The 54,530-nt window shown below is 63.2% G+C and carries 55 protein-coding genes and 3 pseudogenes (1 of these 58 only partly in view); 31 read left to right on the top strand and 27 right to left on the bottom strand.

Annotated elements, in window-relative coordinates; genetic code table 11:
• Window positions 1-36 precede the first annotated feature (36 nt).
• Entirely contained in the window at window positions 37-834 is a 798-nt protein-coding gene (locus tag AC1DSF_RS19265; RefSeq protein WP_478124218.1) for an IclR family transcriptional regulator, read from the bottom strand.
• 143 nt (window positions 835-977) lie between these two features.
• Between AC1DSF_RS19265 and AC1DSF_RS19260 the strand changes: the two genes are divergently transcribed.
• The 6 genes from AC1DSF_RS19260 to AC1DSF_RS19235 are packed head-to-tail and all read left to right on the top strand — an operon-like array spanning window position 978 to window position 6,912.
• Window positions 978-1,973, top strand: a complete 996-nt coding sequence (locus AC1DSF_RS19260) for a Bug family tripartite tricarboxylate transporter substrate binding protein (RefSeq protein WP_478183250.1) — start codon at window positions 978-980, stop codon at window positions 1,971-1,973.
• Between the two features lie 3 nt (window positions 1,974-1,976).
• Entirely contained in the window at window positions 1,977-2,771 is a 795-nt protein-coding gene (locus AC1DSF_RS19255) for an SDR family NAD(P)-dependent oxidoreductase (protein ID WP_478143588.1), read from the top strand.
• On the top strand, window positions 2,768-3,925 hold the full coding sequence (locus AC1DSF_RS19250) for an acyl-CoA dehydrogenase family protein (protein ID WP_478183249.1): 1,158 nt from the start codon (window positions 2,768-2,770) through the stop codon (window positions 3,923-3,925). The genes AC1DSF_RS19255 and AC1DSF_RS19250 overlap by 4 nt, the downstream gene beginning before the upstream one ends.
• Window positions 3,922-4,848, top strand: coding sequence for an acyl-CoA dehydrogenase family protein (locus AC1DSF_RS19245; protein WP_478183248.1), 927 nt, complete (start codon window positions 3,922-3,924; stop codon window positions 4,846-4,848). Before AC1DSF_RS19250 ends, AC1DSF_RS19245 begins: the two co-directional genes overlap by 4 nt.
• Complete coding sequence (locus tag AC1DSF_RS19240) at window positions 4,845-6,092, top strand: CaiB/BaiF CoA transferase family protein (RefSeq protein ID WP_478124212.1); 1,248 nt, start codon at window positions 4,845-4,847, stop codon at window positions 6,090-6,092. The genes AC1DSF_RS19245 and AC1DSF_RS19240 overlap by 4 nt, the downstream gene beginning before the upstream one ends.
• 10 nt (window positions 6,093-6,102) lie before the next feature.
• Complete coding sequence (locus AC1DSF_RS19235) at window positions 6,103-6,912, top strand: enoyl-CoA hydratase/isomerase family protein (protein WP_478124211.1); 810 nt, start codon at window positions 6,103-6,105, stop codon at window positions 6,910-6,912.
• A 133-nt stretch (window positions 6,913-7,045) separates the two neighbouring features.
• On the opposite strand, the gene AC1DSF_RS19230 is transcribed toward AC1DSF_RS19235, so the two are convergent.
• Window positions 7,046-7,585, bottom strand: a complete 540-nt coding sequence (locus tag AC1DSF_RS19230) for a cupin domain-containing protein (RefSeq protein WP_478124696.1) — start codon at window positions 7,583-7,585, stop codon at window positions 7,046-7,048.
• A gap of 172 nt (window positions 7,586-7,757) precedes the next feature.
• On the opposite strand from AC1DSF_RS19230, the gene pdxR reads away from it, so the two are divergent.
• Window positions 7,758-9,185, top strand: coding sequence for a MocR-like pyridoxine biosynthesis transcription factor PdxR (gene pdxR / locus AC1DSF_RS19225; RefSeq protein ID WP_478124210.1), 1,428 nt, complete (start codon window positions 7,758-7,760; stop codon window positions 9,183-9,185).
• 9 nt (window positions 9,186-9,194) lie between these two features.
• Here the strand turns inward: pdxR and AC1DSF_RS19220 are convergent, their stop codons facing one another.
• Entirely contained in the window at window positions 9,195-9,413 is a 219-nt protein-coding gene (locus AC1DSF_RS19220) for an oxidoreductase C-terminal domain-containing protein (RefSeq protein ID WP_478124209.1), read from the bottom strand.
• Between AC1DSF_RS19220 and AC1DSF_RS19215 the strand changes: the two genes are divergently transcribed.
• A complete protein-coding gene (locus tag AC1DSF_RS19215; RefSeq protein ID WP_478124208.1) occupies window positions 9,327-9,797 on the top strand; it encodes an ABC transporter permease subunit in 471 nt (156 codons plus the stop codon). The genes AC1DSF_RS19220 and AC1DSF_RS19215 overlap by 87 nt on opposite strands.
• A 66-nt stretch (window positions 9,798-9,863) precedes the next feature.
• Window positions 9,864-10,124: pseudogene (locus AC1DSF_RS19210) on the top strand (SDR family NAD(P)-dependent oxidoreductase); the annotation flags it as partial.
• Window positions 10,125-10,145: 21 nt separating this feature from the next.
• On the opposite strand, the gene AC1DSF_RS19205 reads toward AC1DSF_RS19210, so the two are convergent.
• From AC1DSF_RS19205 to AC1DSF_RS19190, 4 genes and pseudogenes are all read right to left on the bottom strand, one after another.
• Complete coding sequence (locus AC1DSF_RS19205; protein ID WP_478183247.1) at window positions 10,146-11,102, bottom strand: AraC family transcriptional regulator; 957 nt, start codon at window positions 11,100-11,102, stop codon at window positions 10,146-10,148.
• 27 nt (window positions 11,103-11,129) lie between these two features.
• Window positions 11,130-12,047: an NADP-dependent oxidoreductase gene (locus AC1DSF_RS19200; RefSeq protein ID WP_478183246.1), complete on the bottom strand. Its 918-nt coding sequence runs from the start codon at window positions 12,045-12,047 to the stop codon at window positions 11,130-11,132.
• 90 nt (window positions 12,048-12,137) lie between these two features.
• Window positions 12,138-12,674: pseudogene (locus tag AC1DSF_RS19195) on the bottom strand (carboxymuconolactone decarboxylase family protein); the annotation flags it as partial.
• 57 nt (window positions 12,675-12,731) lie between these two features.
• Window positions 12,732-13,427 (bottom strand): nitroreductase family protein, encoded by a 696-nt coding sequence (locus AC1DSF_RS19190; protein ID WP_478124205.1) that lies wholly within the window; start codon window positions 13,425-13,427, stop codon window positions 12,732-12,734.
• A gap of 366 nt (window positions 13,428-13,793) precedes the next feature.
• Here AC1DSF_RS19190 and AC1DSF_RS19185 point away from each other — a divergent pair, with 366 nt between their 5' ends.
• The 5 genes from AC1DSF_RS19185 (at window position 13,794) to AC1DSF_RS19165 (ending at window position 18,259) form a co-directional block, all read left to right on the top strand.
• Window positions 13,794-14,402 carry a TetR/AcrR family transcriptional regulator gene (locus AC1DSF_RS19185; protein WP_478124695.1) on the top strand — a complete coding sequence of 203 codons (609 nt, stop codon included), beginning with the start codon at window positions 13,794-13,796 and terminating at the stop codon, window positions 14,400-14,402.
• Window positions 14,403-14,484: 82 nt separating this feature from the next.
• Entirely contained in the window at window positions 14,485-15,297 is an 813-nt protein-coding gene (locus AC1DSF_RS19180) for an oxidoreductase (protein ID WP_478183245.1), read from the top strand.
• Between the two features lie 55 nt (window positions 15,298-15,352).
• A complete protein-coding gene (acuI, locus tag AC1DSF_RS19175; RefSeq protein WP_478124694.1) occupies window positions 15,353-16,339 on the top strand; it encodes an acrylyl-CoA reductase (NADPH) in 987 nt (328 codons plus the stop codon).
• Window positions 16,340-16,361: 22 nt separating this feature from the next.
• Window positions 16,362-17,363, top strand: coding sequence for an NADP-dependent oxidoreductase (locus AC1DSF_RS19170; RefSeq protein ID WP_478183244.1), 1,002 nt, complete (start codon window positions 16,362-16,364; stop codon window positions 17,361-17,363).
• A gap of 71 nt (window positions 17,364-17,434) precedes the next feature.
• Complete coding sequence (locus tag AC1DSF_RS19165; RefSeq protein ID WP_478124202.1) at window positions 17,435-18,259, top strand: SDR family NAD(P)-dependent oxidoreductase; 825 nt, start codon at window positions 17,435-17,437, stop codon at window positions 18,257-18,259.
• 82 nt (window positions 18,260-18,341) lie between these two features.
• Here AC1DSF_RS19165 and AC1DSF_RS19160 read toward each other — a convergent pair whose 3' ends face one another.
• The gene (locus AC1DSF_RS19160) at window positions 18,342-19,298 is read right to left on the bottom strand and encodes a LysR family transcriptional regulator (protein ID WP_478124201.1); all 957 of its coding nucleotides are present in this window, start codon (window positions 19,296-19,298) and stop codon (window positions 18,342-18,344) included.
• A gap of 130 nt (window positions 19,299-19,428) precedes the next feature.
• Here AC1DSF_RS19160 and AC1DSF_RS19155 point away from each other — a divergent pair, with 130 nt between their 5' ends.
• The 3 genes from AC1DSF_RS19155 to AC1DSF_RS19145 are packed head-to-tail and all read left to right on the top strand — an operon-like array spanning window position 19,429 to window position 22,118.
• Window positions 19,429-20,361 carry a dihydrodipicolinate synthase family protein gene (locus AC1DSF_RS19155; protein WP_478124200.1) on the top strand — a complete coding sequence of 311 codons (933 nt, stop codon included), beginning with the start codon at window positions 19,429-19,431 and terminating at the stop codon, window positions 20,359-20,361.
• 21 nt (window positions 20,362-20,382) lie between these two features.
• Complete coding sequence (locus AC1DSF_RS19150) at window positions 20,383-21,375, top strand: Bug family tripartite tricarboxylate transporter substrate binding protein (RefSeq protein ID WP_478183243.1); 993 nt, start codon at window positions 20,383-20,385, stop codon at window positions 21,373-21,375.
• A gap of 41 nt (window positions 21,376-21,416) precedes the next feature.
• Complete coding sequence (locus tag AC1DSF_RS19145) at window positions 21,417-22,118, top strand: SDR family NAD(P)-dependent oxidoreductase (RefSeq protein ID WP_478124198.1); 702 nt, start codon at window positions 21,417-21,419, stop codon at window positions 22,116-22,118.
• 672 nt (window positions 22,119-22,790) lie between these two features.
• On the opposite strand, the gene panC is transcribed toward AC1DSF_RS19145, so the two are convergent.
• From panC to nadB, 4 genes are read right to left on the bottom strand one after another with little or no spacing between them, the layout of a single operon-like run.
• Complete coding sequence (panC, locus tag AC1DSF_RS19140) at window positions 22,791-23,627, bottom strand: pantoate--beta-alanine ligase (RefSeq protein WP_478183242.1); 837 nt, start codon at window positions 23,625-23,627, stop codon at window positions 22,791-22,793.
• Window positions 23,628-23,638: 11 nt separating this feature from the next.
• Window positions 23,639-24,532, bottom strand: coding sequence for a 3-methyl-2-oxobutanoate hydroxymethyltransferase (gene panB, locus AC1DSF_RS19135; RefSeq protein ID WP_478124196.1), 894 nt, complete (start codon window positions 24,530-24,532; stop codon window positions 23,639-23,641).
• A 37-nt stretch (window positions 24,533-24,569) separates the two neighbouring features.
• Window positions 24,570-24,971 (bottom strand): aspartate 1-decarboxylase, encoded by a 402-nt coding sequence (panD, locus tag AC1DSF_RS19130; RefSeq protein WP_478124195.1) that lies wholly within the window; start codon window positions 24,969-24,971, stop codon window positions 24,570-24,572.
• Window positions 24,972-25,014: 43 nt separating this feature from the next.
• Window positions 25,015-26,634, bottom strand: a complete 1,620-nt coding sequence (nadB, locus tag AC1DSF_RS19125; RefSeq protein WP_478183241.1) for an L-aspartate oxidase — start codon at window positions 26,632-26,634, stop codon at window positions 25,015-25,017.
• 115 nt (window positions 26,635-26,749) lie between these two features.
• Here nadB and nadC point away from each other — a divergent pair, with 115 nt between their 5' ends.
• Window positions 26,750-27,625, top strand: coding sequence for a carboxylating nicotinate-nucleotide diphosphorylase (gene nadC, locus AC1DSF_RS19120; protein WP_478124193.1), 876 nt, complete (start codon window positions 26,750-26,752; stop codon window positions 27,623-27,625).
• A gap of 2 nt (window positions 27,626-27,627) precedes the next feature.
• The gene (gene nadA, locus AC1DSF_RS19115) at window positions 27,628-28,776 is read left to right on the top strand and encodes a quinolinate synthase NadA (protein ID WP_478124192.1); all 1,149 of its coding nucleotides are present in this window, start codon (window positions 27,628-27,630) and stop codon (window positions 28,774-28,776) included.
• Window positions 28,777-29,035: 259 nt separating this feature from the next.
• On the opposite strand, the pseudogene AC1DSF_RS19110 reads toward nadA, so the two are convergent.
• From AC1DSF_RS19110 to AC1DSF_RS19095, 4 genes and pseudogenes are all read right to left on the bottom strand, one after another.
• Window positions 29,036-29,421: pseudogene (locus AC1DSF_RS19110) on the bottom strand (CoA transferase); the annotation flags it as partial.
• A gap of 35 nt (window positions 29,422-29,456) precedes the next feature.
• Entirely contained in the window at window positions 29,457-31,007 is a 1,551-nt protein-coding gene (locus AC1DSF_RS19105; protein ID WP_478183240.1) for an AMP-binding protein, read from the bottom strand.
• A 23-nt stretch (window positions 31,008-31,030) separates the two neighbouring features.
• A complete protein-coding gene (locus AC1DSF_RS19100) occupies window positions 31,031-32,005 on the bottom strand; it encodes a Bug family tripartite tricarboxylate transporter substrate binding protein (protein WP_478124190.1) in 975 nt (324 codons plus the stop codon).
• A 127-nt stretch (window positions 32,006-32,132) separates the two neighbouring features.
• The gene (locus AC1DSF_RS19095) at window positions 32,133-33,044 is read right to left on the bottom strand and encodes a LysR substrate-binding domain-containing protein (protein ID WP_478124189.1); all 912 of its coding nucleotides are present in this window, start codon (window positions 33,042-33,044) and stop codon (window positions 32,133-32,135) included.
• A gap of 183 nt (window positions 33,045-33,227) precedes the next feature.
• Between AC1DSF_RS19095 and AC1DSF_RS19090 the strand changes: the two genes are divergently transcribed.
• A complete protein-coding gene (locus AC1DSF_RS19090; protein WP_478124188.1) occupies window positions 33,228-34,244 on the top strand; it encodes a polysaccharide deacetylase family protein in 1,017 nt (338 codons plus the stop codon).
• A gap of 15 nt (window positions 34,245-34,259) precedes the next feature.
• Entirely contained in the window at window positions 34,260-35,195 is a 936-nt protein-coding gene (locus AC1DSF_RS19085; RefSeq protein WP_478124187.1) for an enoyl-CoA hydratase, read from the top strand.
• Between the two features lie 276 nt (window positions 35,196-35,471).
• Here AC1DSF_RS19085 and AC1DSF_RS19080 read toward each other — a convergent pair whose 3' ends face one another.
• The 6 genes from AC1DSF_RS19080 to AC1DSF_RS19055 form a co-directional block, all read right to left on the bottom strand.
• On the bottom strand, window positions 35,472-36,359 hold the full coding sequence (locus tag AC1DSF_RS19080; protein WP_478124186.1) for a LysR family transcriptional regulator: 888 nt from the start codon (window positions 36,357-36,359) through the stop codon (window positions 35,472-35,474).
• Between the two features lie 101 nt (window positions 36,360-36,460).
• Window positions 36,461-37,921, bottom strand: coding sequence for an efflux transporter outer membrane subunit (locus AC1DSF_RS19075; RefSeq protein ID WP_478124185.1), 1,461 nt, complete (start codon window positions 37,919-37,921; stop codon window positions 36,461-36,463).
• Window positions 37,918-38,901 carry an HlyD family secretion protein gene (locus AC1DSF_RS19070; RefSeq protein WP_478124184.1) on the bottom strand — a complete coding sequence of 328 codons (984 nt, stop codon included), beginning with the start codon at window positions 38,899-38,901 and terminating at the stop codon, window positions 37,918-37,920. The genes AC1DSF_RS19075 and AC1DSF_RS19070 overlap by 4 nt, the downstream gene beginning before the upstream one ends.
• 18 nt (window positions 38,902-38,919) lie before the next feature.
• The gene (locus AC1DSF_RS19065) at window positions 38,920-39,132 is read right to left on the bottom strand and encodes a DUF1656 domain-containing protein (RefSeq protein ID WP_478124183.1); all 213 of its coding nucleotides are present in this window, start codon (window positions 39,130-39,132) and stop codon (window positions 38,920-38,922) included.
• The gene (locus tag AC1DSF_RS19060; protein ID WP_478183239.1) at window positions 39,129-41,150 is read right to left on the bottom strand and encodes an FUSC family protein; all 2,022 of its coding nucleotides are present in this window, start codon (window positions 41,148-41,150) and stop codon (window positions 39,129-39,131) included. Before AC1DSF_RS19060 ends, AC1DSF_RS19065 begins: the two co-directional genes overlap by 4 nt.
• Window positions 41,147-41,458, bottom strand: a complete 312-nt coding sequence (locus AC1DSF_RS19055; RefSeq protein ID WP_478124181.1) for a hypothetical protein — start codon at window positions 41,456-41,458, stop codon at window positions 41,147-41,149. The genes AC1DSF_RS19060 and AC1DSF_RS19055 overlap by 4 nt, the downstream gene beginning before the upstream one ends.
• A 161-nt stretch (window positions 41,459-41,619) precedes the next feature.
• Between AC1DSF_RS19055 and AC1DSF_RS19050 the strand changes: the two genes are divergently transcribed.
• Window positions 41,620-42,414 carry an AraC family transcriptional regulator gene (locus AC1DSF_RS19050; RefSeq protein ID WP_478124180.1) on the top strand — a complete coding sequence of 265 codons (795 nt, stop codon included), beginning with the start codon at window positions 41,620-41,622 and terminating at the stop codon, window positions 42,412-42,414.
• Between the two features lie 56 nt (window positions 42,415-42,470).
• On the opposite strand, the gene AC1DSF_RS19045 is transcribed toward AC1DSF_RS19050, so the two are convergent.
• Both AC1DSF_RS19045 and AC1DSF_RS19040 read right to left on the bottom strand, forming a co-directional pair.
• Entirely contained in the window at window positions 42,471-43,247 is a 777-nt protein-coding gene (locus AC1DSF_RS19045; RefSeq protein ID WP_478124179.1) for an SDR family oxidoreductase, read from the bottom strand.
• Window positions 43,248-43,249: 2 nt separating this feature from the next.
• A complete protein-coding gene (locus AC1DSF_RS19040; protein ID WP_478124178.1) occupies window positions 43,250-44,395 on the bottom strand; it encodes a PrpF domain-containing protein in 1,146 nt (381 codons plus the stop codon).
• Window positions 44,396-44,582: 187 nt separating this feature from the next.
• On the opposite strand from AC1DSF_RS19040, the gene AC1DSF_RS19035 reads away from it, so the two are divergent.
• The 7 genes from AC1DSF_RS19035 (at window position 44,583) to AC1DSF_RS19005 (ending at window position 50,936) form a co-directional block, all read left to right on the top strand.
• Window positions 44,583-44,939, top strand: coding sequence for a Zn-ribbon domain-containing OB-fold protein (locus tag AC1DSF_RS19035; protein WP_478124177.1), 357 nt, complete (start codon window positions 44,583-44,585; stop codon window positions 44,937-44,939).
• Between the two features lie 4 nt (window positions 44,940-44,943).
• Complete coding sequence (locus AC1DSF_RS19030) at window positions 44,944-46,080, top strand: thiolase family protein (RefSeq protein ID WP_478124176.1); 1,137 nt, start codon at window positions 44,944-44,946, stop codon at window positions 46,078-46,080.
• Between the two features lie 11 nt (window positions 46,081-46,091).
• Window positions 46,092-46,871 (top strand): SDR family NAD(P)-dependent oxidoreductase, encoded by a 780-nt coding sequence (locus AC1DSF_RS19025; protein WP_478124175.1) that lies wholly within the window; start codon window positions 46,092-46,094, stop codon window positions 46,869-46,871.
• 26 nt (window positions 46,872-46,897) lie between these two features.
• Window positions 46,898-47,851, top strand: coding sequence for a Bug family tripartite tricarboxylate transporter substrate binding protein (locus AC1DSF_RS19020; protein ID WP_478124174.1), 954 nt, complete (start codon window positions 46,898-46,900; stop codon window positions 47,849-47,851).
• Window positions 47,809-49,047 (top strand): CaiB/BaiF CoA transferase family protein, encoded by a 1,239-nt coding sequence (locus AC1DSF_RS19015; RefSeq protein ID WP_478124173.1) that lies wholly within the window; start codon window positions 47,809-47,811, stop codon window positions 49,045-49,047. The genes AC1DSF_RS19020 and AC1DSF_RS19015 overlap by 43 nt, the downstream gene beginning before the upstream one ends.
• 9 nt (window positions 49,048-49,056) lie before the next feature.
• The gene (locus AC1DSF_RS19010; protein WP_478183238.1) at window positions 49,057-49,833 is read left to right on the top strand and encodes an enoyl-CoA hydratase/isomerase family protein; all 777 of its coding nucleotides are present in this window, start codon (window positions 49,057-49,059) and stop codon (window positions 49,831-49,833) included.
• Window positions 49,834-49,952: 119 nt separating this feature from the next.
• Window positions 49,953-50,936, top strand: a complete 984-nt coding sequence (locus tag AC1DSF_RS19005; protein ID WP_478124171.1) for a Bug family tripartite tricarboxylate transporter substrate binding protein — start codon at window positions 49,953-49,955, stop codon at window positions 50,934-50,936.
• A 33-nt stretch (window positions 50,937-50,969) separates the two neighbouring features.
• Here AC1DSF_RS19005 and AC1DSF_RS19000 read toward each other — a convergent pair whose 3' ends face one another.
• Window positions 50,970-51,692, bottom strand: coding sequence for a sulfite exporter TauE/SafE family protein (locus AC1DSF_RS19000; RefSeq protein WP_478124170.1), 723 nt, complete (start codon window positions 51,690-51,692; stop codon window positions 50,970-50,972).
• An 11-nt stretch (window positions 51,693-51,703) separates the two neighbouring features.
• Entirely contained in the window at window positions 51,704-52,600 is an 897-nt protein-coding gene (locus tag AC1DSF_RS18995; protein ID WP_478124169.1) for an oxidoreductase, read from the bottom strand.
• Window positions 52,601-52,688: 88 nt separating this feature from the next.
• Here AC1DSF_RS18995 and AC1DSF_RS18990 point away from each other — a divergent pair, with 88 nt between their 5' ends.
• Together AC1DSF_RS18990 and AC1DSF_RS18985 are read left to right on the top strand one after the other, a co-directional pair.
• Window positions 52,689-53,567, top strand: a complete 879-nt coding sequence (locus tag AC1DSF_RS18990; RefSeq protein ID WP_478124168.1) for a MurR/RpiR family transcriptional regulator — start codon at window positions 52,689-52,691, stop codon at window positions 53,565-53,567.
• Window positions 53,567-54,427 carry an EamA family transporter gene (locus AC1DSF_RS18985; protein ID WP_478124167.1) on the top strand — a complete coding sequence of 287 codons (861 nt, stop codon included), beginning with the start codon at window positions 53,567-53,569 and terminating at the stop codon, window positions 54,425-54,427. The genes AC1DSF_RS18990 and AC1DSF_RS18985 overlap by 1 nt, the downstream gene beginning before the upstream one ends.
• A 34-nt stretch (window positions 54,428-54,461) precedes the next feature.
• Here AC1DSF_RS18985 and AC1DSF_RS18980 read toward each other — a convergent pair whose 3' ends face one another.
• Window positions 54,462-54,530, bottom strand: partial view of a LysR substrate-binding domain-containing protein gene (locus AC1DSF_RS18980; protein WP_478143557.1) — the final stretch only. 768 nt of this gene lie beyond the right edge of the window; only the last 69 of its 837 coding nucleotides appear in the window; its start codon lies off the right edge, out of view; it ends in the stop codon at window positions 54,462-54,464.

Below are 54,530 nucleotides of genomic sequence, written 5' to 3'. Positions count from 1 at the left end.
ACGCCGACCTCAACGCTGGCGTGGCATCGACGCGATTTAGCGCGTCTCCTTACCCGTGCCGCTCGATTTGAGCCCGTTGCTCATCTCTTGGGCCAACACGCGCTTCCACTCCTCGATGATCGATTCCGTGACAACGGATGCGTGGGCAGCAATGCTCAGCGCCAAGTGCGGCGCAGCGCTTGCGCTGGGCACGGCGGTGCCCATGCCGAAGCCGTCGGTCACCACCGTTCCCTGGCTCAAAGCGAAGCCCGTCTGGCGCGCCATGCGCACTGCACTGCGCACGCTGTTGGGGTTCAAGCGCGGGTAGGGCCTCAGGCCGGGTGCGATGAGTTCGATGATCTGCTCGCAGTGCTCCTTGTCCAGAGCCGCCAGCAACGCGGTGGCGCCAGCGCCCACGCCGAGCAGGCGGCGCTGGCCCACTTCCACCGGCACGAAGCGCATCAGTGCCTGACTGTCCGCCCTGGCGAGACACACTGCTTCAACACCACTGCGACGCATCAGGTAGGCCGTGGCGCCCGTTCGGCGGGAAATCGCGCCTAGCACGGGTCGCCAGTGCGCCACCTCGAGCACGCTGGCCGTTGGTGCCAGGCTCAGCTCATAGACCAGCTCGCCCAACCGATAGCGCTTGTCCTGCTCCGGCGCGCAGGCCAGCCGTTCCTCGATGAGGCAGCGCAGGATGCGGTGCGCGGTGGAGCGGGCCAGCGTGCAGTCGCGCGCCACCTCCGTCAGCGTGGCTCCCTCTGCGCCGGCTTTGCCAAGCGCGCGCAGCACTGCCGCGGCCCGGCGTATGGCTTGAGTCCCGCTGGTCGCGGCTGATTCGGAGGAGGTGTCCATCATATGGAACGTGTGATGCCGTGATTTCCCTTGGCAACGGATGAATGTGCTGGATGTACTCCCGCACATGAGCCAAATTCGATGCTTGAGTATCCCACGATGTGGATAAATCACCTTCCCCAATCAGCAAAAGGAGCACGATCATGGGCCGATCTTTTTCCAGTTCGCCTTCCCGTCGCCGACGCAGTCTTGTGCTGGGCGCCACGGGCGCCGCACTGACCGGCATCACTTCATGGCCAGCCGCGGCGCAGGGGACCTATCCGGACAAGCCCGTGCGCATCGTCGTGCCGTTCGGTGCCGGCGGCTCCGACTCGCTTGCCCGCGCGCTCGGCGAAAGGCTCGGCGTCCAACTCAAGCAGGCCGTGATCGTCGAGAACAAGCCAGGCGCGGCGGCGCTCGTCGGCACTGAGTACGCGGCCGAACAGCCCGCCGACGGCTACACGATCCTGTTCCTCGGTGGCGGCAGCCTGACGCCAGTATTGGTCAAGGACTTGAAGTTCAACCTGCTGCGATCCATGCGGCCCATCGTTTGCGTAGCGCGCGGCGGCATGACGCTGATGGTTCCGGGCACGCTGCCGGTGAACAACTTCCGAGAGTTCGTCGACTACGCCAAGAAGAACCCTGACAAGACCAACTTCAGCTACACCGCGGGCAGCATCCTGTTGGCAGGCGAGATGCTGAAGTCGCGCGCGGGCTTTCAAGCTACGCCGATCCCGTACAAGGGGTCCACGCAGGTTGCTACCGCGCTGATTTCCGGTGAAATACAGATGGGTATCGACGTGCCGCTGTTCTACGTGGGCATGATCAAAGAAGGTCGCATCAAGGCACTGGCGCACGGAGCTTCCGAACGCTCTCCCTCTCTGCCGGACGTTCCTACATTGGCAGAAGTCGGAGTGCCCGACCTCACCTTCGCTTTCTCGTTTGGATTCTGGGCGCCGGCCACCACGCCCGAGCTCATCGTCAAGCGGCTCAATGCCGCGTTCAACGAAGTGCTGAAGGATCCAGACATTCGCGCCCGCCTCGCGCAAGCCGGCGTGATACCCGTCGGCGGCGCGCCGGAGGCCCATTCCGCCCAAGTGGCAGCCGAGCAGCAGATGTGGGCGCAAGCGGCTTCCGCGATCGGCTACAAGCCGGAATAACGCATGTTTTCCTTGTCAGGCAAGACGGTCGTTGTCACAGGGGGCGGGCGCGGCATTGGTCGAGGCATCTCACTCGCAGTGGCGCGCTGCGGCGCCAACGTCGTGGTGAGCGGCCGGTCAAAGAAAGCGTTGGCTGCCACGCAAGCCGAGTTGCAGAACCTGGGCGTGCAGGCGCACGCCGTGGCAGCCGACGTCACGCGAGCCGAAGACATTGCGCGCATCGTCGCCGAAGCGCAGCACCGGTTCGGTGCCATCGACGGCTGGGTCAACAATGCCGGGAGCGCAGCCCCGGACGACATCGGCCCGCTGCTGGACGTGCGCGAAGACCAATGGGACCGCGTCGTCGACTTGAACCTGAAGTGGACTTTCTTCGCGGCGCAGGCCGCCGCTCGTGCCATGCAGCACGGCGGCTCCATCGTGAACATCACATCCCGCAGCGCATCACATCCCAATCCCAACACCGGTCACTACGGAGCGGCCAAAGCTGCCGTCGAAAACCTCACGCTCACCATGGCCGCCGAGTGGGGCCACTTGGGCATCCGCGTCAATGCCGTGGCGCCGGGGGTCGTGATGACCGAAGAACTGGCGAAAGTGTTCAACACCGAAGCTCGCATCCGCCGCCAGGTGGAAACGGTGCCGTTGCAGCGCTTGGGAACGCCCGATGACATCGGCCCGCTCTGTGCCTACCTGCTGTCGGACGAGGCGTCATGGACGACCGGTGCCTTGATCGCGGTCAATGGCGGCAGTCCCGTCCCCATGGGCTATCTGAGCTACCTGCACAAGGTAAACAACGCATGAATTTCGAATGGACCACTGAACAGCGGGCCCTGCGCGATCGTGTGCGCACGCTGCTGGCGCGCGAACTGCCGCCCGACTGGGAACACATCAGCCGCCATGGCCCCGGGTCCCCGGCGCAAACGGCTTTCTCGCTGGACTTTTGCCCGAAACTTGCAGCCGAGGGACTGCTGGTGCCGCACTGGCCGGTGGAGCATGGCGGGCGCGGTGCGCCGGCCTGGGAGCACTTCATCCTCGGCGAGGAACTGTTCGCCGCGGGAGAGCCGCGGGGACCGCAATACATGAACGTCAACTTCATCGGCGCCACGCTGATGAAGTACGGAACGCCGCAGCAGCAGGCCCGATACCTGCCGGACATGGCTGCGGGTCGCGCGGTGTGGTGCCAGGGATTTTCAGAACCCTCGGCGGGATCCGATCTGGCCTCGCTCGCCACGCGCGCCGTTCAGCGCGGAGACGAGTACCTGATCAATGGCAGCAAGGTGTGGACGTCCTATGCCGGCATGGCGCAGACGTGCTTCCTGCTGGCGCGAACCGGGGCGGGCAAGGGTGGCATCGCGATCTTCCTCGTGCCGATGGACACGCCTGGCATCACTGTGCGCGCGATCCCGTCGCTGATCGGTCACGGCGACATCCACGAAGTCTTCTTCGACGACGTGGTGGTGCCTGCCACGGCGCGCCTCGGCGAGGAAGGCCAAGCCTGGGCCATCATCGGCTATGCACTGTCTCTCGAGCGTGTGGGACTGGCGCGCTATGCGTTCTCCCGCCGCGTACTGGACCGCATAGTCTGCGATCTCCAGGCGCGAGGCCAGTTCGCCGACACCAGCGTACGTGCGCAGGCGGCGCAGGCGCTCGCCGCATGTGAGGCGGCGCGCCTTCTCGTTTACCGGGTGGTGGACGAGCGCGCCCGCGGACTGCCGCCCAGCGCCGTATCCAATCTGGCCCGCGTGGCTGTGGTGAAGGCCGACCATGCGGTGTCGGACTTCGCGCTCGCATATTTCGGCGACGCGCTGTGCGGCGACAGCTGGCCGCTCGTGCTGGCCCACCATGAACGCGCTATTGCCGCTGGCATCGCCTCAGGCGCCGCGGAAATCCAGCTCAACCTCGTCGCGCAGGCGTGGCTGCAGTTGCCGCGCGAACCCCTTCTGGAACGCACATGAACCTGGAATTCAACCCCGACCAACTCGCGCTGCTCGATGCCGTCGAGCGTATCGCGACGGCCTACGAGGCACGTTCGGTGCTTGGTGCCAAGCACTTCGAGTACTCCACATCGCTGCAGGACGACCTGGACGCCGCTGGCATCTTCGAGGCCGCAGCCGTTGAGGAGCTCGGCGCTGTCGCTGCCGTGGCCATGATCCACCGCTTGGCAAGGCTGCCTCAGTGCGTGGAGCTTGTTGCGGCGGCGCTGGTGTTGCCGCTGCTCGCCCCGGAGCTGCCCCGCCCTTGCGCCGTGTTCTGGGGCCGCCGTGACGGACCCGTGCGCTGGCTGCCTGGCGCACGCACGGTGCTGTGCGTGCGCGGCGACATCGTCGAAACCGCAATGCTGACGGATGCCGACGTTGCGAATTTGGACAGCCCTTTTGGCTATCCCGTGGGACGCGTGATCGAACCAAACGCGCTCACGTGGCGCCAGCTCGACCTGGATGCGGCCGAACTGCGACGGCTGTGGCGATTGGGCGTAGCGATCGAACTGACTGGCTGCCTCGAGGCTGCCCTGAACGCGGTGGTAACTCATGTGCGCGACCGTCGCCAGTTCGGACGCCCGCTGGGTGCGTTCCAGGCCGTCCAGCACCGGCTGGCCGCTGCGGCGGTGCAGGTGGAGGCTGGTCGGTGGCTTGCGCTGCAGGCGGCACACAGCGGGTGCGACGCCGACGCCGCCTGCGCGCTGGCGCACGCACAGGATTGCACGCCTGCCATCACCTACGACCTGCACCAGTTCATGGGGGCCATGGGCCTGACGCTCGAGCATCGGCTGCACAGATGGACCACGCGGGCGAAGATGCTGCGGGCTGACATGGGCGGCGCACAGGCGCAGCAGCTTGCGCTGGCGGCCGCTGTCTGGGACCTGGAGGCAACAGCATGAACGACACCAACACCAGGCTGCCGCTCGCAGGCGTCAAGGTCCTCGATTTGAGCCGCATCCTGGCTGCACCGTTGGCCGCGCAGACCCTGGCGGACCTCGGGGCCGAAGTCATCAAGGTCGAGCGGCCTGGGACCGGGGACGAGGCACGTCGATGGGGGCCTCCGTTCTTGAAGGACCAAGACGGCAACGACACGCGCGAGTCGCCCATGTACCTGTCGGCCAACCGCAACAAGCAGTCGATCACGATCGACATCGCATGCGCAGAAGGGCAGGACCTGGTGCGCCGTCTGGCAGCGCGATCCGATGTGTTGCTCGAGAACTTCAAAGTCGGCGATCTGGCCCGGTACAAGCTGGACCACGTCTCACTGCGCGCACTGAACCCGCGGCTCATTTACTGCTCGGTCACCGGCTTCGGCCAGACTGGCCCCAAGAGTCACCTCCCGGGCTACGACACTGTGTTCCAGGCGATGAGCGGCATGATGAGCGTGACTGGCCTGCCTGACGGCGTTCCCGGAGGCGGTCCCATGAAGACCGGCCCCAGCCTGGCCGACTTCATCGCCGGGCAGTACGCTGCCTCGGGCGTGCTGGCGGCGTTGTACGAGCGTGACGGCCCCAATGGCACGGGCACGGGCCGGCACATCGACATCGCACTGCTGGACTGCACCATCGCCGCTCAGACGCATTCGGTCATGACCTATCTTGCGGCCGGCGTGGTGCCGCCGCGCCGCGGCACCGAAGGCAATGGCGGCCTGCCTTCGCAAGCGTTCGAATGCGCTGATGGCGGCATCATCGTCATCTGCGGCAGCGAGGCGCAGTACAGGGCGTTCTGCGACGTGCTGCGCCAGCCGCAATTGGCCGACGACGCTCGCTTCGTCACCAACTCGCAGCGGCTGGGGCACCGCCGCGAACTGGCCGAAGTGTTCAATGCGCTCACCCGGCAATGGCCGGCGCGCGAGCTGTTGATGGCGCTGGAGGCCGCGGGCATCCCCAGCGGCCCGATCAATCGCTACCCGGAAGTGTTCGCCGACCCGCAGGTCGTGCATCGCGGCGTGACCCAGCGCGTACCGCATCCAACCGCGGGAGAAGTGACGCTGTGTGTCAACCCGATCCGCTTCACCGGAATGCAACCGCCACCATCCAAGGCGCCGCCCACTATCGGCGAGCACACCGACGGCATCCTGCGCGACGTGCTGGGGCTGGAACCCGTCGCGATCGCATCGCTGCATGAGCGGCGCATCGTCTGAGGAAAGCCCGATGATGGACGACTACGAGACCATTCTTTGCGACGCGACTGACGACGGCGTCGCGACGCTCACGCTGAACCGCCCCGCGTCATTGAACGCCATCAGTCGGCTGATGGCCGACGAAATGACAGATGCATTGGCGCGCCTTGCGGCCGAGGCGAGCTTGCGCGTGCTGATCCTTCGCGGCGCAGGCGACGCCTTCTGCGCGGGCGGTGACGTCCGCGACATGGCGAGCCAGGGCACCCGCAGTTCGACTGAAGCACTGGACGACATGTCGCGGTACCGCCGAATGACGCTCGCGTTGCATGGCTTTCAACGGCCAGTTATCGCCGCCGTGGACGGTGTGGCCTTTGGCGCCGGGATGAGCCTCGCCTTGCTGGCCGATCTGGTTCTGTTGAGTGATCGCGCAAGGCTCTGCCTGGTTTTCCAGCGGGTGGGCCTGATCCCCGACTGCGCCGCTCTGTATACCTTGCCTCGTCTGGTGGGCCTGCAGCAAGCCAAGGCCCTTGCGCTCTCAGCACGTGAAATCGGCGCGATCGAAGCGCAAGCCATGGGTCTGGCACTGGAAGTGTTGCCTTGGCAGGACCTTCTTGCGCGAGCGAACCAGCTCGCCACCGCGCTCGCCAAGGGCTCTCCGACCGCACTTTCGCTCACAAAGCAGGCACTGGACGCGTCGCTCCAAAGTGACTTGCCAACAATGCTGGCGATGGAAGCAGCCGCGCAAGCAGTCGCTTTGACAAGCGAAGACCATCGGACGGCGGTGCGCGCATTTGTACGAAAAGAAGGAAAGCGGTACGTCTGGCCAGCGCGATCCAATTGACGCTGAACCGATGTCAGTTGCAACTCGTCGCCCGACTGCAAATCTCTTCGCCCAGCGGGCCCCAAAACCCCCAGGGATCAGTGCGTGTGCCGATCCTGGGCATGCGCAGGCCGGTCTGATCAAGCCGGTCTGATCAGGGCGGCAGAACCAGCGGGCCGCAGTTTTCGTCAGTGACGAAGGTCGCGAGAAGCTTCGCCGGGTGCACCGGATCGGGGTTCTCGGCGAACAGATGCAGCGCACCAGGCGGCTCGAAGAACGTCTCGCCAAATCGATAGTCGCCCGCTGGCGTGCCGGCCAATTGCGAGCGGATCGTTCCTTCGAGAATGACCGCAGTCACCGACCCGGGATGACGGTGCGCCGGCGAGTAGGCCAGCGGCGGAAAGTCGACGAGCAGCGTGGTGATGGACTTGCCGGGCACATTCGGCAGCGGCTCGCATGAGAGCACCTTGGGCGAGGTCGCAGGGCGGGCTGCGGCGGCGGAGCCTGCAGGGGCGGGGGCCGAGGCGAACATCGGCCGGCTCACGGTGCTGCACAGGTCGGCAAACCAATCCGCTGCTTCCTTCTTGCCACCGTGCGGCAGCAGTGCCCAAACAGTGGCAAGCACCAGCGTGCCGGCCATCGCGGAGACGATTTTCTGGCGGCTGGCAGGCAGCATGCCTCGAATTGCGTTCATGGTTGCGTCTCCGCGCAGTCCCTTCATTGCACCACCCGGCACGAATATGCTGACGTCCATCACGTTGATCTCCTTTTCGCCGAAGGCTGCGGAATACAGCGCCCGATAACTTCGAGACTAGGTCCGAAATGCCTCATGTCATTGGGCCAAGAAAGGAGAAAATGACTGGGCCATGCCCGCACTGCCCGCACTCGACCGCGATACCTCGATGCCATTGCATCGGCAGATTTATCGCCGATTTCGCACTGCGATCGACGAGGGTGTACTGAAGCCTGGAGACCGCGTCGCGTCCGCCCGGGCCCTGGCGAGCGAGCTGGATGTTGCGCGTGGCACGGTCGAGATGGCCTACAGCCAGCTCTCGGGCGAGGGCTACTTCACCGCCCGCGGACCCGCGGGAACCGTGGTCTCGCCCGCATTGCCGCTGCGCCGCTCGCCGCGCCCGACGTCCGCGTCCGGCACTGCAAGAGTCTCGGCGTCGCCTTTGGCGAGCATCACCGGGGCGACGGAGCCGCTTCCGCTCCAGATGGGGGTGCCGGCCTTCGACGTGTTCCCGCGCAAGCTCTGGGCCAGGCTGGCCGCAAGGCGTATCCGGGCCACCAGCGTGGCAGAAATGAACTATGGAGATCCCGCGGGACACCTGCCTCTGCGCGAAGCGATCGCAGCCTATGTGGGCGTCTCTCGGGGCGTCTCCTGCAGCGCTGAGCAAGTGTTCGTGACGCCGGGCTACCGCAGTTCCCTTGCGATTGCCGCACGGGTTCTCCTGAAGCGCGGCGCCCGGGTGTGGGTCGAAGACCCGGGCTACCTCCCGACGATCCAGGTGTTGCGCGAAGCGGGAATGCGCCCCGCGTGGGTGGCGGTCGATGTTGAAGGGCTTCGGGTGGACCTGGGCCGTCGCAAGGCTCCTGATGCGCGCATGGCAGTCATCACGCCGTCGCATCAGGCGCCGCTGGGCGTCTCGATGTCGCTGCCGCGCCGACTGGAACTGCTCGATTGGGCCTCGCAGGCGCACGGCTGGATCGTGGAGGATGACTATGACGGTGAGTACCGCTACGCGGGCCCGCCGCTGCCCGCGCTGAAGAGCCTCGATGGCAATGACCGCGTTGTCTATGCCGGCAGCTTCTCCAAAGTTCTGTATCCGGGCTTGGCATTGGGCTACCTCGTGGTGCCGGAGCGCCAATGCGAGGCCTTTGCGGCGGCGGCGCGGGCCACTTCGAACGGGTGTCCTCAGCTGATGCAAGCGATCGCCGCGGACTTCATGCGCGAAGGTCACTTCGCGCGGCACCTCAAGAAGATGCGGCTGCTCTATGCACGCCGCCGCGAGCTGCTCGCGGTCGCGTTGCAGCAGATCTTCGGCGAGGAAGTCGACGTGGCGTTGCAGGGGGGCGGCATGCATCTCATTGCGCGTTTCGCCGATGCAAGTCCGGGCGATGTCGAACTCGCCCGACGTGCACAAGCGGCGGGGCTCTACGCGCAGGCGCTCTCCGAGCGGGGCAGCGCGGCATTGCGCGACCAGGGGCTGCTCCTGGGCTTCACGAACGTCGCCTCGCAAGCGCAGGCACGCCGCATCGCGAAGCGGCTGCAATCAGCCCTCGCTCCCTGATTCGCGACTTCAGAAATGAAAACCTTCCGCGGCGAGCTCGGCTCTGTGCAGCGACGCTTGTTCGGTCAGCAGCTTGCGCAATCGACGGATCTCCCGGGGCCGGTTGATGCCGACTGCGCCCACCACCTCATCGCTGCGCAGGTGGACGAAGAGCCGGTCGTTTGCGCCCGGCAGGGTCGCAAGCACGGCATCGCTGCGGGTCGGAGCGCCCAGCACCTGCAGGTTCACGCCGTACTGGTCCGCGCGGCTCTCAACCCTCTGTCAAGCTCGCTTTCCGGTGTCGATGTGAATCGCGTCCTGATGATCGGCTGGGGCGTCGCTGGCGCGATCGGCGCCGTCGCGGGCCTATTGGCGGCGCCTGTCGTCTTCCTCAGCCCCAACATGATGAGCGGGATCATGATCTACGGCTTTGCCGCGGCCGTCGTGGGCGGTGTGGACAGTCCTCCAGGGGCCATCCTCGGCGGACTGCTGCTGGGAATCGGAGAGAACTTGCTCGGCGCCTACGTGACCGGCAACGAACTCAAGCTGACGATCGCGCTTGCCGTCATGTTCGCGATCCTCGTCGTGCGTCCGCAGGGCCTGCTGAGCGGAAAGGCCATCCAACGTGTTTGAAACGATAAAGCATTGCGCGCGCCGGTCGGCGCGTCATTGATGGCCCCGCAGCATGCCTGCCATGGTGTGGGCCTGCGCTCGCACTACATCGCAAGCCGCTGCGCCGCGCCTAAGATGGTGGCGCGCCGGCAGGGACTCATCGTCAACACTTCATCAGGGGGCGCCGTGAGATACACGTTCAACGTGCCCTTCGGCGTGCAGAAAGCGGGCGTCGACAAGATGGCCAAGGACATGGCGCACGACCTGAAGCCTTTCGGCGTCGCCTCCCTCGAGTATGGATTCACCGACATCGACGGGCGGATGCCGGCGAAACCTTCGCGCACCTGATTGACTGAGAAGTGAGCGCCACTATTGCCCCACACGCGCCGAACGGCGCCATTGCCCGGGCGTCATTCCCATCCATTCGGCAAACGCACGCCGGAATGCTGCCTCGGATTGATACCCTACGGACTCGCCGACTGCCGCGGTTGCGATCCCCGGCTTTGTCAACGCGTTGGCGGCCAGACTCATGCGGATATCGGTCAGCAGTTCGATGGCCGAGCGCCCTAGCTTGTCCTGAAAGTGCCGCATAAAGGTGGCGCGAGACATGCTGCACAAGTCAGCCAACTCAGGCAGCTTCCAGGGGCGTGCTGGATCTGCAAATAAGGCTGAAATGGCCGGCGCCAGGCGTGGGTGACCGGCCAATGCCAATAAGCCCGCCGGGGCGTGCTCGGATTCGCTCGCTGCGCGCAGCACAAGCGTGAACAGCGCCGAGGAGAGCGCGTTCAGCACTGCATTCGCGCCCAGTTTGCTGCTGGTGGTCTCCAGCCGCATCAGGCCCATCAGACCGGTCAGGTGCTGTGAAGCGGAGGTGAAGCATTCGTCGGTATTGCTGTCCGACGCCCGTATGACGACATTCGTGGGCAGGTAATTGCGAATCAAGCGATCATGCGGTTGCCCGATGAAGAACCTCCCGCACAACAGATCCAGACGCTCGCCCGCGCCATCGTTCTCGCTGAGCATCCAACCTCCCGAATCTCGGCGATTTTGTGTGGGCGCCGGGGCTGCTCCACTGCCATCGTCCAGCACGTGCTCCGAGCCGTGAGGCAGCAGCACAACGTCTCCGCCCACCAGTTCCGTGAACGTCTCCATCTTCGAATCTTTGAGAATGGCCCGGCCCTTCAGCACGACGTGGTAGGGAATCTCGTCTGCCGCGGCCTGCGGCCAGGAGACGCGCCAAGGGGCGCCGTAAGCGCAGCGGACCTCCAGCCGGCCTGTGACGGTGATCATTTGCAGGAGCTGGCTCAACCAGTCGACTTGGGACATTGGAATTCGGGAGGTGAAAGTGCCTTGTCACGGACGAATCCGGATGACCGTCTTCCCATTGATCCTCTCGGTGCTGTTGAAGGCGGCGACAGCATTTTCGAGAGGCACGACTCTGGCGATGTGCGTGCGCAGTCGTCCATCCCGCACCCGCCGGACGATCTCAGTGAGTTGTGCGCAGTCGGACTCAACAACGAAGTCGACTGCCAGGCCGTCAGTGGGCCGCGCTTCTGAGGGCCCTACGGCGGAGACCAACGTTCCTCCTGCTCGCACCAGGCGCGCGGACCGTTTCCCGATCTCGCCACCAATGAGATCGAACACCAGATCCACTCCGCCGACGTCTTCGAGGACATCGTTGTCGAGGTCGACGAACTCGTTCGCGCCGAAATCGAGAGCAGCCTGACGGTCAGCGGCGCGTCCGGTACCGACGACGTAGGCGCCGAACTCACGCGCGAGTTGTGTCACGATTGACCCAACAGCGCCCGCAGCGCCGTGGGCGAGTACCGTTTGGCCAGCACGAAGACGGCCATGATCGAACAGTCCCTGCCACGCAGTGAGACCCGAGATTGGCAGGCTGGCGCCCACGGCAAAGTCGACGTCACCTGAAAAGGGCGCCAGATTGCGGGCCTCGACCGCCGCATACTCCGCCAGGGTACCGTCGCGATACCAGTCGGTGATGCCCAATACCCGCTGGCCTACCGAGAGTCTCGTCGTGCCGTAGCCGAGAGCGGTGACCACTCCGGCAAACTCGTGTCCCGGGATGGCCGGTGTTCGGCTGCGGCTGACGCGATCCGTCCAAGTTGAAGGCCACGCTAACTCAGTGCCGACGAATCCCGACGCATAAACCTGAACGACGACATCGTTGATCGCGGGCACTGGGTCGGGGCGCTCCACCAGCTTCATCCCGGCTTTTCCGGCAGCCTGGTCCGTAACAACAATCGCTTTCATGAGAGCTCTCCTTTTTTAAGTTGCCTGGTCAGCGTCGAGGGCGGTGACTGCGAAGGCGACCAGGCCTTTCGACACGGGTTCAGAGCGCGCCGCCGGGGCAACGGCGGGAAAGTCCTTCTCAGGATCGAACACGTTGTTGAAGAAGTTCGTCAGTGAATACATGGCCACGAGCGCGACGATTTCGATGACGTGCGCATCCGTGTAGCCAGCATCGTGAACGGCTTGCAGATCGACATCACTGACTTTGCCGCGGTTCTCGATGACTTTGCGTGCGAATCGGACAGCGGCGTGCCGCTTCGGATCGGTGGCATACCCCAGCCGAGCGAGCTTAATTTCGTCGGCGGACATCTTAGCCATCCGCTCGGCCGTAAAGCTGTGAACCGCGAGGCAGTAGTCGCACCCGTTCACTTCCGAGACCGCAAGGCCGATGCTGTCGCGCGTCTTCACGTCCAGCACCTTGCTCAGCGAGCCGAGCAGTGTGGCCCATGAGTTGAACGCGATCGGGCTCAGCGCGAAGGTCGCCATCATGTTTGGGGTGAAGCCCATGTTCTTGGTGAACATGTCGAGGGTCGGCCTCGACTCTGCCGGCACTTGTTGCGGAGTGGGCGTGGGTAGCGTTCTGGACATCGTAGGCTCCTTAGGGTTTCAATGGTTCGAAAATTGGGGGCAAGGGTCTGTGCGTGTCTATACGAGATCCAGCACGTCGGCGACCGGGCGGCGCGGCTTTTGCGGCCAATTTCCCGCGCGCTCCGCTCCGACGGTCACCAACATGACCGGCACTTCGTTCTCGGCCAGCGCGAACTCGCGGACCAGCTCTTCGGCGTCGAAGCCGATCATGGGCGTCGAGCCAAGGCCCCAAGACCGGGCCACGTACATGAGTGCCGTCGCGGCGATGGCGCCAGTGCGCACCGCCTCGTCTCGCTGCTGCTGCGGGTCCTCGGCATACAGGCTATGAGCGGGGCTCTCCCATTCCGGCACCATCGTCGCCGGCATGATGCCCGCCTGCACCAACGGTGCCAGGCGCTGCGGAATCACGCTGGCATCGGCCAACTGACCGCAGATGATGAAGGTGACTGCAGCGTCTGTGATCGGCGGTTGATTCCAAGCAATCGGGCGCAACCGAGCTTTGGCTTCGGGCGTGCGCACGGCGATGAAGCGCCAGTTCTGCAAGTGGAAGGACGTCGGCGCGGTGGTGGTGATACGCACCAGCTCACCGATTTGTTCGTCGCTCAACGTGGCGTCCGGGTCGTAGTACTTGGCGGCGCTACGGCTGAGAATGTTTTCGACGACGGGATTGATCGCAGGGATCCCGTCCTGTACCAGTGCGCGGACGTTCGGGGTGGCACCGCTGGCAGATTTGATCGCAGGAATATCACTCATGATTCGGCCTCTTCAAAATAGGAGCCGCAACTTTAAAACCGGAGAATGCAAACTACGATACTCGTTTGGGTCATTGTTATGCTCCAAAGGATCACTGGCCAACGAGACTCGAAGCTCTCCTGATTGAAGAAAATCGCGGTCCTGTCGGCGACAAAATCGCCCAGGACACGGAGCAGGGCACGTGCTCGCAACGTCGAAGTGATGTGGCTCACAGGGCGGCTTGCACCGGACTTCAAGACCATTGCGGATTCAGACGCAGCAATGGCGCAGGCATCCGCAACGTGTGTCGACGCTTCATCGCTAGAAGAGCGCAAGCAAGGACGGTGTCGCCCAAAACATCACCAGCACGGATTTCCTGAATTGCGTATGATGTGCGTCATGCGACATCCGAAACGCACCAAACACACCGTCAGAACGGCCGCCAAGGACGCCTCACACGAGCGGATCGTGTCCGCCGCCGCCCGGGCGATCCGCCGCAGTGGCTACGACGGAACCGGAGTCGCCGACATCATGAAAGAGGCTGGCCTGACCCATGGCGCCTTCTATGCCCACTTCGCCTCGCGGGAGGCCATGCTGGCGGAAGCAGCGGAGCGGGCCTGTACGGAGTCGGCCGCCGTGGCGGCAGAGGCGGCTGCCAGCGTGCCCCCGGAACAGGCCTTGACCTACATGCTCCACGCCTATCTCTCGCGAGAGAACCTGGAGCAGGTGGAGCGGGGATGCCCGCTGGCTGCGTTGGGCTCGGAGACCGCGCGCCAAGCGCCCGAAGTCCGGCGCGTGACCACTCGATACATCAAGGAAATGGTCGACCTTGTTGCCCGTCAATCGCCGGATTGGGGGCAGGCCCACGCCCACGAACGCGCCCTTGTGACCGTCGCCACCATGGTCGGCACTTTGCTATTGGCTCGCGTCGTTGACGAGCCTGCGTTATCTGACAACCTGCGCGAGGCTGCCTTGAAGCACCTGCCCATCGCCTGACGCCACCGAAACCCGTCGCTTCTTCGCTCGCTTGAAAATATGATGACGATCATATGAATATCAAATCCTGAAGGGAAACAGCATGAACACGAAAAGCAAGGTGGCCCTCGTGACTGGGGCCTCGTCTGGCATCGGCGCAGCCATCGCGCATCGGCTGTCAAAGGCTGGCTACAAGGTATACGGCACCAGCCGGCGCGGTGGACAGGCGGGCCAGCGAGCCTTCGAGATGCTGCCACTCGATGTGACCCAGGACACGTCGGTCGATGCTGTGGTCCAGCAGTTGCTCCAGTCAGAGGGCCGCATCGATCTGCTGGTCAACAACGCCGGCTTTGGAGTCGCGCCAGGCGGCGCGGAGGAGAGTTCGATTGCGCAGGCCCAAGCCATCTTCGACACCAACTTTTTCGGCATGGTGCGGATGATCCGGTCCGTCGTACCTCATATGCGTCGCCAGGCGAGCGGTCGCATCATCAACATCGGCTCCGTGGTGGGGTTCCTGCCCGCACCTTATATGGCGCTGTACTCCGCCACCAAACACGCGGTCGCCGGCTATTCGGAATCGCTGGACCATGAAATGCGCACGCAGGGCATTCGCGTCTCGGTCGTGGAGCCTCCCTATATCAACACGCCGTTCGAAGCGAATTCGATCCAGCCCGACAAACCTCTGGACATGTACCGCGAAATTCGCGCCGGCGTGGAGCAGCGGGTCAAGGAGGGAATCGCCGGCGCAGACGGGCCTGAGGTGGTGGCCGACGTCGTGTTGAAGGCGGCCACGGCCACACAACCCAAGACCCACTACGCCCCCGGCGTTGCCAGCCGTCTGCGCCTGCTGCGCAGGTTTGCGCCCGCCAGAGTGCTCGACGCCGGGGTGCGCAAAGAACTTCGGCTTGACGCATAGGCGGCCCGCTGCTTCGCAGGCAACTCCCAGCAACACTCCATTGAAAGAGAAGACGATGACCTTCCAAGCACTGCTCGCCAGCAAGACAGGCGACAAGATCACCACCAGCGTGGTCTCCCTGAGTGAACCGGACCTCATGCCAGGGGACGTGGTGGTCGACGTCGACTACTCCACCGTGAACTACAAGGACGCGATGGCCATTACCGGTCGCGCGCCGGTCATTCGCCAGTTTCCTTTGATTCCCGGCATCGACTTCGCCGGCACAGTCAAGACTTCTTCCTACCCCGGCATCGCTGCCGGCGACCGCGTGGTCGCCAATGGCTGGGGCTTGAGCCAAACTCATCACGGTGGCTATGCACAGCAGGCGCGCGTGAAGGGTGAGTGGCTGGTCAAGCTCCCAGCGGCCTTGTCGACCAGAGATGCGATGGCCATCGGAACGGCGGGGTATACGGCGATGCTGTCTGTGCTTGCGCTTGAACACGGCGGGCTCACGCCCCAGCATGGCGACGTTCTCGTGACGGGCGCCAATGGCGGGGTCGGTTCCATCGCCATCGCCTTGCTGTCGGGTCTCGGTTACCGGGTCATTGCCTCCACGGGGCGACTGGAGGAAAGCGACTATCTGCGCAACCTGGGGGCAGCCGACATCATCGATCGCCGAACGCTTTCGGAGCCGGCGGCACCGATAGCCAGCGAAAGGTGGGCTGGCGCCGTCGACTCGGTCGGCAGCCACACGCTGGCCAACGTGCTGGCACAGACAAAGTATCGAGGCGTGGTCACCGCTTGCGGCCTGGCCCAGGGCACCGATCTTCCGGCCTCGGTGCTGCCTTTCATCTTGCGCAATGTGACGCTGGCCGGCATCGATTCGGTCAACGCCCCCCAACACGTGCGCATCGAGGCTTGGTCACGGCTGGCGCGAGACATGGACTTGGAAAAACTCGCGCGAACGACACAGGTCGTTGGCCTTGCCGAGGTGCCCGCCGTCGTCGAGCGATTGTTCGCAGGAAAAGTCCAGGGCCGTACGGTTGTCGACGTCAACGCATGAGTACGCAGGAACACGGAAAGATATGAAGGCACTTACCTTCAAACGCTATGGCAAATCTCCCGAGATCGGGATTGCCGAAGTTCCCCGCCCGACGCTGAAGCCCGACCAACTGCTGGTCCAGGTCCACGCCGCGGGCGTGAACCCGATCGATAACGTCATCCCGACTGGAGTCTTCAAAGCCGTCCTGCGGTTCGAGCTTCCGGCGACGCTGGGCAGCGATTTGGCCGGTGTGGTGACGGAGGTCGGCAGTCGCGTGACCCGATTCAAGCCTGGCGACGCCGTCTTCGCCAGCATTTTCGACCTGGGTACGGGCTCGATCGCCGAGTTCGCGGTGGTGCCGGAGAGCGTTGCCGCGATGAAGCCGGCCAATCTGGACTTCGTGCAGGCGGCCTCGATCCCGATGGTAGGGCTCACCTCATGGCAAGCGCTGAAGGAACGCGCCAATCTTCGGGCCGGGCAAAAGGTGTTCATCCCGGCGGGCTCTGGTGGTATTGGCACCTTTGCGATTCAGCTGGCAAAGCACCTCGGCGCCGAGGTGGGAACGACCACCAGCACGGGCAACGTCGAACTGGTGCGCGGCCTTGGCGCAGACGAGGTGGTCGACTACAAGAAGCAGGAGTTCGAGAACGTGCTGCGCGGCTACGACGCAGTGCTTGGCACGGTCAGGGGCGACGTGTTGGAAAAAGCCGTCGACATCCTCAAGCCGCGCGGCGCGATGGTCTCTCTGGTCGGGCCGCTGGACGCGGCATTCGCTCGCGCTCGAAGGCTGAATTTCGTCCTGACGTTCGTCTTCGCGATGATGAGCCGAAAGATCAAGCGGCTGGCGAAAAGGCGCGACGTCACCTACTCATTCCTCTTTGTGCGCCCGAACGGCAATCAACTCGCCGATATCGGTGAACTCCTCAAGGCCGAGCGCATCCGGCCGGTGATCGACAAGGTGTTTCCGTTCGAGCAAGCCAAGGAAGCACTTGAATACCTCGCGCAGGGACGTTCCAGGGGCAAGGTCGTCGTCAAGATGAGATAGAGGCGGTCGGCAACCGCAAAGTCCCGGAGAACCGAGCCAGGATCATTTTTTTGCAGGATAAGGAGAGCGATTTGAATACAACCTCAGCCGTCCACGCCGGCAAGCGGGCGTTGGTGACCGGCGCATCAAGCGGCATCGGCGCTGCCATTGCGCGTGAGCTCGCGGCGCTCGGCGTTGACCTGGTGCTGACCGCGCGCCGCCGCGATGCGCTCGAGGTGGTTGCCGCGAGTTGCAAGGGCGTTAAGGTCGAGACCGTCACCGCGGACCTCGGCAAGCCCGACGCCGCGCGCGCACTGTGGGCTGCAGCCACTGCCAGCGGCCCCATCGACATCCTGATCAACAACGCCGGATTCGGCTACTTCCGCCGATTTGACGAGGTCGATTGGGCGCGCGACGCTGAACTCGTCCAGCTCAACATGACCTCGCTCGTCGCGCTCGCGCGATGCTTCGTCGATGCGCGCAAGGCAAGCACCGGGCCTGCGCACATGGTGAACATCGCATCGACTGGCGCGTACCAGTCTGTGCCGAACATGGCGCTTTATGCAGCGTCGAAGGCGTTCGTGCGCAACTTCAGCGAGAGTCTCCATGACGAGCATCGCGGCACGCCGCTGTCGGTGACCTGCATCTGCCCTGGCGGCACCGAAACGGCGTTCCACGCCGCGTCCGGCGGGGGTGACTACTCGTGGATCGCGAACGCGTCGACGAAAAGCGCGGAGTTCGTCGCGCACGCCGCAATCCGCGCGATGCTGCGTGGAAAGCGCACGGTTGTGCCCGGCTTGTTCAACAAGCTGTCGTGCTTCGGCGTGCGCTTCCTGACGCGGCGGTTCGCGTCGCGCGTGGCGACGCAAGTGCTCGGCAAGCCACGGTTGGCGCTGCCGGCACGAAGAGTGACTTGAGAGAGGTGGTCAACGTCTGCGTCATGGCATCCCCCGCCGCTCATGCGGCGGCGAACTGATCGACCAAGGGAGCCACGAGGTCTCAGGGCCCCTTGATCTGTTGCCACAAGGCATCTGCCATCGGAGTCTGTGCCGCCGTGGCGTGGAACAAGTGAATTTCCACGGGCATCCGCCATTCATCGTGGTCACCGTCGTTGTCCCGCTCTACGACCTGGTCAGCCGCAACCAGGCGGCCGTCGGTGAGTTCAGCATTGACCAGGCTCTGCGGCAACCACGCCAAGCCGCGGCCGGCCAGTGCCAGATTCTTGAGCAGCCCGGTATGGTGCGAAGTGACGACAGGCTTGAAGCGCATCGGGTCGTACACCTTGCACATCCGCACCCGCATGATCTGGCCCAGCCAGGACTCTTCGCTGTATGCAAGCATCGGCACGGGCGTGTCGTCGGCGCTGCGGACGGGATGCTGCGCCGCGCCTGTGGGGGCAGGGGCAGACACAGGGATCAGCCGATCCATACCGACGCAGGCAAACTCAAAATCCGGGGCCAGCAGCCGCGTTGGTACTGCGGGATGTCCGTAACAGAGCAGAAACTGCACGCGACGGTGCAGCAAAAGTTCTTCGCAGGCCCTGAAGCTGTCGGAAACCATGTGGATCGGCCCGAGCTGCGTTGAAAGCTGCTGCTCGATCCGCTGCAGCCAGCCGGGGAAGAAGGCCAAGGACAAGACATGCGTTGCCGCAAAACGCAGGCTCTGTTCAGCTTGGTCGTGAGCCTCGTTGGCCTGGGTGCGTGCCTGTGACAGCCGCAGCACCACGTCACGGGCCGTCGACAGGATGACCTCGCCTGCCGGCGTCACGGATGCGGGGTGTTGAGTGCGGTCGATGAGTGCCACGCCCGTCCACTCCTCGAGTGAGCGGATGTGCCGACTGAATGCGGGCTGGGCGATGTTGCGCGCTTGCGCCGCACGTGAGAAGTTGCCGATTTCGGAGAGCGTCAGGAAGTCCTCGAGCCATTCGAGGTCGAGCGGCCGATTAACAGGGCCCATTGTTCAATGTTCCACCATGCTCGGATGTCTCAAGGAAGTTCCGAATAGTTCTATGCGATTCGGGTATTGGACCCCTGTCAGCCCAGCCCGGATGATCCGGCACATTCCAAACCACTCACGAGATACGAACATGCCGGCCATCGCAAATTATCGCGGGATTATTCCCGCCATTGCCTGCCCCTTTACCGCCGACGGTGCCATTGACGAGCCTTCGCTGCGCCATCTGGCGTCCTGGCTCGGCGGCCACAAGGGTGTGGTCGCAATCATGACCAACGGGCACACGGGAGAAGTCTTCTCTCTCACGCCTGTGGAGCGCGCCGAGGTCACCCGCATCGTCGCTGACGAACTCAAGGGCAGGCTGCCAGTCATCTCCTCGATCGTCTGCGAAGGGCTGTCCGACGCTGCCGATCATGCCCGGATGGCCAAGGAGGCAGGTGCCGCTGCCCTCGACGTCATGCCGCCGCACCACTGGCTGCGCTTCGGCTTCCATGCCGACCATGCGTTGGCCTATTTCGAGAACATCTGGCAGGCCTCGAAGCTTGACTTGGTGTGCCACGTCTACCCGGCTTACAGCAAGGCTTCGTACTCCTCGGCGCTTCTCGCCGATCTGGCGCGGCTGCCCTATATACAGGCCTTCAAGGTGGGCCAGCGCGAGATGAGCAAATACGCACGCGACTTGAAGGCCATCCGTGATGCGGATGCCAGCAAAGCCATCCTGACCTGTCACGACGAGTACCTTCTCGCCTCGATGGTGCAAGGAGTCGACGGTGCGCTGGTGGGCTTTGCCAGCTTCATCCCGCAACTGATCATCGACCTCTTTGCCTCGGTGAATAAGGGTGACCTGAACGAGGCAAGGCGCATCCAGGCCATCATCACGCCTCTCAAGGAGGCTGTATACGGTGCGGGCGAGCCCACCGGCGAAGCTCATGCTCGCATGAAGACGGCCATGAAGTGCGCAGGCGTCATTCCCAACGACTTCGTGCGCGCGCCCACGCATCGGCCTTCCGCGCAAGAAGAGGCCGAAATCCAACGCGCCGTGAGTTCGGCCGGTCTGGTCCGCTAAGCGCGGGCGCGAGGAGACAACATGCAAAACAAACCCACCCGCCGCCTGTTCATCCGGGTCGGCCTCTCGCTGGCTGCATTGGTCGGCACGCTATTGGCGCCGATGTCCACGGCTTGGGCCGACGCTTACCCGGCAAGGCCCGTGAAGATCATCATTCCGTTCCCGCCCGGCGGCACGCTCGATACCGTCGGCCGGCAGTTGGCGCAGAAGCTGAGTGAGCAGACCGGACAGAACTTCATCGTCGAGAATCGGCCGGGAGGTAACGGCGTCATTGGCGGGGATATGGTGTCGCGCGCATCAGCTGACGGCTATACGCTGCTGTTCAACGCGTCGACCTTTGTCACGGCGGCGATGACGATGAAATCGGTACCTTATAGCGTCGCCAGGGACTTCACACCCATCGCCTTGGTTGCCAAGGCACCCCTGTCCGTGGCGGTCAACAAGAACCTGCCGATCACCGACATCAAGTCGTTGATCAGTTATGCCAAGGCTCACCCGGGGAAAATGACCTTCGCCGTTGGTTCCATCGGCTCGGCGGGGCACCTGTCGACCGAACTGCTCAAGCGCGCTGGCAACCTCGACTATCTGATCGTGCCTTACAAGGGGACGGCACCGGCGTTTTCGGATTTGATTGGCGGACAGATCGACGGCTTCATCGACCCCATCTTGGGCTCACTGCAGTATCACAAGGGTGGGATGTTGCGAGTGATCGCGGTCACCTCGGCCAGCCGTGCACCTAGCCTACCGGAGGTTCCAACCGTGGGCGAAACCATCCCCGGCTATGAGTTCTACAGCTGGTACGGCCTCTGGGGTCCGGCCAAGCTACCGGCGGAGATTGCCGCCAAGTTAAATGCGGAGGTCAACAAGGCGCTCGCTACCGATATGAAAGGCAAGCTCCTGGAACAGGGGCTGCTTCTTACGCCGGGAAGCTCGGCGGACTTTGCAAGATTCCAGCAGGAAGACATGGTGCGCTCGCAAAAGATCATTTCCGAGGGAAACATACGTGTGGAATAGCCGAACAGCCCCCAAACCCTGGTTTCCAAGGAGTGCTCTCCATGAGTGATCTTGCTTCCCAGCATGTCGTGGTGAGCGGCAGCAGCAGTGGGATCGGCCAGGCCGTCGCCGCTTGGCTGCTCGCCGCCGGTTCACGTGTGACCGGATTGGACGTGGCCGCGCCGTCACTGGACCACCCGAGCTTTCATCATGTGCAGGTCGACCTGGGTGACGGCTTGGACATCGACCGCGTGGTGCCGCAGTTGCTGGACGCCCAAGCGTTCGTGCATGCAGCCGGTGTGTTGCGTGTCGGCCCGCTTGGTGCGCTCGACCATGCGGCCGGTGAACTGATGTGGAGCCTCCACGTCGATGCCGCCACTCGGCTCGCCGATGTGATGGTGCCGGCGATGGCGGCGCGTGGCCGTGGCCGAGTGGTGTTCATTGGCAGCCGAGTCGCCCAGGGGATGGCGGGGCGCAGTCAATACGCAGCCACGAAGGCCGCGCTGCTTGCCCTGGCCCGCAGTTGGGCAGCTGAGTTTGCGGCGCAGGGCGTCACTGTGAACGTCGTTTCGCCCGCCGCCACTCAGACCGCCATGCTGCAGGACCCGGCGCGGGCGGGCAGCGCGCCGCGCCTGCCACCGATTGGCCGCCTGATTCAGCCGGACGAAATCGCGGCACTGGTGGCCTACCTGCTTTCGAAACAGGCTGCTGCCATCACCGGGCAAGACATAGCCGTTTGCGGCGGTGCTTCGCTGCCGAAATAGGTCGCTCGCATCCCGAACCTCAAAGCGAAGGCAGAACCTCCTTTTGAAAGCGCCAGAGTGGCTGCCTTGCCGCGCTGGAAAGGACCTCGAGTTACGAGAACACACGGATCGCGCCGACGTGAAATCGTCACCTGAGTTGAGGCGATGAAATCTTCAATAGGCCGGCATTCGAACGGCCCCATCGATTCGAATCCGCAAGCGAGCACTGCAATGCAGATCACTGAAGAGACGTCACGAAATCTATGACACCGAGCCGGTACCTAATGTTCTGCCGTCAACAATTCAGGAACGTCAGTGCAAGGGAATGCCCGAACGATTTCTGAAGGCCGTCCGTCATGGATCATCAAAAGTTGAACGACGCGCTCCAGGCGTTTCTCGACGGATCGTTCGTTCTGGACCCGTTGCCTGACGCCTGACCAGATCGATTGCGTCCGCCACGACGTCACGGCACGAGAGTTTCGCAGTGGTTCGGCCGTCTGCGCTTGTGGTGCTCCGTCCAATCAGTGGCTGGGATAGCGCGCGATCTGGCCCGCAACGGCATTCGCAACATAACCATTTGAGGTGGCACAAGCTCGTAAATCAATTGCGTCGGATGGCGCGCTCGGTTAGCGCGATGTGGCGGTGCACCGAGACGTTCAATGAGGAATCATGGGCAGGCATGCGGCGAATACTTCAGTTTGTCGTCCTGATTTCGAGGTTGTCAATCAGGCGCGTGCTTCCCAGGCGTGCAGCGGCCAGCACGACCAGGGGATCGCCAAAGGTAGGTGCCTGCAGATCCCTTTGCCGGCGCAGCGCGAGGTAGTCGGGCTGCCAGCCGCGCGCGCGGAGCGCCTGCGTCGCGCGTCCCTCGATCGCAACCCAGTCGCGCTCGCCCATGCGAACGGCCTCCGCCATGGACCGCAACACATGCGCCAGGTGCACGGCCTCGGCGCGCTCTGCCTTGCTCAGATAACCATTGCGTGACGACAGCGCCAGGCCGTCGTCCGCGCGCTGCGTCTCGCCGCCGACGATCTCGATCGGCAACGCGAATTGCTGGACCATGTGTCGGATGACCATCAGCTGTTGATAGTCCTTCTTGCCGAACACGGCGACGGCTGGCTGCACGCACGCGAAGAGCTTCATGACCACTGTGCAGACGCCGACGAAGAAGCCCGGCCGAAACTGCCCTTCGAGGATATCTGCCAAGGCACCGTCGGGATGCACCTTGCACGTCTGCGGCCCGGGGTAGAGCGCGCGTTCGTCTGGCGCAAAGAGCACATCGCAGCCCGCCGAGCGGAGCTTCTCGCAGTCGCTGTCCCAGGTGCGCGGATAGGTGTCGAAATCTTCGTGCGGCAGGAACTGCAGTCGATTGACGAAGATGCTTGCCACCGTCACGTCGCCAAGCGGCTTCGCTTGCCGCACCAGCGCGAGGTGGCCTTCGTGCAGGTTGCCCATGGTGGGCACGAAAGCCGGTCGTCTGAAGCGACTCAGATGGTCTCGCAGTTCAGGAATTGTTCGGGCGATGTACATGCTTGATGCGCCTACCAGGCGTGGAGTTGATCGTCGGGAAAGCTGCCATCCTTGACCGCGCGCACGTACGCCTGCATGGCTTGCAAGATGCCCGGTGCGTCGGCCATGAAGTTGCACACGAACTTCGGCAGCTTGCCGAGTCCGACGCCTAGCATGTCGTGCAGTACCAGTACCTGGCCCGCGGTGCCGCGGCCAGCACCAATGCCGATGGTGGCGCAATGGCGCAGCTCTTTCGTGAGCTCGGTGGCCAGCGCGGCCGGCACCATCTCGAGCACCAGCATCGAGGCGCCCGCATCCTGCAGTGCGTGTGCCTGCTGCTTGAGCAGTTTGGCGGCTTCGATGCCCTTGCCCTGAACACGGTAGCCGCCCAGCGCGTGCACGGTTTGCGGCGTCAGCCCGAGGTGGGCGCACACCGGAACGCCGCGCTCGACGAGAAAGCGTACCGTGTCCGTGGTCCAGCCGCCGCCTTCGAGCTTGACCATGTGCGCACCGGCCTGCATCAGCTCGCAGGCACTGCGCAGCGCCTGTTCGCGCGATGCGTGGTAGCTGCCAAAGGGGAGATCGGCGATAAGCCAGGCAGTGCCCTGCGCACGGCGCAGTCCACGCGCGACGCTTTCGGTGTGATAGCGCATCGTGTCGAGCGAGACGCCCACTGTGCTGGGCAAGCCCTGGCAGACCATGCCCAGCGAATCGCCGACCAGCAGGCACTCGACGCCCGCAGCATCCGCCACCGCCGCAAAGGTGGCGTCATATGCGGTCAACATGGCGATCTTCTCGCCGCGTGCATGCATGTCGGCCAGGCGCGGCAGGCTCAGCGGCTTGCGTGCGGATGGCGTAGTTGGCGCAGAGCCCGGGGGCAGGGCGCCGTAGGGTGTGGCCGCATCGGCCGCAGTAAGCAGTGACATGGCAGATCTTGCGTGCTGGCTGCTAGCGACGATCGGATCAGGCTACGGCGGCTTCGCTCGAAGCGGCCTGCACGGGAACGTGCGCACGCTCTTCCTTGACGCGGTTGGCGTCGTCAACGAATACCAGCTTCGGTCGATACGCCGGCACGTGGTCTTCAGGCACCAAGCCGAAGGCCGCGATGATGAGCAAGTCGCCCACCGCGGCTCGACGCGCAGCAGAGCCGTTGACGGAAATGATGCCCGTGCCGCGCTCGCCGCGAATCGCGTAGGTCACGAAGCGCTCGCCGTTGTTGATGTTCCAGACATGGACCTGCTCGTTTTCGGCGAGGCCGGCGGCATCGAGCAGGTCTTCGTCGATGGCGCACGATCCTTCGTAGTGCAGTTCGCAATCGGTGACCGCGACGCGATGGATCTTGGACTTCAGCAGGGTTCGGAACATGCGTGAAAACTCTTTCTCTCGGTAAAAGGATGGATGGACGGTGTCAGCCCGCGGCCGGCACCATGATGGTCGGCGCTGCGGGGGCGGCGAGCGCCGGGTAGTCGCGGCTGAAATGAAGGCCTCGGCTTTCGCGGCGTGCCTGCGCCGAGCGCACGATCAGATCCGCCACCTGCACGAGGTTGCGCAGTTCGAGCAAGTCACGTGTGACGTGGAAGTGCGCATAGAACTCCTGGATCTCGCCTGTGAGAAGGGCGATGCGGTTCGCCGCGCGTTCGAGACGCTTGTTCGTGCGCACGATCCCCACGTAGTCCCACATGAAGCGGCGCAGTTCGTCCCAGTTGTGCGAGATGACCACCGCTTCATCGGCATCGGTGACGCGGCTGTCGTCCCATGCGGGCAACTCGATGCGCTCGCGCGCAGGAGCCTGCGCGAGGGCCGTCGCTGCCGCGCGCGCGAACACCATGCATTCGACGAGCGAATTGCTCGCGAGCCGGTTCGCCCCGTGCAAGCCGGTGCAGGCGGTCTCGCCGATCGCGTAGAGGCCGGGCACGTCGGTGCGGCCGCTGAGATCGGTCAGCACGCCGCCACAGGTGTAGTGCGCCGCCGGCACCACGGGAATCGGCTCGCGCGTGATGTCGATGCCGAGCTCGGCGCAGCGCGCGAGGATGTTCGGAAAGTGTTCTTTCAGGAATGCCGGGCTCTGATGCGAGATGTCCAGATGCACACAGTCCAGTCCGTGCTTCTTCATCTCGAAGTCGATCGCGCGCGCGACGATGTCGCGCGGGGCGAGTTCGGCGCGCGCGTCATGCGCCGCCATGAAGCGCGTGCCATCAGGCAGCAGAAGCCGTCCGCCTTCGCCGCGCACTGCTTCGCTAATCAGGAAGGATTTCGCGTCTGGGTGGTACAGGCAGGTTGGGTGGAACTGGATGAACTCCATGTTCGCCACACGGCAGCCCGCGCGCCATGCGGCGGCAATGCCATCGCCCGTGGCAGTGTCGGGATTGCTCGTGTAGAGATAGACCTTGCCCGCGCCGCCTGTGGCCAGGATCGTGTGCGTTGCGCGGAAGGTCACGACCTCTCCAGTCGCAGTGTCCAGCGCATGAAGTCCCTGGCAGCCGGCGTCGGGCAGGCCGAGCTTGCGCCCAATGATCAGGTCGACCAGTGTGTGATCCTCGAACAGCGTGATGCCCGGTGTGCACCGCACCGCCTCGATCAGCGTGCGCTGCACGGCTGCGCCGGTGGCATCGGCCGCATGCACGATGCGACGCTGGCTGTGGCCGCCTTCTCGCGTCAGGTGCAGATCGCCATGCTCCAGCGAGAACGGTACGCCAAGTTCACGAAGCCACGCAATGGCCGCCGGGGCATGCTCGACCACGAAGCGCGTGGCTGCCAGATCGCACAGCCCTGCGCCGGCCACGAGCGTGTCTTCGACATGCGAGTCCATGGTGTCGCCCTCGGCCAGCACGGCAGCGATGCCGCCCTGGGCCCAATGGCTTGCACCGTCGTGCAACGCGCGCTTGGTGATGACGGCCACGCGGTGCGTGGGCGCCAGGTGCAGTGCGGCACTCAGACCCGCGAGCCCGCTGCCGACAATGAGCACATCGAATTCATGAAAAATCACAGGTCGTCGCCCTTGAACCAAATGACAAACGGGGCGAACCATAACCGACTCTTGCGATACGCTAGCGTGCATTTTTGAGGAGACAGTGGTCGTGTACATCGCTGCTACGATCGCGCCCATTTGCTCAATGAGCGTGGCCTCGCAACCGATGATGAAGATGGAAAGTACCCTCGATTTTTCTTCCGCCGAATGGCTTGCCGTGGCACGCGCTGATGCGCAGCGGGCCCTGCATGAAGACGTAGGCAATGGCGATCTCACGGCCTCGCTGATTCACTCCGATCGCCGCGCCCACGCCCGGGTGCTCGCGCGTGAAGCTGCCGTGTTGTGCGGCGCGCCCTGGGTGGAGGCGGTCGTGCGCGAGCTGGACCCATCCGCGCGGATTGTGTGGCATGTGGCCGAAGGCACGCGTTGTGCCCCTGAGCAGACCGTGCTCGAAATCTCTGGCAGTGCGAGGGCGATGCTGACCGCCGAGCGCACCGCACTGAACTTTCTGCAACTGCTCAGTGCTGTGGCGACCAAGACAGCCACCTACGTCGATGCAGTGCGCGGCACACGCGCGCAGATCGTCGACACGCGCAAGACGCTGCCGGGCCTTCGCCTCGCGCAGAAATACGCCGTTCGCGTCGGCGGCGGCACGAACCATCGCATCGGCCTCCATGACGCCATCCTCATCAAGGAAAACCACATTGCGGCGGCGGGCGGCATCCGTGCCGCATTGCATGCGGCCCGGGAAGTGGCGTCGCGTGCCAGCTTCGTCCAGATCGAAGTCGAGACACTCGATCAACTCGATGAGGCCTTGGCCGACGGCGCGCGCATGGTGCTCCTGGACAACATGGACCTGGCAACGCTGCGCGAAGCCGTGCGCCGCAACGATGCCGCTGGCGATGCCCGCGCCGTGCTCGAAATCTCGGGCGGTGTGACGCTCGAGAGCGTCCGAGCGCTAGCCGAAACCGGCGTGGACCGCATCTCGGTGGGCGCTCTCACGAAAGACGTGAAGGCCGTGGACTTCTCGATGCGGTTTCAGGAAGCCTGAACATGTCATCTGCTCTCATCAGCGTCGACTACGAGCAACCGGCTTTGCCTCGCCGGCAGAGCGATGCCGTCGTTGAGAACGACGGCCCTGCCTGCGATACGCGCCGAGCCTGGGCGCGTGTGCCGCCTGAACCGTCGCGCAGCGAGCGTGCCGCACTGAAGGACCGTATTCGGCACCTCCTCGTCGAGCGCAACGCTGTGATGGTGTCTCACTACTACGTTCATCCCGATCTGCAGGACCTCGCGGAGGAGACCGGCGGCCTGGTCAGTGATTCGCTCGAGATGGCGCGCTTCGGCCGCGAGCATTCGGCGCAGACACTCGTTGTCTCCGGCGTGCGCTTCATGGGCGAGACAGCCAAGATCCTTTCGCCAGAAAAGCGCGTGCTGATGCCTGACCTGGACGCCACGTGTTCGCTCGACCTCGGGTGCCCTGAGGATGCGTTCAGCGCGTTCTGCGACGAGCATCCGGACCGCACGGTGGTCGTCTACGCCAACACCAGTGCCGCGGTGAAGGCGAGGGCGGACTGGCTCGTGACCTCGAGCTGCGCGCTCGATGTCGTGCGCGCGCTGACGGCGCAGGGCCAGAAGATCCTCTGGGCGCCCGATCGCCATCTGGGCGACTACATCCGCCGCGAAACCGGCGCCGATATGGTGAGCTGGCAGGGCGCCTGCATCGTGCATGACGAGTTCAAGGCGCTGGAGCTCGAACTTCTGATGAAGGACCATCCCGGCGCGAAGGTGCTCGTGCATCCAGAGGCGCCGGCCGATGTGATCGCGCTGGCCGACGCGGTGGGATCGACCTCGGCCATTCTGAGCGCCGCACAGCGCATGGACGCGACCGAGTTCATCGTCGCGACCGACAACGGTATGCTCCACAAACTGCGCACACTCAATCCAGACAAGACCTTCATCGAAGCGCCCACTGCCGGTAATTCGGCTACCTGCAAGAGCTGCGCGCACTGTCCCTGGATGGCAATGAACGGCCTTGCGGACGTGGCGCGCGTGCTGGAAACAGGGGCTGGCGAAATACACGTTGACCGAGCGCTCGGGCTACGGGCTCGAGTGCCGATTGATCGGATGCTGGCCTTCACGGCCGCACTCAGGAGTGGGCAGCTCACGGGTGCGCTCGCTGCGGGATTGGGTGCGGCTTGAGGCGGTGGGACCCGGGCGCGAGTGGAACGGTCGGTCGGTAGCACAGAAGTGGCACGCGCCATGTGCGATGGATACACCGTCTTGTTGCCAACTAGGACCCCTTCCTCAACATCGCGGGATTCGTCAAGAAGATCCCTTGTGACCCGCTGAAGGATTTCGCTACGGTGTCGCTCGTGGTCCGATATGGAGTAGCCATGATGGTGCGGACCGACACGCCATCCGCTGGGGTCATCCGGAGGTGCTTGCACAGATCGAGAACCGCGCGCGACGGCGGCGGCGCGCCTTCGAACGCGTAGTGGAGCGGGTAGCTCATCCACTCGACCATGCTCTCTAGCATGGAGACGTCGACGCGGATGCCCTGTCCCGTGCGGCCGCGTTGCAGCAATGCGGCCAGCTCCGAAATGGAGGCGTACATGCCCGCCGCGTTGTCTGTGACGGAGCAGCCAGCCTTTGCGGGCTCGTCGGGCGTGCCTGTCACGCTGAGAGAGCCGGCTTCGCTGTGGATCAGGAGGTCGTAGGCTTTGCGGTCGCGGTAGGGGCCGTCGTCACCGTATCCGGAGATATCGCAGACGATGAGGCCCGGATGCTTCGGATGCAGGACGTTGTAGGAGAGAGACCGAGCCACGCGGCGGCGCCTGGCGCGAGTTCTGCACTCTGCGGCAGGTTCGCACGAGGCGGCGTCAGATGGCTCGAGCCACTCCCTGCCAGTAGGAGGCGCGCAATGCCTTCTTGTCGACCTTTCCGAAAGGCGTTGTTGGCAGAGCTTCGGCGAAGTCGAGTTGCTTTGGCGCGATCAACGGGCCTTTGCATTCCCGAACATATGCAATCAACTCATCAGCAGTCACTTTTGCCCCGCCACGTAACACCACGATTGCCGCCACGGCTTCGCCCCAGACTTCATGTGGCACGCCAATCACCGCGGCTGATGCGACCGAGGCGTGCGCCGTAAGAACATCCTCCACTTCGCGAGGGTAAACGTTGGACCCACCTGAAACGATCATGTCCTTCTTGCGGTCGACAATCGACAAGCGGCCGCTGGTGTTGGCAAAGCCGATGTCTCCGGTGTGCAGCCACTCCCCCGAAAGCGCCTCCTCCGTCGCGTCCGGTTGTTCCAGATAACCCTTCATCACGGACGGGCTGCGCACACAAATCTCGCCGACCTGCCCTGTGGGAAGTGGCTGATTGTCATCGTCAAGAATCGCGATTTCGGCAGTGGCCATTGGATAGCCGCACGCTTCGAGTGATGAGGGATCGCCAAGGTCGTGATCGGCGCGGCGCAGGATGGCGATGGGAGTGCATTCCGTTTGGGCGTAGAGCTGTGAAAAGACAGGACCAATGCGTTGTATGGCTTGTTTCAGCCTGACCGGTGATATCACTGAACCAGCGTAAACCACGAGCTTGAGACTGCCAAGATCAAAATCTTCCAGCGGTGCATCCAGAAGTTTGTAGATCATCGTTGGCACCATCAATGTCGCGCTGATGCGCTCGCGCTGCACAGTCTCCAGGACCTGTCTCACGTCGAATTTCTTCATCAGATGAACCGTGCCGCCGCGCATCAAGGTTGGCGCAATCAGCTGTCCGCTGACGTGGCTGATCAAGGCGGTCGCCAGGTATTGCACCCCGTCGGGCAGTTCAAGTTCGCCGTTCATGGCGATCGCCATCAATCCCACCTGACCTGCCTCGCGCACGATCGCTTTCTGGCGTCCGGTCGTTCCGCCGGTGAAATTTAGAGTTCCGATATCCGTGGACATGGCCCGCTCGATCGGCTCGATGCGTTCGCATTCCTCGATCAGCGCAAGAAGGTCCATGCCCTTTGCACCAGTCGGGCCGACGCAGAATAACCGCACGTCGGGGAGCGCCGCGGCAAGCTCATTCGCCCGCTCCTCAAAAGCATCACTGTCGACGATCAAAGCGACTGCGCCGACATCCCGGACTTGGGAAATCTGCGACTCAAGCGAACTGAGCGGATGCAGCCAGCTTGTCGCAGCGCCCAGCCCCTGGACCGCAACGGAAGCAGACCAAGTCTCGTACCGATTTTCCGTCAACAGCGCAACGCGGGAACCGCGTCGAATTCCGTGCGCGTCTAGGACGGCCTGAACTTTCCCCATGAATTTGATGACCTGATCGTAGCTAACCGCGACGCCACCCTGGCTGAACGCAATCCGACCCGGGTATCTGCGCAAAGCACGCAGCACCAGCGAAAAAAATGTGGGAGGTTGATGCAGTTTCATCGTGATGCCAATCGTGTGATTGCTCAATCCAGCTTGATCTTGGTGTGCGAGATCAGCTCAGCCCAGAGTGCTTGCTCGCGCACAAGGTACTGCGCGAACGAGTCTCGGGTGCCTCCCACCGGCTCGAGACCCAGGGCGTCCAGACTCTTCTTGCGAAACGTTGCATCGGCAAGGATCTTGTTGACTGCAAGATTCATTCGGTCTAGCACAATCGGCGGCGTGCCGGCCGGTGCACTTATACCGATCCAGTTCTCGCCGGAAAATCCGAGCTTCTGTTCGCTGATGGTAGGTACGCCTGGAAAGTACTCTGATCGGCTTTCGCCCATGAGGGCAATCGCGCGCAACTTTCCTGAGTCGATGTACTGCGCCACGGCGACGTGCGCCAGCATGGCTGCGTCTACATCGCCCGCCAACAGTCCTTGCATCAGCGGTGCCGAGCCGTTGTAAGGGACATGAGTTAGATTGGCACCGAACACCCGGTTGTATTCGGTGAGAAACACATGCGATGTGCTGCCGACACCGAAGGTGCCCCAGTTGATCTTGCCAGGGTTCGAACGATCCAGGGCGGCCAATTCGGCGAGGCTGCGCGCCTTGACGCTCGTCGGGACCACGATCGCAGCGACCATGTTCGCCATGCGGACGACTGGAACTAGCTCAGTCTTCGGATTGTAGGAAAGCTTCGAGTAGAGCTGCGGGTTGAGTGACATGATGTCACCATTGACGATGCAAAAGGTATAGCCGTCAGCCACGGACTTCGCGCACCGTGTAGTTCCGATGATTCCGTTTGCGCCCGCCCTGTTATCCACCACTACAGGCTGTCCGAGTTCCTTGCTCAACGCCTCCGCCACTGGCCGCACGAAATTGTCCAGGACGCCCCCCGGCGGGTATGGAACAACCAGCTGCACCGGCCGCGCCGGCCAAGACTGGGCGCATACGCCTTGGCATACCAATGCAATGAGGCTCGCAAGTGCCAACGCCGCACGTCGTCTGAAAGTCATTTTTGTCTCCTATCGCTGAATTTTTGAGGCGCATCGCCTGGGGAACCCGCATGATCGCGACGACACCTGGCGCTGGCAATTCGCCATTCGAAAAGAGCAGTTTCGAGCCGCTTAACTTGGGGGGCTCTCAGCCCGCGGAGGGCTGGCTTTCTCCATCCGCACGCAGCATCTCGACGAATATGCGGGCGAACGGTGGCAGTTCGTCCATATTCCTCACGCAAATGAACTGGGGCCGAATTGACCACTCATCTTCCAGTCGGACGATGCGAATGTTCATTGACCTGGCATGGCGCTCCGCTGGCAATTGCGTCAGCACGCCGACGCCGATTCGCGCCTGCACCATCCGGCACAGCGCTTCGAAGTTGCCAACCTGAGCTCTGAGACTGATACGGCGCCCCAATACTTCTGCCTGCTCCTGAAGAAAGACGTGCAACGTGCTGGACTGGGACAAGCCGACGTGATCAAAGTCAAGCGTGTCAGCGAAGGAGATGGAAGATCTTTCCGCCAGCGGATGATCCGCGGACACCGCCAATACCATGTGGTCGTGGCGATAGGGGATCACCTCCAGCCCGGACGTTCCGACATCTCCCAGAATCACGCCAACGTCGATCACGCCCTCGGATACGGCTCTCACAATGTCGCTTGACAACCTCTCTCGCAGATCGACACTGGTTCCCGGATTGCTGGATAAATACCGTTGGATCACCGACGGCAAGAACTCACTGGTCGCGGTGGTGCTAGCCATGATCCGCAACCGGCCACTCACCCCTTCGGTGAAGTCCACCAATTCGCCGCGCAGTTGTTCGATCTGATCAAGGATGAGCCGAGCGTGCTTGATCATGGACTGCCCCGGAACGGTGAGCGTCATGCCCTTGCTGGTCCGGTTGATCAGTCGCGCTCCCACTGATTGCTCAAGCTGCTTGATGCGATTGCTTGCCGCAGGAAGCGAAATATGAATCTGTTCCGCCGCGCGCGTTAGGCTGTTTGTATTGGCAATGCACACCATCAGCCGAAGATCCGTGATGTCGAACTGGATCACGCGCCTGAAGTGTTCCGGCGCCCTAACGTTGCCGTTCACCATGACCGCCCAGAACGGTCTACGCGACTGCGTTTCGCTTCATCGACTTTCCCATGCTGAAAGTCAAGTTTCGCATTACTGAATAGACGACGACCATCATTGCTGCAATGCTCAGTAATCGCCAAATGATCGGCACGCTGCAACATGCAATCCACCACTGAGTTCAATGCGTCCCCCTTGCCCGTTTCACCATTGGGTCGGCTGAAAATTGCCATCACCGTCGACGACATGCTATTGCTGCGCGGGGTGCCGATGGCACCCGCGCACAGTGTGCCATCAAACGTGCAGGCGATTATTTCCGCATTGAAGTCGCACGGCGTTTCTGGTGTCTATCAGTTTTCCAACACAGCGCCTGTGGAGGACGATCCGGGACTGCTCAAGGTCTTCGACAAATGGGTTGAAAGCGGCCATCACGTCGCAAACCATACACACCACCACCCCCCTATCAACTGGGTCGATGCAGACGTCTACGCGCGCGACATCGAGAAGGCAGAGAAATATCTCGGTCGCTACATCAATCACGCCCCACGGCGCTGTTTCAGGTTCTGTATGGATCTATGGGGTGACACGGCCTGCAAGTGCCAGGCGATTCTGGGCCGGCTCGAGCAGATGGCCTACACACCCATACCCGTCAGCATCGGATTTCACGATATAAGCTGGAACGCGGCGTACTGTCGGGTGCTCGGGCGTGGATCGGCCGAAGAGGCCGCGCATCTTCGTCAGGCCTACGCGGACAGCGCACTGCACGAACTGCGGGTACACGCCGCGAACGCTCGTGCCGTCTTTGGTCGCGACCCAGTCCATATCTGGCTGATCCACGGTACCTCCATCGCAGCGGACTGCCTCGACAGCATCCTTGCCCGCTTTCGCCATGCAGCGGTGGACTTCGTTTCGCTTGATGAAGCCATGAGCGATCCAATGAACGCAAAAGTTCCGCCTCGAGTGAGTCCCGAGTTCATCTTTCAAGTCGAGAAATGGGCACTCGCACTCGGCGTACCCGTCAACGACCGGCACCCGCTCATCCTTGAGGAAATTGAGAAATTGCACCCCTTGCCGGGCGAAATGCAGGTCGATGTCACTCTGCGAATGCGGGAGTACATCGCAGCCGCGACGGGGGCCAAGGTACAGCCCATCCCACTTTCACCTGATCAAAGACATTAAGAGGAGCCATTGGCCATGCAGTCACCGTCCTTCGATCCCCATCAATACGCCGGCGTGCGCTATGCACACTTGACGCCGGACATCGTCAACATTGCGATGTCCCGTCCAGCGGTGAGAAACGCGCAAGATATGGAAATGACCTATGCGCTCAATTCGGCCTTTGACCGTGCAGCGCAGGACGACGAGGTGAAGGTCATCATCCTTTCTGGAGATGGAGATCATTTCTCCGCTGGGCATGACATGGGTGGCGATGGAATCCGGACATGGCGTGACTTTCGCACTGTCGGCACATGGGCCGCATTCGATGGTGCTGGCGTGGAGGGACTCTACGGGCGAGAGAAGGAAATCTATCTGGAGATGTGCGAACGCTGGCGCAATCTGGCCAAACCGACCATCGCCGCGGTGCAAGGCTCTTGCGTGGCGGGCGGGCTGATGCTCGCGTGGTGCTGTGACATGATCATTGCCGCTGAGAACGCTCGGTTTCGTGATCCAACGTTGGAATTTGGTGTTGCGGGAGTCGAGTTCTTCATGCATCCATGGGAACTAGGCACGCGCAAGGCGAAAGAATGGCTGATGACCGCGGACTGGCTGAGCGCGCAAGACGCGCAACAATGCGGCATGGTCAATCAAGTGGTTCCGACGGACGCATTGATGGAGCGCTCGCTCGATTTGGCCAAGAAGGTCGCCACTAAGGGAAGCTTCGTCCTCAAAGCAGTCAAGGAATCCGTGAATCACGCCCAGGACGCAGGCGGCCGTCGCGGCGCCATGATGCATGCATTCGGCCTGCACCAACTCTCGCACCATCACAACAAGCAGCAATGGGGTATGTTGGTGGATCCGAACGGAATTCATCCGGCTCTTCGCGAGAAGATCCGGGTGCGATTCAACTTGGCGGTGTTTCCTGGCACAGACCGCCAATTGGGTTCCAACCACCCGGCTGTCGAGTCTTGACCTCCAAAGTCCTACAGATCGACCGAACCACGAGGGTGTACGGTAGCATCACCGCGTCCGCGTTATCCCACTTCAGCGCTTGCGCCACGGCGAAGCCGATGTTCTGGATCGGGGGATCCTGGATGCCGCCGGCATAGACGAGGCCCGCACTCACCCCACTTTCATCGGCGCAACGCAGCGTGCCGAACATGTCGGTCGGCATCTGCAAATGCAACATGTCAAGAGAGCCGGAGTCGATCTGTCAACAGAAAATAAAGGAATGCGGCGCCGCCTGCCCTAGCCCGGATTGTCGGGTGCATCGCCCCGCATACGCACTTCCAGCAACTCCAGCAGCGCGCGCAAGGCTGCACTGTTGTGCCGGCGCTGCGAATACGCCGCGTAGAGCCAGACGTCACGCGGCATGAATTTCCTGAGTACCGGGACTAGGGTGCCACGTTCCGTGTACGGCTGAGCCAGCAACGCCGGCACACACACCGCGCCGATGCCCGCCAGTGCCGCGGCGATGAGAGTGCCTGAGTCGTTTGCATCCATGCGTCCGTAGATCGGAATGTTGTACGGACCGCCGTCGACCTCGAACGGAAGATGCGGTGTGCCCGGCGAAAGCGAGTAGGTGAGCACGTCGTGCCGTCGCATGTCGTCAGGTGTCTTGGGGATGCCGCGCTTGGCCCAGTAGCTGGGCGTGGCACAGAGAATGAGTTCCACACGTTGGAGGCGACGCACGATGAGGTTCTCATCACCGATGCGCCCGAACCTCAGGGCGATGTCGACACCTTCCTCCACGAGATCGACCACGCGATTGCCGATCTGCAGATCAATATGGACATCTGGATAGAGCGTGAGGAACTCGCTCAGCAGGCTCGGGAACTCGGTTTGCACGAGCCCGTGAAGACCTGCAACGCGAAGACGGCCGCTTGGGTGTGAGGCATGCGCCTGCAATTCGCTCTGTGTCAACTCGACCATTTCCATCAGCGGCGCGCTGCGAAGCTGGAGCAGCCTCCCAGCATCGGTCAATGTTACCGACCGAGTTGAGCGGTTCATGAGCCGGACCTTGAAACGCCCCTCAAGGCTCGCAACATGCTTGCTCACGCTGGCCTTCGAGATGCCTAGCTTGCCCGCCGCGCGCGAGAAGCTGCCCACATTGGCGACCTCCAAAAAGGTCTTCAAAAGATCAAGCCCTTCCATAAAGCCTCCCAGCCCGACCGGACTTTCGCAGTGGAATTGCCACCCGCCGCCTATTCCGCCTTTGAGAAACGCTTGGGCGTGCGCTAGCGCACGGCCTTCGCGAGGACCTCATCGGCTTCCCAGCCACCTCCCAGCGCCATGAAGACGGCGACTTGATCCTCTGCCAATTGGGCAGCGGACGTTGCAAGAGCGGCTTCGTTGGCCGCCAGGGTGCGCTCTGCATCCAATGCTTCAAGCTGGCCCGTCTTGCCGTTCACATAGAGGGTGCGGGCTTGACGCGCGACGATGGCACTTTGCTCTCGGGCAGCGGAGAGCGCAGCATGACGTCCCAGCTCGCGTGCGTAGACATCGAGCGCCGTTTCCACCTCGCGCAGTGCGGTGAGCACGGTTCCGTCGAAGCGGGCAGCGGCGAGTCGCGTCGTTGCCTCTGCCTGTGCGATGCGCGCATGAGCGACCCCTGTGTTCGGCAAAGTCCAGCTGATCAATGGCCCCAGGCTGTAGCTGAGCGATTCGCGGTTGCCAACCCTTGCCAGGAAGCCAGCCGAGCCGGCCGAGAGTCCCAGCGCCACCTTGGGGTAGAGATCGGCAGTTGCGACGCCGATGCGGGCAGTGGCTGCCGCCAGACTGCGTTCGGCCTGACGAACGTCTGGTCGCCGGCGCAGGAGGGCCGTGCCATCTCCCACCGGTAGCAGTCCTGCCAAGTGCGGCGGCTGCTCACAATGGGCGACGGCCGCAGGGAAGTCGCGTGGGGCGGCGCCTGTGAGTGTCGCGAGCCGGTACAACGCGCCTTGGCGCTGAGCCTGGAGTGGCGGCAGCGCAGCACGGAGTTGTTCCAGTTGGCCTTTTGCACGTGCAATGTCGATTTCCCCAACCTTGCCCGCTTGCCGAAGGCGCTCCGAGAGTCGGATCGCTTCCTCCTGCAGACGAACCGACTCCTGCGCTGCGCGCAAGCGATAGCCGCTTGAACATGCTTGCGCATAGGCATGTGCCGTACCTCCGGCGACGCGTACGCGTACCAGGTCGGCCGCCGCCTGCGCAGCGCCGGTGCCTGCCTCAGCCGCTTCGATGGCGCGCCGCAGTTGACCGAAGAGGTCCAGCTGATAAGAGAAGGACACACCCGCGCTGTATGTGCCGTGGGTGGGTGGCTCGTAGTCGCTCTGCAGCAGACTCAAGCCCGACACGTGTCCAAACCCGGGGCCGCCACTGACCGTCACCGCCGGTCTCTCACTTCCGTGCAACTCGGCCTCCAGCGCTTGATCGCGCTCCAGGTTGGCAACGGCCTGCCGCAGGTCGGTGTTGTGTTCGAGCGCCTGTGTGACCAACGCGTCCAACTGCCGGTCGTTGTAGAGCCTCCACCAGTGCGGCGGCAGAGTCGTTTCTGCCCCATAGCCACCGGCGGACTGGAATGTGCCCGCGGAGGCGGCTTGTGCGAAAGAGAGCGGGGCGGGGGCGACATAGTCCGGCCCAACGGGCGGGTTGGCACAACCTGCGAGAAGTGCACTTGCCGCCGTGGCGGCAACCAAGAGTCGGTACATGACGTTCATCCCCGGCTTTCTGAAATCCGGGCCGTGGCCTCCGTGGTCCGAGCGGTCTCGAGTATTTCAACGGTGACCGTCTGGCCTGCTACCAGAGGGGTGCCCGAGGACGACTGATCCAGCTTGACTCGCACGGGCACGCGCTGCGCAAGCCGCACCCAGTTGAACGTGGGATTGACGCTGGGAAGCAGGTTGGCGCTGGTACTGCGGTCACGGTCAGCAATCCCCGCGGCGATGCTGTCCACGGTGCCCTCGAGCGCCGCGGCACCCATGGGCGTGACTCGCACGCGGTCGCCCTGATGAATCCGAGCCAACTTGTTTTCCTCGAAATAGCCTTCGACATAGATGGAACCCGCGTCAACCAATGCCATCACCGGGTGGCCGGCGCTCGCATAGGCGCCCTCGCGGAGGTCGAGATTGGTGACGCGGCCAGCGGTGGGTGCGCGCACCTGGGTGCGTTCCAGGTTCAACGTCGAAGTGTTCAACGTGACCTGCGCCTGCCGCAACGCTGCTTCGGCCGCTTGAAGTGCGCCTTTGGCCTGGTCTACCTTCAGCCGCGACTGCTCGCGAGCTTCCAGCGAGATCAAATCGCCCAGGTCGGAATTGCGCTTGCTCTCGCGCTGCGCCTGTGCGAGCGTGATGCGCTGGTTGCTGATCGCGATGCTCTGCGTCGCGACGGCGGCCTGGGCCTGTTCTCGCGCCAGCTCGAAGCGGGCCTTATCCACCGAGAACAGCAAGGCGCCAGCGCCAACGGACTGGTTGTCGTGCACCGCCACATTCGCGACCATGCCAGACACATCAGGCGCGACTTGCACGACATTGGCCCGCACGCGTCCGTTGCGTGTCCATGGGGCGAGTTCATAGTGGTCCCATAAGCGCCAGCCTGCCCAGCCGGCTGCGGCCACCATTAGCACGGTGACCAACAGACGAATGGCGGGTCGGACAAGACGGGAAGTCCGGATGGACAAGGAGAGGGCGTCAGATTTCATAGGTGGAACCGGTCCGGTTTAAGGCGAGGTGGCGATTGCGCCAGTGAGATGAACCAAGGCGTAGAGCACCAGGACGTACAGCGAAAGATCAAACAGGGCTGGGTGCCAGATCCATCGGTAAGCACCGACAGTGGCCAGCAGGCGGCGCGTTGCCCAGGAACACGGAAGCGCGCCGCCTGCCAGCAGTAAAAGCCAGGGCAATTCCACGCCAAAAAAGTTGACTTCAATCATGGTTGGAGCGCGAGGGGAGCTGTTGGAAAGAGGTTGCGTCGAAGACCCACGAGTGCCGCGATGGCAGGCCGCTCGGCATCCGCCATCAGGGCATCAAGCAACAGCCGATCGATATGCGGCAGCAGCGATGCATGACGCAGAGGCGCTCCTGCTACCTGGGCGCGGAAGACGAGGACCAATTGCTTGAAAAGGCGGCTGACAGGTTCTCCCGGAAGGCGCCCGCGATGCCGCTGCAGCGCGACGATGTCCCCCCCTAAGCGCAACTCGCGCAGTGCGCGGTGTGCGGCAAGCTGGACCTCTTCGGGACCGTCAGGCGCGACGCGCGGCGCCAATAGCGAGATCCTGTCGAGCATGCGGCCGGCGTAGGCGTCGTGGTCGAACGGGTTTGGAGGAAGAGCAGCCAGATGGGCAAGATCGTTCCAGGTCGCACGTCGTATGCGCGCGGCAGTCCAGTCACGACCCACGCTGCGCATGACAGCGGTGACGCGGGCCGCGATCACCGCACCCACAAACAAAGCCAGGTTGGAACTGATGAAGCTCACCAAATCGGCGGTGGCCGTGTCTTGGAGGGCGAGCGTTCCGGCGACACCGAAGAACATGCCGAGGGCCGCCAGGGAACTCGCCGGCCGTGCCATGTAACACCCGACCACCAAAAATAGAGGCGCGATGCACAGCACCAGCATGCCGAAGTCATGTACCAGTGGCATGACCCCCAAGAGATAAAAGGCGGACACGGGCAACGACCACAACAGCGCCGTGATGAACTTGTGCATGGCAGGCGCCGGATCGTCCATCGTGGCGAAGAAGCTGCAAAAGACTGCAGCGCCCATGGCCATGGCGGATCCCGAGGGCCAGCCCGTCGCGATCCACAGAGCACACGATATGCAGGTGCCCAACACCGCAGTGATAGCCGATCGCAGCGCGAGTCCTCTGTCCAGGTGAAGCACCCTGCGACCCAGAGATGCGGTGCGCCGCAATGGCGCCGGGTTCCCGGCAATGCCAGCGTCGATATCGTTGCGCAGCGTGATGCAGGCAGCCCAGTGCGCGACCAGGTCCTCCAGGCGGGTTGCCAAATCAATCCGCAGCGCGCGGACCCAGAGGGAAGCGGCCGGACCGTCCGCGATGGCACGAAAGGCGGCGCGTGCTTCGCCCACTTGTGCGCCTGTCGCGCTCGGGTTCAGCCAGCTTGAGTGCCCCACGAAAGCCGAGCCGATGTCATCCGGCACTCCCCCCGTGGCGGTGCACAGCGCTTCCAGGCGATCCTCTACCGCCGACAGCACCGGGGTTAGGCCGGCGATGCGGTCTTGCAGGGTGTCGATGGCGCCCCCTGCCCAGCGCAGGTTGGTGGTGTCAAAGGGTATATGTGTGGACAGCAGACGCAGTTGTGTGATGTCCAGAGCCAGCCGCTGGCGGTCCACTGCAATACGTTCGTCCTTTGCTTCCTTCGGTGACTCGCGTAGCAGGTCAGTGAGCCATAGGCGCGTATCGCCAAGTGCTCGATCCATCACGCCAAGCAAGGAAGGGCCCAAGCCTGCAGGAAGCGCGATGCTGTGGACCAAGCTGGCACACAGGATTCCCAGCCCGATTTCAGTGACCCGTGCGACGGCCGTGTCGAACATCGCCGCGGGGGCTTCCACCAACGGGAACCCGATCAAGGCGGCTGAGTAGCCGGCCAGCATGAAGACGTAGGAACGCGCGCTTCGGTCCAGCAGCGAAAAATAGAGGCACAGTCCCACCCACAGCGCCAAGGTCAGCGACAGGAGCTCTGGGGCACCAGACAGCGAGGGGACAAGAACCACGGTCGCTGCGCAACCGAGCAACGTGCCCAAAAACCGATAAAGAGCTTTGGAGCGCACATGGCTGGCCAGAGGGTGGGCCACGATGTAGGCGGTCATCATGGCCCAGAAGGGCCGAGGTAGCCCGAGGCGGCTGGACAGGTAAAGCGCAAGCATGGCTGCGACGAAGCTCTTGAGAGAAAAGAGCAACTCCTGTCGAGAGAAACGAGGCAGCGTGCTCATGCTGCGTCGCCCTGAGGGCCGGTGCGGGCATGCTTCAACAAGAAGCGGGAACGCGAGAGCAAACCGGAGACGGTGATGCTGACGACATCGCGAAGCCATTGGTGGGCGAGGCAGGCCAGCTGTGTCAGATCGCGCGCCGGAATCGTTGGACACAGCGGCATGTCGAAGCGCTGCAGGAGAGAATCCTTGAGTGCTTCGCTGGTGGCGTTGCATGATCGACGCACCACGCCAATCAGCACAAGGCCGATGAAAAGGATGAAGAGTGACCGGGCCGATACCGTCTCATCCTTGTTGCGAATCATTATCATGTATCGATGCTATCGACTGGCCATCGAGCCGAGAATTGCAAACTTGGACGAACGACTTCTCTTTTCGGTCATCGTTGAGGCGGCGCGTGCATTGGCAACAATGAGGAGCCCGCATAGGCAGACATAAGCCGGGTGGCGGGAGCAACACCAACTTTCTCAATATGCGAAGAGCAGAATTCGGTGAGCCAGGTCTGGACTACGAACCGTCAGTACCCGTGATGGCACTGCGCGTCGATGTGGCGGCGCGCGAGCGAGAGATCCCTGTTCACGAGCACCGATCTGGCCAGCTCGTGATCGCACTGCGCGGTGCCGTCTCTTGTGATGTGCCCGGTGCCCTATGGATGGTCCCGCCTCAGGCGGGCGTGTGGATTCCGGGCGGCACGCCACACAGCAACCGAGGGACGGCGAACGCGCTGATTTTTTACCTCTTCGTGGAACCTGGCGCTGCTCCTTTGCCTGCCCGTTGCTGTACCTTGCGTATCAGCCCGATGCTCAGCGAGATGATTCAGTACCTCGCAGGATTGCCGCCCTTCTACGAAGCTGGCGGACCGACCGATCGACTGGCGCAGGTGCTGCTTGACCAACTTTGCACGATGCCCAGGGAAGAAATGTTCCTGCCGATGCCTGAGGACGCAAGGCTTAGAAAGATTTCAACGGCCATGATGCTCGATCCCTCCGATCGCAGGACCCAGACGAATTGGGCAAGTGAACTGGGCATGAGCGATCGAACGTTGAATCGACTCTGCACCTCGCTGACGGGCCTGAGCTTTGGACGCTGGCGACGCCAGCTGCAGATGATCGTGGCACTTCGGGAGCTGTCCGGTGGCGCGACCGTCCAGCAAGTCGCCTATGACCTGGGCTATGAGTCGCCCTCTGCCTTCAATACGATGTTCAAGAAGGCTTTTGGAAAGCCACCCGCCACCTACATCAACGACCGCTTTCGAGTCGGTGCATGACACGTGGTTTCAGGTCAGCGCGTCGCCGAAAGCCAGCGGCCATCCAATAGACACACTCACCTGTAGGCTCGGGCGTGGGTCACACCACCGTCTACCACCAGCGTGGAGCCCATTACATAGTCACCTGCACGCGACGCCAGGAATATCGCCGCGCCCGCGATGTCCTCTGAAGTGCCGATGCGTCTGGCGGGTATGTACTCGGACAGTTCGTCCCCGCGGTCGCGCGCGTTTCTGTTCATCTCGGATGGAAACGCACCAGGTGCAATGGCGCTGACCGCGATGTTGTCCTGCGCCAGGCGCAGCGCCATCCGCCGTGTCAGGTGGATCAAGCCCGCCTTGCTGGCTACGTAGGAATAGTTCTCCTGAGGATTGAGCGCGATGCCATCCGTGGAGGCAATGTTGATGATCTTTGCCACACGCGCCTTGGCCGCGGCGCGCAGCGGCTCGGACAGCGCCTTCGTCAAGAAGAAGGGCGTTTTCAGATTGAGATCGACCACCTTGTCCCAGCCGCTTTCGGGGAAAGCATCAAAGTCTTCCCCCCAGGCAGCGCCAGCGTTGTTGACCAGGATATCCAGCGCGGGTTCATGCTGAGCGTAGGCAGCGGCCAGAGCCTGGCAACCCGCGACCGTGGACACGTCATAGGGCAGTGAGACGCAGTGGCCGTTCTTCGACAGCTCTGCAGCCGCCAAATCGCACGCTGCAGCTTTGCGCGCGCTGATGTAGACGCGTGCACCCCGGCCCAAGAATCCTTCGGCGATCATGCGGCCTATGCCCCGTGAGCCACCGGTGACAAGCGCTGTGCGGCCTTGCAGAGAAAAAAGATCTTGCGTCATCGTCAGCCCACGTCGAGAAGGGCTCGCCTCACATAGGCCGTTCCATCCAGCAAGCGCCGAGCAGTTCGAGTGAAGTGCACTTCACGGACCGTCCACTCGTCGTCGGCAGAGCGAGCCACATTCGCAAAAATCCCGATCACACCACTTGGGTGCCCGATGCGGATGCGCGTCGGGCCGGCATGAGTTCCTCGCGCCTCAGCCGGAATCGTCCCCGCGATCTGCGCCGCCACGGAAAGGCAGACCGAGCCACCGCCAGGGAAAGCCTTGTGCATCGCCCCGCCATTGAGAACCATGCGCGCAACGAAGTCGATCTCCGACGACTTGACGATTCGACCGCTGCCGATGGTCCGATAGTCTTGCGGTGCGCCGATGAGGATCTGATAGGGAGTGAGGGTCCCTGACTCTGGCAAGTTGCAACGATTGGCGGCCCAGCGCCTGACTTCCTCGGCCATCTCGTAGATGTCAGGACTGAGCTGACCGGGAAGTTCCGTGCCGGTAACGCCCAGATCCGCCGCGCGGATGAAGACACACGCCGTGCCCACATCGACGATCGAGACGGGTATCTCACGACCGAGCTTTGAGACGTAGACCGAATCCCGTGCCTGCCCGGTGGGCAACAGCCTGCCCGTCGTGGCGCCGCTGGTGCCGGAGTAGTCCAACGCGACTTCAGCGCCCTTGGCGGGCACCCCATCCACTTCGCTGTCACCTTCCACGCGCGGCTCGCCGTCCGCACATTGCACCACCATGCGCAGGATCTTGCCGGTGTTGGTGTTGTGCACTCGAACGGTGGTGGAGGGTTCTTGCACAGGAATCAATTGCTCCTGCAGCGCGTAGACCCCCGTGGCCGATGAAATGTTGCCGCAGACGATCTCGAAGCTCACGCTTGGCTGATCGATCCCGATCTGCACAAAGGTGTAGTCGATGTCTGCGTCAGGGTGTGACGGAGGGCCAATGATTGCGCATTTGCTCGTGAGGATGTCGGCTCCGCCAAGCCCATCGATCTGGCGCACATCGGGGCTGCCGAACAGAGCCAGTAGAAATCGCTGCAGCGATTCCGGCTCCGACGGCACATCACGCTGTGCGAGGAAAACCGCCTTGCTTGTGCCGCCGCGCATCAAGGTGACCGGAACGCGAATTTGTTCTTTCATTCATTCAGTATCCGCGTGCACACGGTGGCCGTCATTGCAGTTTGGCTGCTGTCGGTTTAGCAGGACTACACGTTCCAATCTTTTAGAAATGCTAAAGAGTGCCCAGTAGAAATCCAATGACTGGCCGAGCCTGGGTCACCACACTACCTGTTGCCGTGGCAATTGCCACCGGAACAGGAGACACCTTTTGAAGATCATCAAGCGTACGGATTCCCACTTCCGTGAAACCCCTGGCGGCATGTTGCTTGTTGCCACACAGGCAGGCGGGCAACCTCCTCAATTCCCACCGATCGAATTCGTTCAAGACAACCAGCAGATCGAGGAAGTCGAACTCGGACCGACCGGGTCTCTCTACAGCTTCACTTTGGTGCACCCCGGCAAAGACAAGCCGGCGTACTGCCTGGCGATGGTCGACTTCGAGCCGGGCGTTCGCGCCTTCGGTCGGCTCTTGTTCGATGGAAGCCCACCTGCGATCGAAAGCCGCGTGCGTGTGGTGTCTTTCGCGTTGCCCGACGGCACGCCCGATTACGCCTTCCAGGAGTGATGCCATGAACCTGCCATTGATCACCGGCGTTGGAATCACCGATTTTGGCCGCTTTCCGGAATTGACTGAGGAGGCGATGGTTCAATCGGCCATTCTCGACGCCTTGGAAGATGCTCGCACGCAGCTTTCCGACGTACAGGCGTTCTACTGCGGCAACGCGCTCGGGGCCACGTTGCCGGGGCAGCGTGCACTGCGTGAACTGCATCCCAACGGGGGCGCGGTCTACAACGTGGACAACGCCTGCTCCAGTGGAGCGACCGCACTGAATCTCGCACTGCAGGCGCTCAAGGCCGGGCAGTACGACACCGTCCTGGTCTTCGGAATGGATCATCTGAGCAGTCTCGGAGGCGGGCCATTGCAGCTCAGCCAGAAGGACTGGAACAACAGGCGCGGCATGATCATGCCGGCCTTGTACGCCATGCGCGCTCGGCGATACATGCACGATCAGGGTCTCAAGCTCGAGACGCTGGCGGATATCTCCGTGAAGAACCGCATGCACGGTGTTCTCAACCCCATCGCCAAGTTTGCAAAGCTGGCGACCCGCGAGGAGATTCTTGCGTCCCGCCCAGTGGCTGAGCCGCTCACGCTGCTGCAGTGCTGTCCCGCCGTGGTTGACGGTGCAGCGGCCCTCGTGCTCAGCACCAAGCCCTCAAGGGGCGTTGCAAAGCCGGTTCGGGTCCTGGCGTCCGTGGTGCAGTCCGGGTTGTTCGAAACCACGCCGGTGGACATGACGGAGGCCGAAATCACGGCGCGTGCCGCCAAGCTGGCCTATGAGCAGGCCGGTGTGGGGCCGCAGGATCTCAGCCTGCTGGAAGTGCACGACGCGTTCACCATTTCCGAGCTGCTCTACTACGAGGCACTCGGCCTTTGTGATCGCGGCGATGCGGCAGGTCTTTTGCAAAGCGGTGCGACCACCTTGGGCGGGCGCGTGCCTGTTAACCCGAGTGGCGGCCTCCTGGCCAAGGGACACCCTCCTGGAGCGACCGGTGTTGCGCAGATCGTAGAGGTCTGCGAACAACTGCAGGGCCGCGCGGGAGCGCGCCAAGTACAGGGAGCGCGGATAGGCCTCACGCAAGTGACTGGCGGCGGCATCTGGGGCATGGACCATGCCGCTTGCTCAATCCACATTCTCTCGCTCTGAACGGGACCGGTATGAACCAGACCAACATCACCACGCCGGCCACGCTGGAAGGCCTTGTCGCCATTGTCACCGGCGGTGCGAAAGGCATTGGCCTCGGCATAGCTCGCTCTCTGGCTCAGGCTGGTTGCCGCATCATGCTCTGGGATCTTGACGAGGTGGCGCTGCGTCAAGCAGAGCAAGTTCTTGCCGGTGAGGGTGCCCATGTCAAGACCTTTGCGGTCAATGTGAGTTCTGTTGAACAAGTAGAAGCCACGGTCGCTCAGCTCGTTGCATCCTATGGTCGCATCGATATTCTGGTGAACAACGCTGGCATCGGCGGCGACAAGCTCGTGTCCAAGATGGACCTGGATTTTTGGAGACGAGTGATCGAGGTGAACCTCAACTCCCAGTTCATCTGCTCAAAGGCGGTTCTGGCCCACATGGCAGAAAAGAAGTTCGGCCGCATTATCAACATCGGGTCTCGTGCATGGTTGGGCAATCGCGGCCAAGCAGCTTATTCCGCTTCCAAAGGTGCCGTCGTCAGCCTGACCCGTTCCTTGGCGCTGGAGTACGCACGCAAGGGCATTACGGTGAACGCTATCGCGCCTGGCATTGTTGAGACACCACTGTTCGCAACGCTGGCCGAGGACGTTCAGCAGAGTCTCCGCAGATCGGTGCCGATGGAGCGCATCGGCCAGCCGGACGACATAGCTCGCGCTGTCCGGTTCTTTGCCGAACCCGGCTCAAGTTACGTGACGGGGCAGCTTCTGTACGTCTGCGGCGGGCGCAGCCTCAGCAGCCCATCCGTCTGAGATCCGGCAGCCAGAGCATCTATGTCATGAAACGCAGGACATTCGTCAGCATCGCGGCGACTGCCGGATCGTTCGCATTCGCACAGGAATATCCGGCGCGACCGCTTCGGCTTCTCGTTCCTTATACGCCCGGGGGCGGCACCGACACCGTAGTGCGCATCGTCATGAAGAAGATCGGTGAGCAGTTGGGCCAAGCGGTCATCGTGGAGAACAAGCCCGGCGCGGGCGGTGCAATAGCGTACGCCGAGCTCTTGCGCAACAAGCCCGACGGATACACGTTGACCACCGGCAGCGGAAACGTCGCGCTGCTGAACCTTCTCAACAATAAATTGCCATTTGATGCCGCAACCGACCTCATTCAGGTGGCTCCATTGGCGAGTGTGCCGATTGCCCTGATTGCGAGCAAAAAGCTTCCGGTTGAGAACATGGCAGAGCTAATAGCTCACGCCAAACAGAATCCAGGGATGAGCTATGGAACGCCTGGCCCTACGACCCCCCAACATCTTGCGGGCGTGCTGCTCGGCTCCATGGCTGGATTGAAGCTGACCCACGTCGGCTACCGGGGCACTGCGCAGGCTGTTCAGGATGTGATAGGCGGCCATCTGCCGCTTGCAATCATCGGTCTGTCCACAGCCATTCCGTTCTCACACGGTGGCCAGGTGAAAGTGCTGGGTGTGGGCAGCGTCAAACGATCCGAACTGGCGCCCGAGATTCCGACGATCGCCGAGGGTGGAATCAAGGGATATGACGCGAGCTATTGGTACGACATCTGTGTGGCGAAAGGCGTGCCGCAGACGGTCGTCAACAGGCTGCATGCAGAGATCACAAAGGCATCGCAAAGCCCCGATGTTCGGGCGACGCTCACCGCAGCCGGGTTCGAACCGATGGTAGTGACACAAGCGGAGTACCAAAGCATGTTGCGGGCTGAGCGCGCGAAGTGGGAGCCGGTGATCCGCGCCAACAATATCCGGATGGAGTGAAGAAGGTGCTAGCTAATGCATTAGAGGGGCTGAAAGTCATCGACTTCACTCAAGTCATGGCAGGACCTACATGCACGCTGTGCTTGGCTGACGTCGGCGCCGATGTCATCAAGGTTGAGAGTCCTGTCGGCGATCTTTCTCGAGCGCTCTCACCCTGGGTTCATGGCGAGGGCGTCCCTTTCCTGGCCCTGAATCGCAACAAGCGCAGCATCGTGCTTGATCTCAAGCAGGCCACTCACAGGCAAGCGGCGCTACAGCTGGTCGAGCAGGCGGACGTCTTGGTGGAGAGCTTCCGTCCGGGGGTGATGAAACGCCTGGGGCTTGACTACGCCACAGTGGCTGCGGCAAATCCGCGGCTGATCTACTGCTCGGTCTCCGCGTACGGTCAGCTTGGAGCTGCAAAGGACCTGCCTGGTGTCGACGGCGTGCTGCAGGCCGTCAGTGGCCTCATGAGCGTCACCGGCGCGCCCGATGGAGAGCCGTGCAAGGTTCCTGTGCCGGTTGTCGATCTTGTCACGGGGTCGTTCGCGACCATCTCGATCCTGGCTGCTCTGGCGGATCGCCAGCGCACGGGCTTGGGCCAACACGTGGAAGCAAGCATGTTCGCCAGCGCCATCGCGCTACAGCATGTGAGTTTCGCGTCCTATTTCGCCGACGGTCATGTGCCCGGCCCTCAGGGAAACGCAGCGCCATATTCGACGCCAAACGAGGCCTTGCGTTGCGCCGACGGGTGGATCATGGTGGCGGCATATCACCCAGCGCGATGGCAGGCCTTGTGTGCCGCAATCGGTGCGCCGGAGCTTGCATCTGACCCGCGTTTCGCCGAGAACAAGAGTCGGTTGCAGCACCGCGAGACTCTGTTGCGCCTGCTTGAAGCACGCATGCTCGCTCATCCTCGTGCCTTCTGGCTCGAGCAGTTCGCGGCCGTGGACATCATCTGCGGTCCCATCAACAACTATGCCGAAGTAACGCAGTCCGCGCCGTTCGTCGAAGCAGCGCTCACAGAGACCTTGCTTCACCCGGTCGCAGGTGCGTTGACGATGCCACGAAGCGTGATGGGTGCGGTTGGCGAGCGGCCTCAGGCGCGACGGGCTGCTCCAACACTCGGACAGCACACCCGTGAGGTGCTTGACGAACTCGGGATGCCGCCAGCAAACATCGAGGCGGTCATTGCCGCCAGCTTTCCCCCGAACTGAAACAAATCCATGCCCATCGACAAAACAGTCCAGGGTGGCGTCGCCATCGTCACCCTCAATCGGCCCGAAGCCATGAATTCCATCGATCCGGAGTCCAACGAGCGGTTGCTCGAGATCTGGGAGGAGGTCTCGGGCGACGAGGAAATCCGCGTACTCGTCCTGACCGGCGCGGGCGAGCGTGCGTTCTGCACAGGTGCAGATCTCAAGAAAACGATGCCGCCGGCCGATAGCGCAGCTCGGCAGGTCTTTCGAGGCGGCAACAGACATTCCAATTTCGGCACGCTGCGCACAGACAAGCCCGTCATCGCTGCGATCAATGGATATGCCCTCGGCGGCGGACTGGAACTGGCTCTGCTTGCGGACATCCGGATCTGTTCTGAAAACGCGCAGTTCGGCTTGCCGGAAGTGCGAGTCGGCAGCATCCCAGGCGCCGGCGGCACGCAACGCCTGATCCGCGCAGTGGGGCAGTCGGACGCAATGCGAATGCTGCTCACGGGCGAACGCATCGATGCCAGCGAGGCGTTGCGGATCGGGTTGGTCAGCAAGGTGGTTCCGCTTTCCGCGCTGCAGGAAACGGCTATGAACCTCGCACGAGCAATGGCCGCCAACGCGCCGTTGGCGATGACAGCCGCCAAGCGGCTGGCGATGACGGGACGGGAGCTGCCGCTTGCCGGCGGGCTCGAGCTGGAACGCCAGGCCTTTGGCGTGCTCAGGGATAGTGAGGACCGACTGGAGGGGCGCCGAGCCTTTGCCGAAAAGCGCGCTCCGGTTTTTCGGGGTCGCTGACTTGCCTCGCAAAGAGGCCGCAAGAGGCGTCGGTCGCTCGGCGCTCGAATCTTTCGAGCGGCCTCGTGCCGGCGTTTCAACAGCCGACGTGACTTGGCTGAATTTCCCTGGAGCAGCTCTTGAATAAACCGTGTACCGCCTGGCTCTACAACCTCGCATTCATCTTTGCCGCGTCCTTCGGCGCGCCGTCGGCGATGGCACAACAGGCCAGCCGACCGCCCGCAAAGATCCTTGTGGGCTTCTCGCCTGGCGGGACACTCGATGTCGTCACACGGGCGCTTGCGGATCAGTTGCATGCGCCGCTCGATCGCACAGTCGTGGTTGAGAACAGGCCCGGAGCCGGCGGAAAAATTGCGGTCGATGCGCTGCGCGCCGCCCCCGCCGATGGAAGCGTGGCAATGCTGTGTCCTGACTTCTTGCAATCGATCTATCCATTCGTCTTCACCAAGCTCAACTACGCTCCGGAGCGGGATATCCTGCCCGCGTCGACGGTGGTCGAGTTTGCGATGGCGCTGGCTGTACCGGCGTCCTCGCCCATCAAGACCTTTGCTGAATATGCCCAATGGGTGCGCGCCTATCCCGAGAAGGCCAACTTCGGCCATGCCGCATCGGGAGGTCCGACTCACTTCTTGGGATTGCAGATAGCCAAAGTCATCGGCACACCGCTACAGGACGTGCCGTTCCAGGGCGCTGCCCCGATGATCGTGAACCTCGTTGGCGCCAACGTCGCAGCGGGAACTTCAACTGTCGGAGACTTCGCACAGCACCACGATGCCGGCAAGCTTCGCGTGCTGGCGGTGACCTCAGCGCAACGCTCGCCGCTTTTGCCTGACGTTCCAACGTTCAGCGAGCTCGGCCGGAAGGAACTCACCGCAGTCGGCGCACTGGCCATATGCCTTCCTCCCGGAACGCCTGCGGCCGCCGTCTCCGAATGGAGCACTGCGATCCGACGAGCAGTTGCAACCGAGCAGTTCGCGCGCAAGATCCGCGCGCTCGGCTTTGTGGAGACGGGAAGCTCGCCGGCGGATGCCCGCGCCAAGTTCAGCGAAATGCGCGCCTTCTGGGAGCCTGTGGTCAAAGCTTCGGGATTCAAAGCGGACTAGTGCCATGGCTGCCGGTCAGGCTGGCGTTGCAGTTCATTGGAGGGCGAGCATCATTCCTGCAGCCCCCGCGACGAGCACTGCATCGATGAGGAACTCGAAGGTGTGCGTCTGGAGCCGTTGGACGAGTCGCTTGGCGATCATCGAGCCGGCGAGCAGGGCGAGGCCGATGGCGAGCCCGCGTGCAATGACGGCCGGCGTCAGCACCCCGGCGATGCCGAAGGTGCCGAGCTTGCCCGCATAGAGCAGCAGCGCGCTTGCCGCCTCCGATCCGAGATACGCGCCGCCGCTCATTCCGTAGCCGGTGAACACCGGCACGCTGAGCGGTCCGGTGGACAGCACGAGTCCGGTGAGGAATCCGACGAGCGCTCCGGCGAGGGCCATGTGCCAGATGCGCAAGTGGATGTGGGAGCGCCTGATGAGGCGGCGCAGGGGAATCATTGAGAGGAAGAAGGCTGCCAGGAACACGTCCGTCACGAAGGGCGGGATCGTCATCAACGTGTGGGCACCGAGCACGGCGGCGGGGACCCCGGTCAAAGCGTAGGCGAGTACCGGCCGCCATCGGATCTCGTGCCACCAGACGATCACGCGCCCGATGTTGCCGAACAGGGAGGCGATCGCCATGACGGGCACAGCGATCCGCGGTCCATATTGGGCAACCAGGACGGGCAGCATGATCAGCGATGAGCCGGTGCCGACAACCCCGCTGAGCACTCCGGCGCCGAGGGCGAGGAGGAAGAGGAGCGACAGCGCGATCATCGGGCGAAGGATCAGCCGGGGCCGTCGCTCGCGGCGGCGAGGAGCGGCACCAGGACGTCGCTGATCGGCGTCGGGACGCCGTGTGCCCGGCCGCGACGCGGGACGACACCGTTGCGGATATCCCATTCCAGCGGCCGGCCGGCTTCGCGATCCGTGAGGATGGAGGTGCCCATGTCTGCGGGAGATGCCTGGAACTTGTCGAGTATTTCCTGCGGCACCTCGTCGCCGAGTTCCGCACCCTCGGCGCGGGCCACGGACAGACATTCCCGCAGATAGGCAAGGGCGAGCTTCGTGATGTCGGATCGGCCGAACATGCCGGAGCGGCGGTGCGTGAGCACCATGAGTCCGGCCACCGCGTTCTGCAGGAGCTTGCGCCAGGCCACCGCGCGGAAGTTGGCGGCCAGCTCCACGCGGCACCGGGTGCCTTGCAGTGCCTCGACGACCAAGCGAGCGTCCGATGTGTCTGGCAGGCTAAGGCGCATGTCTCCGCGCAGGCGCACCGAGCCATCCGATTGCGCCTGTGCAGGGAACCACACGACCGCCGGAACGATCCGCCCGCGTGGGGCATGCGGAGTGACCCTCTCCAACTGCTCGACGCCGTTCTGCAGAACGCAGACGACAGTTTCCGGGCCGCTTAAGGCGGTGAGCCATTCTGCCGCCGCCTCGGTCTGTGTCGCCTTGACCGCCAGCAAGACGAGGTCGACGGTGCGCCCGAGTTGTGCGGGATTCACCCAGACCGGACCGGGAACGGTGATGAGGCGTTCGCCATCCTGAAGCGTCAGGCGATCGCGGGGTGTGCGGCCGCACAGCAACGGAGTGCCACCGACTTCGTGCAGTGCCGCCGCGACCGCGGTGCCGATAGCACCCGGGCCCACGACGGCGATGGATGCAGCGCTTGTTGTCTTCATGAACACAGACTCCTTCGACCGTCTCGTTCAGCGTTCGTCCACGCCATGCTTGCGCTCTTCAAAAGCGCGCTGTAATCTATTACACATAATGAACAACGATGGTAACGGAGTTTCTCGAGACGCGCGACTGGTGCAATTGATCGGAAGCATCCAGGCCCGAAGTGGCGATCTCGCTGCGAGCGAGGCGAAGGTGATCGAGCTCCTGCTCGCCGATCCCTTGTTCGTTGGCGCGAGCACGACTGCGCAGGTGGCGGCCCGCGCCGGCGTGTCGCCGCCGAGCGTGATCCGCGCCGCGCGTGCGATCGGGTTCAGCGGGTTCACTGAGCTCAAGATCGAGATCGCTCGTGCCCGCGGTACCACCCGGTTCTTCGCGCCGCCTGGCGTACTCACCGCGGATGCGACGACGGCAGCGGTGCTCGAGTCTTCGATCCGCGCAGGCGCTGACGCATTGACGGCGCTGGGCGGGGCGGTCGAGCTGTCCGCGCTCGACCAGGCGGTCAGCACCATCCAGCACGCGCGCCAAGTGATCGCATTCGGAGCCGGCCCCTCGGCGACGGTCGCCGCCGACGCGGTCTTCCGTTTGCGCGCGGTCGGCGTGACGACCATCGGCATTCCGGACTATCTGTCGGCAATGATCGCCGCGCGGCTCCTCGGTCCTGGTGACGCCGTCATCGCCGTCAGCTCGACCGGTCGCACATCGACGACGCTGGCCATCGCGGATGCGGCGTCTTCTGCCGGAGCCTCACTCATCGCAATCACCAACCAGTACGGGACACCCCTGGCGACCCTCGCGAACATCTCGCTTGTCGTCGGCGGTGCACCGCTGCCGGCCCAGATGGCCGCGGCCGGGAGTCGGCTGGCGCAGCTCGTGGTGATTGACGCGCTGGTCGCGGCCCTCGCTCTGCGTGACCCGGAGCGTAGCCGCCGCGCCGAACGGGCGGGCATCGACCTGCCCGATATCGCCTGATGCAGCTTGGCACCGTCGCGATGGTCCTCGGCGCGGCGGTAGCTCACGCGGTATGGAACCTGGCCTCGAAGTACAAGCGGGGGGATGCCTTGTTGTTCGTCTGCGCCTATACCTACGCTTCGGCGCTGCTGTGCGTCCCGATCAGCATCGCCTTCGTAGCAAATGGGCAGCATGTGCTCGATTGGCCGCTTGTGGCGGGCGCCGCTGTCTCGGCTGTGTTGCACACCGCTTACTCTCTCACCTTGCAGGCCGGCTACGAGCGTGCCGAGCTGGGGGTGGTCTATCCGGTCGCCCGCGGCACCGGGCCGGTGCTGACGATGCTCTTCGCGATCCTCCTGCTGGGCGAACAGCTCACCGCAGTCGCGATGCTCGGTGCTTCACTCGTCATAGCGGGCATTCTCGTAGTTACCGGCAACCCGTTCAGAAGCGGGAGCCGCCGCCCGATTCAGGGCTTGCTCTGGGGCGCCGCGACGGGGGCGACCATCGCCGCCTACACGGTCTGGGATGGCTACTCGGTCATCGCGCTGCATCTGGCGCCCGTGAGCTACTACGCCGCCACTCTGCTGCTGCAGAGCCTGATCCTGACGCCAAGCGCGCTGCGCCGACGCCATCGTATTCGAGCTGCCATCCGTGCCGACGCCGTCCCGATCCTCATCGTGGCTGTGTTCTCTCCGCTCGCCTACATCCTCGTTCTCACTGCCATGCTGAAGGCGCCGGTGGCGCTCGTCGCGCCGCTGCGCGAGTCGTCCATCATCATCGGCTCACTCCTCGCATGCAGACTCTTTCGCGAGGGTCATCTCGCGCGACGCATCGTCGGCGCAACGGTCGTGTTGGCCGGAATCGCGGCGATCAGTCTTTGACGCTTTCGTTGAGCGCGTCACCTCGCGCCCGTTGCTAGCGGACAGAACGAATCCAGTCTCGGAACAGCCTCACGGGAGCCTCTGCCGCTTTCAGCGGATCGCA

This window comes from Variovorax sp. 01N429, from assembly GCF_056399425.1.
Note: the sequence above shows the minus strand (reverse complement) of the source record. Positions and strands in the feature narration are given on the sequence as shown.

Excerpts from the sequence above, each read along its gene's own strand:
- AC1DSF_RS19060 (WP_478183239.1), bottom strand. The coding sequence starts at position 41,150 with ATGAGCACGCTGCCTCGTTTCTCTCGACAGGAGTTGCTCTTTTCTCTC.
- AC1DSF_RS19190 (WP_478124205.1), bottom strand. The coding sequence starts at position 13,427 with ATGAGTGATATTCCTGCGATCAAATCTGCCAGCGGTGCCACCCCGAAC.
- AC1DSF_RS19040 (WP_478124178.1), bottom strand. The coding sequence starts at position 44,395 with ATGAAAGAACAAATTCGCGTTCCGGTCACCTTGATGCGCGGCGGCACA.
- AC1DSF_RS19070 (WP_478124184.1), bottom strand. The coding sequence starts at position 38,901 with ATGAAATCTGACGCCCTCTCCTTGTCCATCCGGACTTCCCGTCTTGTC.
- AC1DSF_RS19205 (WP_478183247.1), bottom strand. The coding sequence starts at position 11,102 with ATGTCCCAAGTCGACTGGTTGAGCCAGCTCCTGCAAATGATCACCGTC.
- panC (WP_478183242.1), bottom strand. The coding sequence starts at position 23,627 with ATGTACATCGCCCGAACAATTCCTGAACTGCGAGACCATCTGAGTCGC.
- AC1DSF_RS19265 (WP_478124218.1), bottom strand. The coding sequence starts at position 834 with ATGGACACCTCCTCCGAATCAGCCGCGACCAGCGGGACTCAAGCCATA.
- AC1DSF_RS19240 (WP_478124212.1), top strand. The coding sequence starts at position 4,845 with ATGAACGACACCAACACCAGGCTGCCGCTCGCAGGCGTCAAGGTCCTC.
- AC1DSF_RS18985 (WP_478124167.1), top strand. The coding sequence starts at position 53,567 with ATGCAGCTTGGCACCGTCGCGATGGTCCTCGGCGCGGCGGTAGCTCAC.
- nadC (WP_478124193.1), top strand. The coding sequence starts at position 26,750 with ATGGAAAGTACCCTCGATTTTTCTTCCGCCGAATGGCTTGCCGTGGCA.
- AC1DSF_RS19100 (WP_478124190.1), bottom strand. The coding sequence starts at position 32,005 with ATGACTTTCAGACGACGTGCGGCGTTGGCACTTGCGAGCCTCATTGCA.
- AC1DSF_RS19025 (WP_478124175.1), top strand. The coding sequence starts at position 46,092 with ATGAACCAGACCAACATCACCACGCCGGCCACGCTGGAAGGCCTTGTC.
- AC1DSF_RS19160 (WP_478124201.1), bottom strand. The coding sequence starts at position 19,298 with ATGGGCCCTGTTAATCGGCCGCTCGACCTCGAATGGCTCGAGGACTTC.
- AC1DSF_RS19180 (WP_478183245.1), top strand. The coding sequence starts at position 14,485 with ATGAACACGAAAAGCAAGGTGGCCCTCGTGACTGGGGCCTCGTCTGGC.
- acuI (WP_478124694.1), top strand. The coding sequence starts at position 15,353 with ATGACCTTCCAAGCACTGCTCGCCAGCAAGACAGGCGACAAGATCACC.
- AC1DSF_RS18990 (WP_478124168.1), top strand. The coding sequence starts at position 52,689 with ATGAACAACGATGGTAACGGAGTTTCTCGAGACGCGCGACTGGTGCAA.
- panB (WP_478124196.1), bottom strand. The coding sequence starts at position 24,532 with ATGTCACTGCTTACTGCGGCCGATGCGGCCACACCCTACGGCGCCCTG.
- AC1DSF_RS19185 (WP_478124695.1), top strand. The coding sequence starts at position 13,794 with ATGATGTGCGTCATGCGACATCCGAAACGCACCAAACACACCGTCAGA.
- AC1DSF_RS19085 (WP_478124187.1), top strand. The coding sequence starts at position 34,260 with ATGCAGTCACCGTCCTTCGATCCCCATCAATACGCCGGCGTGCGCTAT.
- AC1DSF_RS19020 (WP_478124174.1), top strand. The coding sequence starts at position 46,898 with ATGAAACGCAGGACATTCGTCAGCATCGCGGCGACTGCCGGATCGTTC.
- AC1DSF_RS18995 (WP_478124169.1), bottom strand. The coding sequence starts at position 52,600 with ATGAAGACAACAAGCGCTGCATCCATCGCCGTCGTGGGCCCGGGTGCT.
- AC1DSF_RS19050 (WP_478124180.1), top strand. The coding sequence starts at position 41,620 with ATGCGAAGAGCAGAATTCGGTGAGCCAGGTCTGGACTACGAACCGTCA.
- AC1DSF_RS19105 (WP_478183240.1), bottom strand. The coding sequence starts at position 31,007 with ATGAAACTGCATCAACCTCCCACATTTTTTTCGCTGGTGCTGCGTGCT.
- AC1DSF_RS19255 (WP_478143588.1), top strand. The coding sequence starts at position 1,977 with ATGTTTTCCTTGTCAGGCAAGACGGTCGTTGTCACAGGGGGCGGGCGC.
- AC1DSF_RS19010 (WP_478183238.1), top strand. The coding sequence starts at position 49,057 with ATGCCCATCGACAAAACAGTCCAGGGTGGCGTCGCCATCGTCACCCTC.
- AC1DSF_RS19170 (WP_478183244.1), top strand. The coding sequence starts at position 16,362 with ATGAAGGCACTTACCTTCAAACGCTATGGCAAATCTCCCGAGATCGGG.
- AC1DSF_RS19055 (WP_478124181.1), bottom strand. The coding sequence starts at position 41,458 with ATGATAATGATTCGCAACAAGGATGAGACGGTATCGGCCCGGTCACTC.
- AC1DSF_RS19155 (WP_478124200.1), top strand. The coding sequence starts at position 19,429 with ATGCCGGCCATCGCAAATTATCGCGGGATTATTCCCGCCATTGCCTGC.
- AC1DSF_RS19090 (WP_478124188.1), top strand. The coding sequence starts at position 33,228 with ATGCAATCCACCACTGAGTTCAATGCGTCCCCCTTGCCCGTTTCACCA.
- AC1DSF_RS19245 (WP_478183248.1), top strand. The coding sequence starts at position 3,922 with ATGAACCTGGAATTCAACCCCGACCAACTCGCGCTGCTCGATGCCGTC.
- AC1DSF_RS19250 (WP_478183249.1), top strand. The coding sequence starts at position 2,768 with ATGAATTTCGAATGGACCACTGAACAGCGGGCCCTGCGCGATCGTGTG.
- AC1DSF_RS19230 (WP_478124696.1), bottom strand. The coding sequence starts at position 7,585 with ATGAACGCAATTCGAGGCATGCTGCCTGCCAGCCGCCAGAAAATCGTC.
- nadA (WP_478124192.1), top strand. The coding sequence starts at position 27,628 with ATGTCATCTGCTCTCATCAGCGTCGACTACGAGCAACCGGCTTTGCCT.
- AC1DSF_RS19075 (WP_478124185.1), bottom strand. The coding sequence starts at position 37,921 with ATGAACGTCATGTACCGACTCTTGGTTGCCGCCACGGCGGCAAGTGCA.
- AC1DSF_RS19030 (WP_478124176.1), top strand. The coding sequence starts at position 44,944 with ATGAACCTGCCATTGATCACCGGCGTTGGAATCACCGATTTTGGCCGC.
- AC1DSF_RS19235 (WP_478124211.1), top strand. The coding sequence starts at position 6,103 with ATGATGGACGACTACGAGACCATTCTTTGCGACGCGACTGACGACGGC.
- AC1DSF_RS19045 (WP_478124179.1), bottom strand. The coding sequence starts at position 43,247 with ATGACGCAAGATCTTTTTTCTCTGCAAGGCCGCACAGCGCTTGTCACC.
- AC1DSF_RS19065 (WP_478124183.1), bottom strand. The coding sequence starts at position 39,132 with ATGATTGAAGTCAACTTTTTTGGCGTGGAATTGCCCTGGCTTTTACTG.
- AC1DSF_RS19200 (WP_478183246.1), bottom strand. The coding sequence starts at position 12,047 with ATGAAAGCGATTGTTGTTACGGACCAGGCTGCCGGAAAAGCCGGGATG.
- pdxR (WP_478124210.1), top strand. The coding sequence starts at position 7,758 with ATGCCCGCACTGCCCGCACTCGACCGCGATACCTCGATGCCATTGCAT.
- AC1DSF_RS19000 (WP_478124170.1), bottom strand. The coding sequence starts at position 51,692 with ATGATCGCGCTGTCGCTCCTCTTCCTCCTCGCCCTCGGCGCCGGAGTG.
- AC1DSF_RS19260 (WP_478183250.1), top strand. The coding sequence starts at position 978 with ATGGGCCGATCTTTTTCCAGTTCGCCTTCCCGTCGCCGACGCAGTCTT.
- AC1DSF_RS19145 (WP_478124198.1), top strand. The coding sequence starts at position 21,417 with ATGAGTGATCTTGCTTCCCAGCATGTCGTGGTGAGCGGCAGCAGCAGT.
- AC1DSF_RS19150 (WP_478183243.1), top strand. The coding sequence starts at position 20,383 with ATGCAAAACAAACCCACCCGCCGCCTGTTCATCCGGGTCGGCCTCTCG.
- panD (WP_478124195.1), bottom strand. The coding sequence starts at position 24,971 with ATGTTCCGAACCCTGCTGAAGTCCAAGATCCATCGCGTCGCGGTCACC.
- nadB (WP_478183241.1), bottom strand. The coding sequence starts at position 26,634 with ATGGTTCGCCCCGTTTGTCATTTGGTTCAAGGGCGACGACCTGTGATT.